The organism is Streptomyces sp. NPDC102441 (genome assembly GCF_044765585.1).
In the GTDB taxonomy this organism is placed as follows: domain Bacteria; phylum Actinomycetota; class Actinomycetes; order Streptomycetales; family Streptomycetaceae; genus Streptomyces.
The window spans coordinates 147,453-199,760 of sequence record NZ_JBIWKH010000017.1; the positions used below are offsets into that span (position 1 = coordinate 147,453).

Consider the following 52,308-nt stretch of genomic DNA (forward strand, 5'->3'; position numbering starts at 1 on the left):
GCCCGCGCCGGCCACCCTCCCCCCGCCCCCCGCGGCGGCGGGGGGGGCCGCGGCCGGGGGCGCCCCCCCCCCCCCCCCCGCGCGGGGCCCGCCGGGGGGGGGGGCGCCCCCCCCCCCCCCCCCCCCCCCCACGGCCGATCGTCCGGAAGGAGGGACGTCGATGAGCACGAAGGACTTCGTCGAGAAGGACTACTACAAGGTTCTCGGCGTCCCCAAGGACGCCACGGACGCCGAGGTCAAGAAGGCGTACCGGAAGCTTGCCCGCGAGTACCACCCGGACGCCAACAAGGGTGACGCCAAGGCCGAGGAGCGCTTCAAGGAGATCTCCGAGGCGAACGACGTCCTCGGCGACCCCAAGAAGCGCAAGGAGTACGACGAAGCGCGCGCCCTCTTCGGCAACGGAGGCTTCCGGGCGGGTCCCGGCGGTGCGGGCGGCAACTTCAACTTCGACCTGGGTGACCTCTTCGGGGGCGCCCCGGGCGGTGGCCAGGGCGCCGGCGCCGGAGGTTTCGGCGGAGGCGGTGGTGGCGGTGGCGGCCTGGGCGATGTCTTCGGCGGACTGTTCAACCGCGGTGGTGCGGGCACACGTGTCCAGCCGCGCCGCGGCCAGGACATCGAGTCCGAGGTGACGCTCAGCTTCACCGAGGCGGTCGACGGGGCCACGGTCCCGTTGCGGATGTCCAGCCAGGCTCCCTGCAAGGCGTGTTCGGGCACCGGCGACAAGAACGGCACCCCGAGGGTCTGTCCGACGTGCGTCGGCACCGGCCAGGTGTCGCGCGGTACCGGCGGCGGATTCTCGCTGACCGATCCCTGCGTGGACTGCAAGGGCCGGGGCCTCATCGCCCAGGACCCCTGCGAGGTCTGCAAGGGCAGCGGCCGGGCGAAGTCGGCCCGCACCATGCAGGTGCGGATCCCGGCGGGTGTCTCCCACGGCCAGCGGATCAGGCTGCGCGGCAAGGGCAGTCCGGGCGAGCGCGGCGGTCCGGCCGGCGACCTCTATGTCGTCGTCCATGTCGACGCCCACCCGGTCTTCGGCCGCAAGGGCGACAATCTCACCGTCACCGTGCCCGTCACCTTCCCGGAGGCGGCGCTCGGCGGCGAGGTGAAGGTCCCCACGCTCGGCGGCCCTCCCGTCACCCTCAAACTCCCGGCCGGTACGCCCAACGGACGTACGATGCGGGCCCGGGGCAAGGGTGCCGTACGCAAGGACGGCACCCGGGGCGACCTCCTGGTCACCGTCGAGGTCTCCGTACCCACGGACCTCGGCGCGGACGCTCAGGACGCGCTGGAGGCCTACCGGAAGGCGACCGCGGGGGAGGACCCGCGGGCGGAGCTGTTCCAGGCTGCGAAGGGAGCTTGAGATGGACGGCCGTCGACGCAATCCGTACCAGCTGACCGAGGAATCACCGGTCTACGTGATCTCGATCGCGGCCCAGCTCTCGGGCCTGCACCCGCAGACACTGCGCCAGTACGACCGCCTCGGCCTGGTCTCGCCCGACCGCACGGCCGGGCGCGGCCGGCGCTACTCGGCACGCGACATCGAACTGCTCCGCACCGTGCAGCAGTTGTCGCAGGACGAGGGCATCAACCTCGCCGGCATCAAGCGCATCATCGAGCTGGAGAACCAGGTCGCCGCGCTCCAGCAGCGCGTCGCCGAGCTCTCGGCGTCCGTGGACGGCGCAGCGGTGGCCATGCAGCAGCGCGAGGCCCAGGTGCACGCCTCCTACCGTCGTGATCTCGTTCCGTACCAGGATGTGCAGCAGACCAGCGCACTGGTGGTCTGGCGGCCCAAACGGCCGAAGGACTGAGCCGGCCGCGAAGGGCCCGCCCCTGAGTCTCACGACTCGGCGGCGGGCCCTTCGCGTGTGGCCGCGGCGGTCTCCACGATGCCGGACCGCACGATCAGGACGCCCAGATGGGTCCGGCTGGTGGCGCCCAGCGCCTGCATGAGCCTGGCGATGTGGGAGCGGCAGGTGCGGACGCTGATGCCCAGTCTGCGGGCGACCACGTCGTCGACGTGGCCCTCGCTGAGGAGCCGGGCGATGCTCTGCTGGACGGCCGTGACCTGGGCGCCCGGGGTGGGCGCGGGCAGGTGCTGCGTGATGGGCGTGGCCTGGGCCCAGAGGACCTCGTAGACCTGGATGAGATAGGAGACCAGGGCGGGGTGCCGTATCCGGAGGGCCGACCGGCGGTCCGGAGCCGCGGGGATGAACGCGACGGCACGGTCGAAGATGATCAGACGTTCCACGGTCTGCTCGGTGGTACGCACCTGGAGGTCCTCGGGGGAGATCTGGTCCAGGTAGTCCCTGACGGTGGTGCTGTAGCGCGCAGGGTGCTGGTAGATGTGCCGTAGCCGTGCTCCGCGTCCGATGGCGGTCCTGGCGTTGGTGATTCCCCGCTGCATGCCCTGCCGGGGGCGGTCGCTGCCCGGCTGCGCGGTGAGGACCTGTTCCGTGACGGAGGCGCTCTCCTCGTAGAGGGCCGCCTCGATCGCCGGCTTCCCTTCCAGCACGGTTATCGCCAGGTCGGGGTCCGCGCTGGCGACGGCGGTCAGGGGCGTCAGTGTCCGGCTGAGCGCGGCGGCGAGCTGTACTCGCTCGTCCAGCTCGCGGGTGATCGGCTGGAGCATGCTGGCCAGGGCGGCGGACGGGGGGACGGGGCGCATCCACGCGGTGTCGCCCGGTTCGGCGTGGACGAGGCCCATGTCGAGCAGACAGGGGGCGGCCACGAGTTCGGTGCGGGCGATGCGCCCCGCGACGACTGCTTCCCCGTACAGGCGGAGGCCGACGGCGCACAGTTCTCTCGGGCCGTGCGAATGCGCCGGGTTTGCCTCATCAGTAGTGATTTGACGACCCCTCACTTCGTGCACTGCAACAAGATGACCGTGGCGCATACGTGGCTGCGGGGAGAGTGTTGAGCTGTCGGTCAGGACTCCTGGTCCAGGATCCCTGACCGTGCGATCAGATAGCCCAGCTGGGCGCGGCTCGAGCTGCCGAGGGTGGCGGACAGTTTCGCGACGTGCGCCCGGCAGGTGCGGACGTTCATGCCGAGACGGCGGGCGATCGAGTCGTCCACGTGGCCTTCGACGAGGAGTTGCGCTATGGAACGCTGAACGCCGCTGATGCCCTTGGTCGGCGGGTCGTACCGGACCTCTCCGAGCAGGGGGGAGGCCCGGCTCCACAGCTGCTCGAAGACCTTCACCAGGTAGTTGACGAGCCCTGGGTGACGGAGTTCGAGGGCGACCTGGTCGTCGTTCTGGGCGGGTATGAAGGCCACGGTCCGGTCGAAGACGAGGAGGCGCTCGATGAGTTCCTCCAGGGTGCGGATCTCCACCTTGTCGTTGGCCAGGCGGGCCGCGTAGGCGAGCGTTCCCTGGCTGTGCCGGACGGTGTGCTGGTAGAGCGTGCGCATGCTGACGCCCCGGTCGACCACCGAAAGGGCCCGTTCGAGGCCTTCGCTGAGACGGTCCTCGCCGCGGTCTCCGCCCGGCTGGACGGTGAGTACCTCCGTGCGGCACTCGGCGGTGGCGAGGTCGAGCGCCGCGTTGATCCTGTGGCCGCCCTCCAGCACCGTGATGGCGTGCGTGGTCGGCGGGTCCTGGGCGCTGATGTCCATGAACGGTTCGAAGGATTCGGCCAGCTCGACGGAGCGTCGCCGGCGTTCCTTGATCTCCCGCTCGATGGGGTGCAGGCGCTGGGCCAGCGCGGCGGACGGAGGGACGGGCCTGAGCCAGGCCGTGTCGTCCGGATCGGGGTGCAGGAGCGCGAAGTCCATCAGGCAGGGGGCGGGGCCGACTTCCGTGCGGGATATCCGCCCGGAACGAAGAGCGCTGGCGTAGAGACGTCTTCCCTCGTCGCACAACTCGGTGACTCCGTGAGGATGTGTCCCTATTGCGTCGCTTGTAGCCATATCTCCACCCCCCAGGTTCCTGAACATGCAGGAACATGATGCATCGTCCTGGTGGCGCTGTGTGGCCCGGGTGAGACATCGTCGTGGATGCGGGGGAGAGGAATCCACAAGTGAGGACGAAGCCGACTATGGATAAGCGAAAGCTTCGCTCAGTGCTTGCCGCCGCTTTCGTCGCGGCCCTGGGCTTCGGCGTGGCGGGTGGCCTGGCCGGCAGCGCATCCGGGCCCGGTGAGATCAGCTGGTCGGAGCAGGCGGCAGCGGGGCCGGGGGAGATCAGCTGGGGCATGCCTGCTGCTGCGCCCGGTGAGATCAGCTGGTCCGTGCAGGCGGCAGCCGCGCCCGGTGAGATCAGCTGGGGCATGCCTGCGGCAGCGCCGGGTGAGATCAGCTGGAGTGCGCCGACGGGCGCAGCGGAAGCATGACCACTCCACCGGACGACCGCACCTTCCGGCGGGAGATGGCCACGGCCTATCGCTCAGGGTGGCATTTCATCGATCTGCTCACGGCACTTACCCGCCAGGGCGATTCGTTGATGGTCACCCTGTTCGGAGAGCCGATTGTCGTCGTGATGGAAACGGATGACGATATCCGCGCCTATCGCTGTCTTCGGCGGCCGCGCGGAGCGCCGCAACCGGTTCGCTGTGCCGTGAGGTACGGCATGATTTTCGTCAATCTAGATCAGCGTGACCACGAACTGTTCGAACAAGAAGCCATTTCCGCCACCCCCCGCAGTGCCTGAACGATTCCCCCGTCGTTCCATATCGTTCCGGCACTTCCCCCACACAACGGCGCCATCGTGACCTGAACACGATGGCGCCGTTGTGCTGCCCGGAAACTGCTCGAATTGCTCAGCCCTTTCCGGAGGCCTTGTTCCCGAGAGCCCTGTCGACGGCGATCTCGATGACGATCCGCTCGGGGTTGGGCCGCGGCGTGCGTCCGTAGCGCTCCGCGTAGCGGCGTTCCGCGTCCTGGACCTCGCCGGGCCCCGTACGGACCACCGCCCGGCCCTCCAGGGTCGCCCAGCGCCGCCCCTCCATCTGGCAGACCGCGACCCGTGCCCCCTCGGGCCCCGCCGCCAGGACATGGGCGGCCTTTCTGGTGTTCCGGCCGGTGATGATGCGGGCGAGCCGTGTCTCCGGGTCGTACGTCACCCCCACGGGCACCACATGCGGTGTGCCGTCGGGGCGGAGCGTGGTCAGGGTGCACACATGGCGCTCCCGCCAGAAGGCGAGGTACTCGGTGCCGGGGTTGCGTACGTCAGGCATGGGGTCAGCCTAGAGAGGGAGGATCCGGGCGGGCCGTGAGGCGTCGCATCGGCCTTGAGTGGAATAGACTCAACTTTGTACCCGTTGTTCGAGTCATGGTTCCGTGAAGTACCCCGTACGAGGAGGAGACAGCGCCCGTGGACGCCGAGCTGACCAACAAGAGCCGGGACGCCCTCAACGCGGCCACCAGCAGGGCCGTCAAGGACGGTCATCCCGATCTGACCCCCGGGCATCTGCTGCTTGCGCTGCTCGCGGGCGAGGACAACGCGAACATCACCGACCTGCTGGCCACCGTCGAGGCCGACCAGGTCGCCGTCCGCGAGGAGACCGAGCGGCTCCTGGGCGCGCTGCCCAGCGTGACCGGATCGACCGTCGCCCCGCCGCAGCCGAGCCGCGATCTGCTCGCCGTCATCGCCGACGCGGACCAGCGGGCCAAGGAGCTCGGCGACGACTATCTCTCCACCGAGCATCTGCTGATCGCCCTCGCGGCGAAGGGCGGCCGTGCCGGTGAGATCCTCGACGGGCAGGGAGCCAGTGCGCAGAAGCTCCTGGACGCATTCGAGAAGAGCAGGGGAGGGCGCCGGGTGACCACTCCCGACCCCGAAGGCCAGTACAAGGCGCTGGAGAAGTTCGGCACCGACTTCACGGCCGCCGCCCGCGAGGGCAAGCTCGACCCGGTCATCGGCCGTGACCAGGAGATCCGCCGCGTCGTGCAGGTGCTGTCGCGCCGCACGAAGAACAACCCCGTGCTCATCGGCGAGCCCGGTGTCGGCAAGACGGCCGTCGTCGAGGGCCTCGCTCAGCGCATCGTCAAGGGCGACGTCCCCGAGTCCCTGCGGAACAAGCGGCTCGTCTCCCTGGACCTCGGAGCGATGGTCGCGGGCGCCAAGTACCGCGGCGAGTTCGAGGAGCGCCTCAAGACCGTCCTCTCCGAGATCAAGGAGAGCGACGGGCAGATCGTCACCTTCATCGACGAGCTGCACACCGTCGTCGGCGCGGGCGCCGGCGGCGACTCCGCGATGGACGCGGGCAACATGCTGAAGCCGATGCTCGCCCGTGGTGAGCTCCGCATGGTCGGCGCCACCACGCTGGACGAGTACCGCGAGCGCATCGAGAAGGACCCCGCCCTGGAGCGCCGCTTCCAGCAGGTCATGGTCGCCGAGCCGTCCGTCGAGGACACCATCGCCATCCTGCGGGGGCTCAAGGGCCGCTACGAGGCACACCACAAGGTCCAGATCGCCGACTCCTCGCTGGTGGCGGCAGCGACGCTCTCCGACCGCTACATCACCTCCCGGTTCCTCCCCGACAAGGCCATCGACCTCGTCGACGAGGCGGCCTCCCGGCTCCGTATGGAGATCGACTCCTCGCCCGTGGAGATCGACGAGCTCCAGCGGTCCGTCGACCGGCTGCACATGGAGGAGCTGGCGCTCAAGAACGAGAGCGACGCCGGCTCCAAGCAGCGGCTGGAGAAGATCCGCCGCGACCTCGCCGACAAGGAGGAGGAGCTGCGCGGTCTCACCGCCCGCTGGGAGAAGGAGAAGCAGGGCCTGAACCGCGTCGGTGAGCTCAAGGAGCGCCTCGACGAGCTGCGCGGCCAGGCCGAGCGCGCCCAGCGCGACGGCGACTTCGACACCGCCTCCAAGCTGCTCTACGGGGAGATCCCCGGTCTGGAGCGGGAGCTGGCCGAGGCGGACGAGGCCGAGCAGGAGGCCGCCCAGGACAAGGACACCATGGTCAAGGAGGAGGTCGGCCCGGACGACATCGCCGACGTCGTCGGCGCCTGGACCGGCATTCCGGCCGGACGCCTCCTGGAGGGTGAGACGCAGAAGCTGCTGCGGATGGAGTCCGAGCTGGGCAGGCGGCTGGTAGGCCAGACCGAGGCCGTGCGCTCCGTGTCGGACGCCGTACGCCGCACGCGCGCGGGGATCGCCGACCCCGACCGGCCCACCGGCTCGTTCCTCTTCCTCGGCCCGACCGGGGTCGGCAAGACGGAGCTGGCCAAGGCGCTCGCGGACTTCCTGTTCGACGACGAGCGGGCCATGATCCGCGTCGACATGAGCGAGTACGGCGAGAAGCACAGCGTCGCCCGGCTCGTCGGGGCCCCGCCCGGCTACGTCGGTTACGAGGAGGGCGGTCAGCTCACCGAGGCGGTCCGCCGGCGCCCGTACAGCGTCGTGCTGCTGGACGAGGTCGAGAAGGCCCACCCCGAGGTCTTCGACATCCTGCTCCAGGTGCTCGACGACGGCCGGCTCACCGACGGGCAGGGCAGGACGGTGGACTTCCGCAACACCATCCTGATCCTCACGTCGAACCTGGGCAGCCAGTTCCTGGTCGATCCCCTCACCGGGCCCGAGGTGAAGAAGGACCGGGTCATGGACGTCGTCCGGGCCTCGTTCAAGCCGGAGTTCCTCAACCGGCTCGACGACCTGGTCGTCTTCTCCGCCCTGTCCGGTGACGAGCTGGCGCACATCGCGGGGCTCCAGGTGGAGCGTCTCGCCGGCCGGCTGGCCGACCGGCGGATCCACCTCGACGTCACCCCGGAGGCGCTGGCCTGGCTGGCGGAGGAGGGCAACGACCCGGCGTACGGCGCCCGGCCGCTGCGCCGGCTCATCCAGACAGCGATCGGTGACCGGCTCGCGAAGGAGATCCTCGCCGGCGAGGTCAAGGACGGCGACACGGTCCGGGTGGACCGGACCGGTGACGGACTGACCGTGGGGACCGCCGGGCCGGCCAAGACCCTGTAGGCGTGACCTGTGTCCCCGGCCGGAGTGCCTCGTGTCCCGGCCGGGGACACACCTGTGTGCGGCTTCGGCCGCATTGATGCGTGCATGCGACATGGATCATCGGCGGGACCGCCTGCGAAATTGAGCCGAAAATTTCCTGTTCGTGGCCGAATGGCGGACGCAATACGGCCCGGACCCCCGGTTTTGTGCCGGGGTGGTACATATCCGCATCCTCGGGCGAAGTACATGCGGCGGCCGTGCGTGTGATCGAGTCCCGCGTAATATGCGGGACGCTCCGGGCCCTTTCTGTTGACACGGAGGTGGTCGGCCGGAATTCGGAAACCGGTAAGGTACGCGCATGACGGAGCGGATACCTGGTGAGAAGAGTGCGGAACCGAGGGACTGCAAAAGTGACAGTCTCATTCGCCTGAGCGAATTCCGTACGCTGTGGGCGGCTTTTGCCCAGTCGGTGCTGGGCGACCAGCTGGCGCGGGTGGCGCTGTCGCTCCTGGTGTTCGAACGCACGGAGTCGGCCGGCTGGACCGCGGCCACCTACGCCCTGACGACGCTGCCCGCCCTGCTGTCGGGCGTACTCCTCTCCGGTCTCGCCGACCGGTTCCCCCGGCGCACGGTCATGATCGCGTGCGACCTGGTACGCGCCGTACTCGTCGGACTGATGGCCCTTCCAGGTACGCCCCTGCCGCTGCTGGCCGCGCTCCTGGTGCTGGCCCAGCTCGCCGAGGCGCCGTTCGGGGCGTCGCAGGGCGCCCTGATGCCCACCGTTCTGGGCGATCGCCTGTACGAGCGCGGGCAGCGGGTCATGCTGATCACCCACCAGGCCGGACAGCTGGTCGGCTTCGCCGCCGGCGGGGTGCTCGTCGTGTGGCTGGGCAGCCATGTCTCCCTGGGGCTGAACGCTGTGACGTTCCTGGTCTCCGCGGCCCTGATCAGGCTGGGTGTGAAGGCGAGGCCGGTGGACAAGGACGCCGACGCTCCGCCGAAGCGGATGCACACCCAGGTGAGGAAAGCGGTGGCCCTGATCTGGTCGGACTCCCGGCTGCGGTCGCTGATCGCGCTCGGCTGGCTGGCGGGGTTCATCATGCTCCCCGAGGGCCTGGCCGCCCCCTTCGCCGAGGAGGCCGGCGCGAGCGCCGCGGCGGTGGGGCTCCTGCTCGCGGCGCATCCCACCGGAATGGTCCTGGGCGCGGCCTTCCTGGGCCGTGCCGGCTTCGACGCGGACCGGCGCCGCCGGCTGCTCGGGCCGCTGGCGGTGGGCGCGAACCTTCCGCTGGTCGTCTACTGGGCGGGCCCGGGCGTGGGGGTGGCCCTGCTGGTGCTGCTGGTCTCGGGCGTCTGTTCCGCGTACCAGATCACCGCGGGGGCGACCTTCGTGCTGCTCACCCCGGCCGACCAGCGTGGCCAGGCACTGGGACTGGCCAGGTCGGGCCTCACCGCGATGCAGGGGATCGGCGTCGCGGCGGGCGGCCTGGCCGCGGAGCTGTCAGGGTCCTCGGCGCGGACGATCGGAGGGGCGGGGCTCGTCGGCACGCTCTGCGCTGTCCTGATCGCGGTTTCCTGGGCGCGAGCCAGGGGAACGAGCGCGGGGACGATTCCCCTGAGCGCATAGGACTACCCGCCGCGATCGCGGCTAGGGTCGAAGCCAGGAAACCACGTGCGATCCACAGGAGTACCCAGCGATGTCTATCGACCCGTCCTCGATCCCTAACTTCGGGGGCCAGCCCGAACCGCAGACGTCAGGCCCCGAGGGCCCCGTGGTCCCCGACCAGGACCTCGTCAAGCAGCTTCTCGAGCAGATGGAGCTGAAGTTCGTCGTCGACGACGAGGGCGACCTCGCCGCGCCGTGGGAAGACTTCCGGACGTACTTCATGTTCCGCGGCGAGGAGGAGCAGCAGGTCTTCTCGGTCCGGACCTTCTACGACCGCCCCCACGCCCTGGACCAGCGGCCCGTTCTGCTCGACGCGATCGACGACTGGAACCGCCGCACCCTGTGGCCCAAGGTCTACACGCACGCCCATGAGGGCGAGGAGGGCACCGCGGGCTCCGTGCGACTGGTCGGTGAGGCACAGATGCTCATCGGCACCGGTGTCAACCTGGAGCACTTCGTCTCCTCGACGGTCAGCTGGGTGCGGGCCTCGATCGAGTTCGACAAGTGGCTCGTGGAGCGTCTGGGCCTGGAGCCCGCCGAGAAGAGCGACGAGGGCGAGGAGCCCACGGAGGCCTGAACCGGCGAGCCGGCGACAGGGAGGCCCGGGACTTGGCGCGGCCGGTGCGGCCGGCGCCCCGTCCCGGGCCTCTGCCGTCGGCTCAGGCCGCCCGGAGGCCCTTCAGCCGGGCGACCGCCTCGGTGAGTACGTCCGTGCGTTTGCAGAACGCGAAGCGCACGAAGGGCGCGCCCTGCTCGCGATGGTCGTAGAAGACCGCGTTCGGCACGGCCACGACCCCGCAGCGCTCGGGGAGCGCCCGGCAGAAGGCGAAGCCGTCGTTCCCGTCGCCGAGCGGACGGATGTCGGTGGTGACGAAGTACGTCCCGGCGGGCTTGTAGACGTCGAAGCCCGCTTCTGCGAGGCCGGCGCCGAGCAGGTCGCGCTTGGCGCGCAGGTCCGCGCGGAACCCCTCGAAATAGCTGTCGGGCAGCCTCAGGGCCTCGGCGACGGCGTACTGGAACGGGCCGCCGGAAACATACGTCAGGAACTGCTTGGCGGAGCGGACCGCGGTGACCAGCTCGGGGCTCGCGGTGATCCAGCCGATCTTCCAGCCCGTCAGCGAGAACGTCTTGCCGGCGCTGCTGATGCTGACCGTGCGCTCCCGCATGCCGGGGAAGGACGCGAGGGGGATGTGCCGGCCCTCGAAGACGAGATGCTCGTAGACCTCGTCGGTGACGACCAGGAGGTCCCGCTCGCACGCGAGCTCGGCGACCGCCGCCAGCTCGTCCCGGTTCAGGACGGTGCCCGTCGGGTTGTGCGGGGTGTTGAGCAGGATCAGCCGGGTGCGGGGCGTGACGGCCGCGCGCAACTCGTCGAGGTCGAGCCGGAAGGCCCCCTCGTGGGGCCGCAGCGTGACGGGGACACGGGTACCGCCGGCCATGGCGATGCAGGCGGCGTACGAGTCGTAGTACGGCTCCAGGGCGATGACCTCGTCGCCGGGCTCCAGGAGGGCCAGCAGGGAGGCGGCGACCGCCTCCGTGGCGCCCGTGGTGACCAGGACCTCGGCATCGGGGTCGTACTCCAGTCCGTAGTGCCTCAGCTGGTGCTCCGCGACCGCGGAGCGCAGCTCGGGGATGCCGGGGCCCGGTGGGTACTGGTTGCCGTGGCCGGCGCGCAGGGCACGGACCGCGGCCTCGCGGATCTCCTCGGGGCCGTCGGTGTCGGGGAATCCCTGGCCGAGGTTGATCGATCCGGTCTGTACGGCCAGCGCCGACATCTCCGCGAAGATCGTCGTGCCGAACTCGGTGAGGCGGCGGTTGAGCAGCGGTCGTCCCTGTGTCATGGGCGCCATCCTGTGCCGAAGCTCTGGAGTTGCTCAAGTCTGCTTTGACCCCGGCGGGGCGCGGGAATCCCATGGTCAGACAAGAAGCGGGGACCTCGCTTCGGGGGAGAAGAAGGATGTGAGGTCGGTGGGATCGTTCGTTTTCATCGTGTTCGTGGTGCTCGTGGTGGTGGGGCTGGCCGCCCTCGCCTCGGGTTCGGGCGGCAGGAGGAAGCCGATGGCGGGGCGCAGCGGACGCCGTGGCTCCGGCAACGGCGGGAGCGGCTCCGAGGCGGGCAGCTGGTGGGCCGGGGACAGCGGCGGTGGTGACTCCGGTGGGCATTCCTGCGGGGGCGGCGGGCACTCCTGCGGGGGTGGCGGCGGCTGCGGGGGTGGCGGCGGCGGCAACTGAGACGGGCCCACCCGTCCCGTACGGGGGGCGGGGCGGGTGGGCCTGAGGTGTCCGGTGGGGGTGAACTCCCTCCGGACACCTTTCGGTTGGGGGGCACCGGGAACAGTTGAACCGTCCTGCCCCCTGAGGGATGGAAACCACGGCAAGTTGGGTAAAAACGCTGTGAGCGCGACGTACTTCGTGATTGCATCGTTGTAGAGAACATTCAGCCCCCGGACACCAGTTGGGCGGATCCCAATCGGGCCGGATCGGGCTCCCCTCCCCCACGTGCGCCGCACGGGGGTGCCTCCTGTCCATGTGTCCCTGTGTGTTTTGCGGAGCCGATCCATGCTCACAACCCTGCAGACCTCCTATTCCGATACCCGAGCCGCCGATCTGGCATGGACGCTGGGGCGGGAGCCGCTGCCCGCCCTCGCCGTACTCGACCTCGAACTAGACGGCGCAAAGGTGCAGTTGAGGCTGCTCGGCGCCTCTCACCAGGTCCTTCTGGAGGAGGAGCGCCGTACGTGCTCCGAGACGGTCGCCTGTCTGCCGGGGAGCAGCACACCGCTGCCGCTGGGCGTCGCCGAGAGCCTGGGCGACTGGGACTACGAGTTCGCGGCGCGCGTCGAGACCCTCTCGGAGGGCTCGTTCGCGGGCCGCGCGCAGGAGCTGCTCGCGCTGGTGTCCGACCATCCGCACGGGCTGGCGGGGACGTTTCCCGGCAGCCCCTACGCCTTCACCGCGATGCTCGCGCAGCGGACGGAGGGCCAGGTGCGCTGGCGGACCTGGCACGCGTATCCGCAGGAGGGCCAGCTGGTGGTGACGCGGTCGCGGGTGGGGGCGCGGGTGCCGGCGGCGGTCTAGGGCCTCGGGGAGTGCGCGGGCCCGTCCGGGGTGGTGCGTGGCGCGTCCGGCGCGCGTCACTTACACCCGTGTGGGTGACAAGTCGCGACCATCCCGTCACGTAGCGTTCGTTTCATGATCGACCAGCAGATGTCGCTGCGAGGGGGCGCGGCGGAGCTTCCCGTACGAGCGAGGACCGGCAGGTTCCTCGTGCTGGCGGTGGTCTTCATCTGTGCCGCGTGCGGTCTGGTGTACGAGCTGGAACTGGTCGCGCTGGCCTCGTATCTGATCGGTGACTCGGTCACGCAGGCCTCGGTCGTGCTGTCCGTGATGGTGTTCGCGATGGGTATCGGCTCGCTGCTCGCGAAACGTTTACGCGGCCGTGCCGCCGTGGGATTCGGGCTGATCGAGGCGGCGCTCGCTCTCGTCGGCGGCACGTCGGCGCTCATCCTGTACGCCTCCTTCGCCTGGCTGGGGGAGTCGCGCTACGCGCTGGTCGGCTTCTCGCTCGCGATCGGGATCCTGATCGGCGCGGAGATCCCGCTGCTGATGACGTTGATCCAGCGGGTCGACCGGCAGGACGCCGGCGGGGCGGTCGCGGACCTCTTCGCCGCCGACTACGTGGGCGCGCTGGTCGGCGGGCTGGCCTTCCCGTTCCTGCTGCTGCCGATGATGGGCCAGCTGACCGGGGCGCTGTTCACCGGTGCGGTCAACGCGGCGGCGGGCGGGGCGCTGGTGCTGTGGGTGTTCCGGCGCGATCTGGGCACCAGGTCACGCTGGCTGCTGATCCTCGTCAACTGCGCGGTGATCGCCCTGCTGGCCACGGCCTCCGTCATGGTCGACGACTTCGAGCGGGCGGCGCGGCGCGCGGTGTACGGAAACGAGGTGCGGGTCGCCGTGCAGACCGACGAGCAGGAGATCGTCCTCACGGGCTCGCGGCGCGGCTCGCTGGACCTCTATCTGGACGGCCGGCTCCGGGTCAGCTCCCGGGACGAGCACCGCTACCACGAGGCGCTCGTGCACCCCGCGATGAAGGGGGCCCACCGGCGGGTGCTGATCCTGGGCGGCGGCGACGGGCTGGCCGCCCGTGAGGTGCTGCGCTATCCGGATGTCACGTCCGTGGTGGTGGTCGAGATCGATCCGGCCGTCACCCGGTTGGCCCGTACGGACCCGGCACTCTCCCGGCTGAACGGGCACGCATACGACGATCCACGGCTGACGGCGGTCGCCGGGGACGCCTTCATGTGGCTGCGTGCCACGCATGACCGCTACGACGTGGTGATCTCGGACCTTCCCGACCCGGGGATCACAGCGAGTACGAAGCTCTACGCGTCCGAGTTCTACGGGCTGGTCGCCGGGGCGCTGGAGCCCGGCGGCCGGCTGGTGGTGCACGCGGGGCCGACGAGCAGCAGACCGACGACGTTCTGGACGGTGGAGGCGTCGGTCCGTGCGGGCGGCCTCGTGACCCGGGCGTACCGCGTCGACGGGCGCCTCACCGGTTTCGCGGCGGGCCCGGACCGGGCCGCGACGGGCGGGGCGGAAGCGCCGCGGGACTGGGGATTCGTGCTGGCCGCCCACCAGGACACGGGGCGGCTGAGCCTGGACCCGGGGGCGCCTGCCCTGCGGACGCTGGGGGAGCGGGAGCTGCTGGCCGGCCGGCGTTCGGTGGAGCGGTTGCGGCAGCGCGGGGTGCTGCCGTCGACACTGGTCCACCCGCGGTACTGGGAGGAACCCTGAGCAGGGCGGGCCGGTGCGGCCCGGTGTACGGGGTGGAAGCGCTGACGGGACGGCCGGGGCTGAGTAGGCTCGGTCGGTATGGAGCATGAGGTGTTCGTTCCGGTTCCCGTCCCGGCCCTGCGGCGGACGCTGGGTGATCCCGCCCGCGTAGCGCGCTGCGTGCCAGGACTCCAGCAGGATGCCGACGCGTCGGCGGGACCGCTGACGGGCCGGCTGAAATTCCGGGCCGGCGGCCACACGATCACATACCGAGGGGCGCTGACGCTGCGGCCTTCGGCCGGGGGCGACTCCGGGGGTGACTCCTTCTCCGTGACCGGGGAGGGGGCGGAGGCCCGGGGCACGGGCTCGGCGAAGCTGGCACTGACCGTCGGCCTCACGGAGACGGACGGTGGAACGACCATCGGATTCACCGGCACGGTGAGCGGTGACGGCCGCCTGGTGGACCTGGACGCGTCGGCGGCGCTCGCCGCGGCGCACAGGTTGCTGGACCGCTTCACACAGCAGCTGGTGACGGAGACCCTGGCGACGCGGGAGGACGGGGCGGAGTCCGACGCGCCGTCGCCCGAGGCGTCCGGGGATCCGGCGTCGTTGAAGCCGTCGGCCGCCGAGCCGGCCGCCGAGCCGTCCGCCGCGGACAAGGAGTCGGTATTCGATGCGCCCGTGCCGCCGCCGGCGCTCGACCCGTCCGTGGAGCTGGAATTCACCGTGCCGGACGAGCCGCCCGCCGAGGCCGCGCACGCCCGCCGCACCATGATCGGCCGTAGTACGGAGGAGGTCGACCACGCCCCGCCGCGCGGCCGGTACGCCCCCGTGCCCTCCCCCGAGGCGGGCGCCGCGGGCATCACGCTGCGCTGGGCGGCCCCGGCGGCCGCCCTGGCGATCGCCTCGGCCGTGGTGGTGGGCAGGGCGCTTCGGCGCCGGAGGCCGTAGAGAGCCGCCCCGCGCCAGTAGTGTCGGGGGGTGAGCAGAGTTGTGAAGAACGCCCGGCTGACCGCCGGCGACGTCGAATTGACCGTTGACCCCGTGAACGGCTGCCGGATCAGCAGCCTGCGGATCGGGGGCACCGAACTGCTGCGCCAGGGCGAGCGGTACGGCTGTTTCCCCATGGTGCCGTGGTGCGGCCGCACCGAGAACGGCCTGTTCCGTAATGGCGGCGAGCCGCATCAGATGCCGCTCAACTCCCCGCCGCACGCCATCCACGGCACCGGCCGGGACACCTCCTGGAAGCCGGCCCGGCAGGGCGATTCGGAAGCGGCCTTCTTCTACGACCTGGCCGACCCATGGCCGTACGAGGGCCGGGTGACGCAGTCCTTCGAGCTGACCGAGGATTCGCTGACGCTGAGCCTCGGCATCGAGACGTACGGGGACTCCTTCCCGGCGCAGGCCGGGTGGCACCCCTGGTTCCTCCGGAACCTCGGCGGCCAGGACGTGGGGATCGGCTTCGACGCGGCCTGGCAGGAGGAGCGGGGCGACAACCACCTGCCGACCGGCCGCCGGATCGACCCCACCCCCGGCCCCTGGGACGACTGCTTCGGCATGCCCGACGGCGTCGACGTGAAGCTCACCTGGCCCGAGCAGCTGGAGCTGACGGTCAAGAGCCGGGACGAATGGGTGGTGGTCTACGACGAGCAGGCGGAAGCGGTCTGTGTGGAGCCGCAGTCCGGGCCGCCGAACGGACTCAACACGGCCCCCCGGCTGGTCACCCCGATCGAGCCCCTGGAGATCACGTCGACCTGGAGCTGGGTACGGCTCTGACCCTCCGCGGCAGCCTTTACTCTCATTGACATGACTGACGTACGTGCTGAGCTGCTCCAGCAGATCAAGGACAAGGCCGTGGTGCACGGCAAGGTGACCCTCTCCTCGGGTCTGGAAGCCGACTGGTACATCGACCTGCGCCGGATCACGCTGGACGGCAAGGCCGCGCCGCTGGTCGGCCAGGTGATGCTCGATGCCACCGCCGAGTTGGATTATGACTGCGTCGGAGGCCTGACGCTGGGCGCCGACCCGGTGGCCACCTCGATGCTGCACGCCTCGGCGGCGCGCGGGAAGAGGCTGGACGCGTTCGTCGTCCGCAAGGCGCAGAAGGCCCATGGGATGCAGCGCCGTATCGAGGGCACGGACGTCAAGGGCCGTCGCTGCCTCGTCGTCGAGGACACCTCGACCACCGGTGGCTCGCCGCTGACCGCGGTCGAAGCGGTGCGCGAGGCCGGCGGCGAGGTCGTGGCCGTCGCCGTGATCGTGGAGCGCGGCGCCGCTCCGGCGATCGCCGAGGCCGGTCTGCCGTACGTCCACAGCTACTCCGTGGCGGACCTCGACCTGGCCTGACCTGGGGCTTTCTTGGGCTGCTCCCCGTTTCACGTGAAACGGGGAGCAGCTGGCCGATGGGCAGCGTGGAGCCGAAGCGAGAGTCTGGGAAGATAAGGGCGACGATGACGTCGCCCCCAGGTCAGGGACCAAGCACTGCACACCCGCACATCCCAAGGAGCGGACAGATGCCCATCGCAACCCCCGAGGTCTACGCCGAGATGCTCGACCGGGCGAAGGCAGGCAAGTTCGCCTACCCGGCCATCAATGTGACGTCGACCCAGACCTTGCACGCTGCGCTGCGCGGCTTCGCGGAGGCGGAGAGCGACGGCATCGTCCAGATCTCCACCGGTGGTGCCGAATTCCTGGGCGGCCAGTACAACAAGGACATGGTGACGGGCGCCGTAGCCCTGGCCGAGTTCGCGCACATCGTCGCCGCCAAGTACGACATCACGGTCGCACTGCACACCGACCACTGCCCCAAGGACAAGCTGGACGGTTACGTCCGTCCGCTGCTCGACGTCTCCGCGGAGCGCGTCGCCAAGGGTCTCAACCCGCTGTTCCAGTCGCACATGTGGGACGGTTCGGCCGAGACCCTCGCCGACAACCTGGCCATCGGCCAGGAGCTGCTGGCCAAGGCCGCCGCCGCCAAGATCATCCTTGAGGTCGAGATCACCCCGACCGGTGGCGAGGAGGACGGCGTCACGCACGAGATCAACGACGAGCTGTACACCACCGTCGACGACGCGCTGCGTACGGCCGAGGCGCTCGGCCTGGGCGAGAAGGGCCGCTACCTGCTGGCAGCGTCCTTCGGTAACGTCCACGGCGTCTACAAGCCGGGCAACGTCGTCCTGCGCCCCGAGCTCCTCAAGGACCTTCAGCAGGGTGTCGCCGCGAAGTACGGCAAGCCGGCCGGCAGCCAGCCGTTCGACTTCGTCTTCCACGGTGGTTCGGGCTCCACGGCCGAGGAGATCGCCACGGCGCTGGAGAACGGCGTCGTGAAGATGAACCTGGACACCGACACCCAGTACGCCTTCACCCGCCCGATCGTGGACCACGTGTTCCGCAACTACGACGGCGTGCTGAAGGTCGATGGCGAGGTCGGCAACAAGAAGGTCTACGACCCGCGCAGCTGGGGCAAGTCGGCCGAGGGGGGCATGGCCAAGCGGGTTACGGAGGCCTGTGCGAACCTGCGGTCCTCGGGTACCAAGCTGAAGTAAGTACGTACGTGCGGGCGGGCCCGGTCTCCCTTCGGGGGGCCGGGCCCGCTCCGTGCTGCGGGGGTGGGGTGGGGTGGGGCGGGGCGGCGGCCGCTGCGCGGGGCTTGTCCCCTACCCGCCCCTTCCCGAAACCGGGGCTCCGCCCCGGACCCCGCTCCTCAAACGCCGGAGGGGCTGGGTGCGTGGGGCAGGTCGGTCGGTGGCGGAACGCTGGTCCGTCTGTCCGTGGCGGAACTGGTGGCCGGAGGGGCTGGAAATGGCTCCTCGGGTGGTGTGTGAATGGCCGGTCGGGGCGGTGGCGGTGATGCTGCTCGTATGACTGACACGGACGACGCGGACGGTGACGGGATTCGCGTTGCCTCGCCCGTGGGGCGGTGGGTCGTGCTGACCACCGTGCTCGGGTCCAGCATGGCCCTGCTCGACTCCACGGTCATCAATGTGGCCCTGCCCCGCATCGGCGAGGACCTCGGGACCGATCTGGCCGCCCTGCAGTGGACCGTCAACGCCTACATGCTCACCCTGGCGGGGCTGATCCTCCTCGGTGGTGCGCTCGGGGACCGGTTCGGGCGGCGGCGGGTGTTCGTTCTCGGGGTGGTGTGGTTCGCCGTGGCCTCGCTGCTGTGCGGGATCGCGCCGAACGCGGGGGTGCTGGTCGCCGCGAGGGCGTTGCAGGGGGTCGGGGGCGCGCTCCTCACCCCTGGTTCGCTGGCGATCATCCAGGCGAGCTTCCATCCCGACGACCGTGCCCGTGCCGTGGGGCTCTGGTCCGGGCTCGGCGGGGTCGGGGCGGCCATCGGCCCGTTCCTCGGCGGATGGCTGGTGGACGGGCCGGGGTGGCGGTGGGTGTTCCTGCTCAATCTGCCGCTCGCCGCCGTCTGCGTGCCCGTCGCCCTGCGCCACGTGCCCGAGTCCCGGGACCCGGACGCCCACGGCCGGTTCGACGTGCTCGGTGCCGCCCTCGCCGCGCTGTCGCTCGCCCTGGTCACCTACGCGCTGATCGAGGTGCCGGAGCAGGGCGCGTCCGTCCTGGTGATCGGCGCGGCACTCGGCGGTGTGCTCCTCGGGGCGGCCTTCGTGCGGGTGGAGCGGCACCGGCGCGATCCCATGGTGCCGCCGTCGATCTTCGCGTCGCGGCAGTTCACGTCCGTCAACATCGTGACGTTCTGTGTGTACGCGGCCCTGGGCGGGTTCTTCTTCCTGTCCGCGATCCAGCTCCAGGTGGTTGCCGGCTACTCGGCACTCGGCGCGGGCACCGCGCTCCTGCCCACGACGGTGCTGATGCTGCTCTTCTCCGCGTCCGCCGGCGACCTCGGGCGGCGCATCGGGCCTCGCGTCCCGCTCACCGTCGGCCCTCTGCTGGCGGCGGCCGGGATGCTCCTGATGCTCCGCGTCGGCCCGGGCGCCTCCTACCCGCTGGACGTCCTGCCCGCCGTGCTGGTGCTGGGCCTCGGCATGGTCACCCTCGTGGCGCCCCTCACCGCGACCGTCCTGGCCGCCGTGGACACCGGCCGGGCAGGGCTTGCCAGCGGCATCAACAACGCGGCGGCGCGGGCCGCCGGGCTGCTCGCCGTGGCCGCGCTCCCCCTGCTGGCAGGGATGGGCCCTGAGGCGTACCGCGACGAGGGGGAGTTCGCCTCGACGTTCCGGCGGGCCATGCCGATGTGCGCCGGGCTGCTGGTCGCGGGTTCGGTGATCGCCTGGTGGTCCGTACGGAAGTCTCCCGAGGCCAGGCCGGAGCCCCGGCCCGCGTGCGCGACGCACTGCGGGGTCTCGGCCCCGCCCTTGGAGCCGGAGCCCCCGCCCAGGCACACTTGAGCCATGTCCATCCACGAGAACCTGCTCGGGGGCCCTGCCCCGACCCACCTGCCCGACGACCCGGAGCCGCGCGAGCTGCTGGCAGCCGGCACGGCGCCCGCAGATGTCGCCGCGAAGTACCCCATGTCCTCGCTGGCCTGGGCGCAGCTCGCCGACGCGGCGTACGAGGGCGGCCGGGTCGTCGAGTCGTACGCGTACGCGCGCACCGGCTACCACCGCGGCCTCGACGCCCTGCGCCGCGCGGGCTGGAAGGGCCACGGCCCCGTCCCGTTCGAGCACGAGCCGAACCGCGGCTTCCTGCGCGCCCTGCACGCCCTCGCGCGCGCCGCGCAGTCGATCGGCGAGCAGGAGGAGTACGAGCGCTGCGCGTCGTTCCTGCGCGACTCCTCGCAGACCGCCGCCGACATCCTGGGCTGAGCAGGCCTCGCCTTCCGGGCCCCGCGGGCAGCAGCCCGCGGGGCCCCGGCGCGTCCTGCGGAAGGCCGTTAGGATGCGGAGCAGGGGACCGGAGCTCCACCACCTCAGAGGAAAGGGGCGGACCGCTACCCGGAAGCTCGTGTCGAGGAGACAGAAATGTCGACGAACCACCCCGACCCCGAAGCCACCGGTGCGGACACCCCGCATCTGGACTTCGCGGGAACGACTCCGTACGAGGACTATGTCCAGGCGGATGTCCTGACCCACCTCCAGCACCTGCGCTCGGACGATCCCGGCGAGATGGTCTTCCTGGTCACCACCCAGGTCATGGAGCTGTGGTTCACGGTCATCGTCCATGAGTGGGAGACGGCGGCGCACGCCCTGCGCGAGGACCGTGTTCCGGTCGCCCGTGACGCCCTCAAGCGCTCGCTGCGGGAGCTGGAGGCACTGAACGCCTCCTGGAAGCCGCTCGCCGGCCTGACCCCCGCCCAGTTCAACTCCTACCGGGGCTCCCTCGGCGAGGGATCCGGATTCCAGTCGGCGATGTACCGCCGGATGGAGTTCCTGCTGGGCGACAAGTCCGCCTCCATGCTCGTGCCGCACCGGGGCGCGCCCCGGGTCCACGCCGAGCTGGAGAAGGCGCTCCACGAGCCCGGCCTGTACGACGAGACGCTCGCCCTGCTCGCCCGGCGTGGATACGCCGTGCCCCGGTCGGTGCTGGAGAGGGACCTGGCGCAGAAGTACGAGCCGTCCCCCGCGGTCGAGGCCGTCTGGGCGGAGATCTACGCCGACGAGGACCAGAACGCCGAGCTCGTACGGCTCGGAGAGGTGCTGACCGACGTCGGCGAGCTGGTGTGGCGCTGGCGCAACGACCACCTGACCGCCACCCGGCGGGCGATGGGGTCGAAGACCGGGACCGGCGGATCGGCCGGGGTCGCCTGGCTGGAGAAGCGGGCCACCAAGAGCGTGTTCCCCGAGCTGTGGACGGCGCGTAGCCATGTCTGACTTCAAGGAGCGCGCCGAGGCGCTCGACACCGCCGACGCGCTGGGCGCCCTGCGCGAGCTGTTCACCCTCGACGAGGCCGTCTATCTCGACGGCAACTCGCTGGGCGCGCTGCCCCGGCACGTCCCGGCACGTATGCAGGACGTCATCACCCGGGAGTGGGGCGCGCTGCGCATCCGCTCCTGGGACGAGAGCGGCTGGTGGACCGCGCCCGAGCGGATCGGTGACCGGATCGCCCCGCTGGTCGGCGCCGCCACAGGTCAGGTCGTGGTGGGCGACTCCACCAGCGTGAACGTCTTCAAGGCGGTCGTCGCGGCGACCCGTCTCGCGGGCGAGGGGCGTGACGAGATCCTCGTCGACGCGACGACCTTCCCCACCGACGGTTACATCGCCGCGTCGGCGGCCCGGATGACGGGCCACCGTGTCGTCCCGGTCGCCCCGTCCGACCTACCGGTCGAGCTCGGGCCCCGTACGGCGGCGGTCCTCCTCAACCACGTCGACTACCGCACGGGCCGGCTCCACGACCTGCCCGGTCTCACCGCCGCCGTCCACGAGGCGGGTGCCCTCGCCGTATGGGACCTGTGCCACAGCGCCGGCGCGCTGCCCGTGGGTCTCGACACGCACGGCGTCGACCTGGCCGTCGGCTGCACGTACAAGTACCTCAACGGCGGGCCCGGTTCGCCGGCCTTTCTGTATGTCGCCGAACGCCATCAGGCGGCCTTCGACTCCCCCCTGCCCGGGTGGACCTCGCACGCGGACCCGTTCGCGATGACCCCCGGTTACGCCCCCGCGGACGGGTCCGTACGGGGCCGGGTCGGCACCCCGGACATCCTGTCGATGCTGGCCCTGGAGGCGTCGCTGGACGTCTGGGACGGTGTGTCGGTGGACGCCGTGCGGACCAAGTCCCTGGCGCTGACGGACTTCTTCCTGGAGTGCGTCGCGGCCTACGTCCCCGAGGGCCGGGTCACCTCGGTCACCCCGGCCGCCCACGCGGAGCGCGGCAGCCAGGTCTCGCTGCGGTGCGAGGACGCGGAGGAGACGGAGCCGGTGATGCGCGCGCTCATCGGGCGAGGCGTGGTCGGCGATCTGCGCCGCCCGGACGTCCTGCGCTTCGGTTTCACCCCGCTGTACGTCGGTTTCGCCGACGCGGAACGGGCCGCGCGGATCCTCGCCGAGGTGCTGGCGGGCTGAGCGCCGGCCGCCGTACGGGCCCACACTCCGGGCCGGTACGGCGGCGGTCCGCCGTACTGGTACCGTCCCCGCAGGTCAGTCCAGTTGGGCATCTGCCCAGGACGGTTGGAGCAGCATGTCGGATTCTGCCGCGCGTGATCGCGACGCCGCCGAGACCGAGTCGGCGTTCGCGCATCCGGTGGTCGCGCCCGACGGGTCCGCGGCCTATGGAAGCCACCCCGACCAGGTGATCGACTTCTTCGCGCCGCGGGACGGCCGTGCCGCGGCGCCCCTCGTGGTCCTGCTGCACGGCGGGGCCTGGCGGGCACCGTACGACCGGCAGCACGTGTCGCCGTTCGCGGACTTCCTCGCGCGGCGCGGCTTCGCCGTGGCCAGCGTCGAGTACCGGCGCGGCGGCGAGATCCCGCAGCAGGGAACGGCGGGCCCGGTCGCGGGCCGCTGGCCCGAGACCTTCGACGACGTGGCAGCCGCGATGGACGCCCTGCCGGTGCTGGCGGGCCGGGAGCTGCCGGGGGCGGATCTGCGCAAGACGGTGGTCACCGGTCACTCGGCCGGCGGGCAGCTCGCCCTCTGGGCGGCCGCGCGGCATGTGCTTCCTGAGGGGTCGCCGTGGCGGCTGCCCGCCGCACCTCCGCTGCGCGGGGTGGTGGCGCTGGCGCCGATCGGGGACTTCGCGAGCGCGGTGCAGCTGGACGTCTGCTCGGGCGCGCTGCACCAGCTCCTGGGCGGCGCGGACGACTTCGAGGCGCGGAGCGCGCATGTCGACCCGGCCCTGCTGCTGCCGACCGGGATAGCGACGGCCGTGGTCCAGGGCGTGGATGACGTCACCGTGCCGCAGGCGGTCACGGAGGCGTTCGTGGACGCCGCGGCCAAGGCCGGGGAGATGGTGGGGCTGACACTGCTGGACGGGGTCGGGCACTTCCCGCTGATCGACCCGGCGGCGGACGCCTGTGCCGTGGTCGCCGAGGAGATCGCCCAGCTGGCCTGGTAGTACTTGCGACGGACGGCGAAGGATCCGTATCACTGCTGACGACCGGGGCAGGGGGCGGCACCTACCGTGTAAGTGTGACCGAGACGAAGACCAGAAGCCCGGAGCACCGGGTGGCCGCCGGGGCGATAGCCGGCCTGCGGCAGGACCTGTTCCACAACGTGCTCGACTACCGCCCGCTGAGCCCTCTGGGCTCGGACGGGCCCGTGATCCGGCGACTGCCGAGGACCGTCAGGAAGGGAGCCGTCTGGTTCCCGCACGCGGTGGTGGGCGTGGTCGCGCTGATCTCGCTGCTGGACGGCGTCTTCTCCGCGAACACCTACTCCACGTTCGGGACGGTGACCGTCGTCACCGGGTTCCTGCCGCCCGCCGTGCTGCTGATGACGCTGGTCCGCCCCGTTCTCGCGTTCTGGGCGTCGATCGCGAGCATCCCCCTGGTGGCCGGCGCGGGCAGCGGGGACTGGCCGTGGGGGGCGAGCGCCTTCGCCTGCCATCTCGGTGTGCTGATCGTCGTGGCGGCGAGGACCCGGCCGCGTACGGCCGCCTGGATGTGGCTGATCACCCTGTTCGCCGGGTCCGTCCTGGGGAACTTCTCCCCGCCCTACTCCTCCAGCGCCGAGCCCATGGCCATCGCCTCCGCGTTCGCCCTGCTCCTCGTCGCCCTGGTGCAGGTACGCCGTGAGGCCCAGCGGGAGGTGACCGTGCAGCGCACCGTCACCGCCGTGGAGCGCGACCGGCGCACGCTCCTGGAGGAGCGCACCACCATCGCCCGTGAGCTGCACGACGTCGTCGCCCATCACATGTCCGTCGTCGCCATCCAGGCCGAGGCCGCTCCGTACCGGGTGGAGAATCCGCCGCCCGAGCTGGAGCAGGCCTTCGTCACCATCCGGGAGAACGCCGTCGCCGCGCTCACCGAGCTGCGCCGTGTGCTCGGGGTCGTACGCGCGGAGGACTACGAGGCGCCGGACGCCCCGCAGCCCACCCTCGCCGAGATCGACCGGCTGCTGGACAACGTCCGGGAGACGGGCCTGGAGACGGAGAAGACCGTCACCGGTGCGGTGCGGGAGCTTCCGCAGGGCGTCGAGCTGTCGGCGTACCGGATCGTCCAGGAGGCGCTGAGCAACACGCTCCGGCACGCGCCGGGCGCCGCCGCCAAGGTCGAGATCGGCTATGTGCTCGGCGGGCTCGGGTTGCGTATCGTCAACGGTCCCGCCCGTGGGCTGGTCAAACCGTCGCCGGGTGCCGGACACGGAATCACGGGGATGCGGGAGCGGGTCGCGATGCTGAACGGGGAGATGACCGCCGGGGCGGCCGGCGACGGCGGGTACGAGGTCGCCGTGTTCCTGCCCGTACCGGCGCAGCGCGACAGTCCGGAGGACGGTGAGGGCGCGTGAGCGACTCGCCCATCCGGGTCCTGATCGTCGACGACCAGATGATGGTCCGTGAGGGCTTCTCCGTGCTGCTCAACGCGATGCCGGGCATCGAGGTCGTCGGTGAGGCCGTCGACGGGCGGCAGGCAGTCTCGCAGGTCGCCGCGCTGCGGCCCGACGTGGTGCTGATGGACATCCGGATGCCTGAGCTCAACGGCATCGAGGCGACCCGGGAGATCGTCGCCGCCGACGCGGACGCCAAGGTGCTCGTCCTGACCACCTTCGATCTGGACGAGTACGTGTACCAGGCCCTGCGGGCCGGCGCGTCCGGCTTCCTGCTGAAGGACGCGTCGGCGCGGCAGCTCGCCGACGGCGTGCGGGTGGTGGCGGCCGGTGAGGCGCTGCTCGCTCCGACGGTGACCCGGCGGCTGATCACGGAGTTCTCGAAGATCGCCGACGCGCCGAGGGCGCCCGCCATGTCCAGGATCGGCGACCTCACCGAAAGGGAGACGGAGGTTCTCGTGCTGATCGCCCAGGGGCTGTCGAACCTGGAGATCGCCTCGCATCTGGTGGTCGCCGAGTCGACCATCAAGACCCATGTCAGCCGCATCCTGGTGAAGCTGGGGCTGCGGGACCGTACCCAGGCGGCCGTGTTCGCGTACGAGGCGAGGCTGGTCACGCCCGGATAGCGTCGGCTCATGCACGTGTCCTTCGACCCATGGTCCCCGGCGTTCGTCGCCGACCCGTACCCCGCCTACGCCGCGCTGCGCGCCACCGGCCGGGCGCACTACTTCGAGCCGACGCGGCAGTGGCTCGTGCCGCACTACTCCGATGTGTCCGGGCTGCTGCGCGACCGGCGGCTGGGGCGGACCTACCTGCACCGCTTCGGCCACGACGAGTTCGGCGTCGCCGCTCCGCCCGCCGCCCACGAACCGTTCCACACGCTCAACGGGCACGGGATCCTCGATCTGGAGGCCCCCGACCACACCCGGATCCGGCGGCTGGTCGCCAAGGCGTTCACGCCCCGGAGGGTCGAGGCGCTCGCCCCGACCGTGGAACGGCTGGCCGCCGGGCTCGTCGGTGACTTCGTCGAGGCGGGCGGCGGCGATCTGCTGAGCGCGGTCGCCGAGCCGCTGCCGGTGGCCGTCATCGCCGAGATGCTCGGTGTCCCGGAGGCCGACCGTGGGCTGCTGAGGCCGTGGTCGGCGGCGATCTGCGGGATGTTCGAGCTGAACCCGCCGGAGGAGACCGCGCGGACCGCCGTGCGGGCGTCGGCCGAGTTCTCCGGCTATCTGCGCGAACTGATCGCCGCACGGCGCGTGGACCCGGGGACGGATCTGATCTCCGGGCTCATCGCCGCCCATGACGACGAGGACCGGCTGACCGAGCAGGAGATCATCTCCACCTGTGTGCTGCTGCTCAACGCCGGTCACGAGGCGACCGTCAACGCCACCGTCAACGGCTGGTGGATGCTCTTCCGGCACCCGGAGCAACTGGCCTCCCTGCGCGGCGACCACAGTCTGCTGCCGACCGCCGTGGAGGAACTGCTGCGCTACGACACCCCGGTGCCCATGTTCGCGCGATGGGTCCTGGACGACATCGAGATCGACGGCACCGTCATCCCGCGTGGTTCGCAGGTCGCACTGCTCTTCGCGTCGGCCAACCGGGACCCGGAGCGCTTCGCCGAGGCGGAGACGCTGGACCTGTCCCGGCAGGACAACCCGCACATCTCGTTCGGTGCGGGCATCCACTACTGCCTGGGCGCCCCGCTGGCCCGTCTCGAACTCGCCGCCTCGTTCGGGGAGCTGCTGCGCAGGGCGCCCGGTATGCGGCTGACGGCGGAGCCGGAGTGGAAGCCGGGCTATGTGATCCGGGGGCTGCGGGAGCTACTGGTCGAGATCTGAGACGAGCGCGCCGGAGAGCCGTACGTTCTCGGGGTCGTACGGGTTCGCCCAGGTGTGGAGGCCCCACGTGGACAGGGCGAGGACTCCCGCGGTGCACGTCCCGGCGACGAGGGCCCGGAGCCCCGGCGACCTGCGCCCGCGCAGCAGACGCAGGGTCAGCAGCCAGGTGAGCGGCGGGATCAGAGCCCCTGCCGACAGGACGAGGGGCAGCTCCGTCCACAGGACGGAGAGGTCCCTGCCGTGCCCCTCCAGGCCGGCCCCCATGTGCAGACCGGTGCGCCGCGACGAGCCCCAGACGTACAGGGCGGTCGCCGCCCCGAGCGCCGCTGTCGCACACCCGCCGTACCCAGCCACGTCACGTTGTTCCATACGCGTCCAGACGTGCGCGCCCCACGGCCGGTTCCCTACTTGGTCTGCAGGTCCCGCCGCCGGAAGCCTGCCAGACCGAGCAGGATCAGGGCGGCGGCGATCAGCGTGAGTACGGCCATGGGCGTCCAGCTCATGGGGGCCGCGGGCAGCTGCGGCACATGCCCGAACGGGGACACGTTGTTCATCCAGTGCGGGAATCGCAGCAGCTGTCCCAGGTAACCGACCACGAACGCGTACACCGGCACGGCCCAGGCCGCCGAGGCCGCCCGGGGCAGCCAGCCGAAGAGGACGGCCGTGACTCCGACCGTGACCCAGAGCGCCGGCGCGTACGCCAGCGAGGCGCCCACCAGTTTCAGGATCAGCCCGGAGTCGCCGGCCGACGCCGCCCCCGCGACACCGATGCCGAGCCCGGCCAGGAGCAGGACGAGCGTGCCGCCCGCCAGTGCGACGGCGAGGTGGCTGCCCGCCCAGCGGGCGCGGGACAGGCCGGTCGCGAGCAGGGCTTCCACCCGGCCCGCGCTCTCCTCGGACCTCGGCCGCAGGGCGGCCATCACCACGTACACGGCGGTGACGACGGCGAGGACCACCATGACCATCGAGGCGAAGGACTCGGCCATGGTCGCGCCGCCGATGTCCTTCAGCGCCTCCTGGAGCGGATCGATGTTCTTCAGCATGTCGTCCGCGTCGCCGAGGATCGACCCGTACATCGCGCCCATCAGGAACAGCCCGGCGCCGAAGCCGGCCAGCACCGAGCGGTGCAGCCGCAGGGCGAAGCCGAGCGGCCGGACCAGGGACGAGGACGCGACCGGGCTGCCGAGCCGTGCGGCACGCAGTCCGGCTCCCACGTCCCGACGGGTGGAGAGGACGAAGCCCGCGCCCGCCGAGAGCACCGCGAGTACGAGGCAGAGCAGCAGCGGCCACCAGCGGTTGTCCACATAGACATAGGTGCGCTGCGCCCAGCCGATCGGGGACAGCCAGGACAGCGCGTCGCCACTGCCCGCGTCACCGGCTGCCCGCAGGACGTAGGCGAGGCCGATGACCGCCAGGGCCATGCCGGAGGCGCCCCGGGTGTGCGCGGTGATCTGTACGGTGACCGCCGCGACACCGGCGAAGACGATCCCGACGGCCGCGTGCGAGGAGCCGTAGAGCAGCGAGCCGCCGGCGCCGAGGCCCATCGCGCCGAGGCCGAGGGCCAGGAGCAGCGCGAGGGCCAGATTGGCGAGCACCGCGACGGACAGGGCGGCGGCCAGGTGCGCGTGCCGGCCGACGACGGTGGATCGGACCAGTTCGGCGCGGTTGGTCTCCTCCTCGTCGCGGGTGTGACGGGTGACGATCAGGACGCTCATGAGGCCGGCCAGAACGGCTGTGAAGCCGAGCATCTGGTGTCCCGTCATCGAGCCGAAGGTGTAGTCGTCGAGATAGCGCTCGGGCCCCGTCATGGCGAGCCCGGCCGGGCTCTTCATGGTGCTGACGACGGAGGCGCGGTCCGCCGGATCGGCGTAGAGCGTCTCGTAGTTGGCCGCCGTGGCGACCGTGCCGAGGAACAGCGCGAGGATCCACACGGGCAGCCTGACCCGGTCCCTGCGCAGGCCGAAGCCGACCAGGGCGCGGGTCCCCGTCAGAGCTCCGGGGCCGGCGGCGGTCCGGGCCGTGGCGGGGGTGCGGGCGGCGGTCGCGGCGCTCATCGTTCGTCCCCCTGGGCGGCGGCCCGGCCGTGGCCGTTGGCGGAGAGCTCGTCGCCGTAGTGGCGGAGCATGAGCTCCTCCAGGGTCGGCGGGTGGCTGATCAGGCTGCGCACACCGAATCCGGCGAGCTCGCTCACGGCGCCCGCGAGATGGCCGCCGTCCACGGCGAACCGCACCCGGGTTCCGGAGCCCTCGGCCGTGACCTCCACGGAGTGCACCCCGGGCAGCCGGCCGAGCTCTTCGGCGGGGCGGTCGGTCTCGGCCTCGATCGTCGTACGGGTCAGATGCCGCATCTCGCTCAGCGACCCGGACTGCACGGTCCTGCCGAGCCGGATGATGCTGATCCGGTCGGCGAGCTTCTCCACCTGGGCCAGGATGTGGCTGGAGAGCAGCACGGTCTTCCCCGCGGCCTTCGCCTGGAGGATCACGTCCTGGAAGACCACCTCCATGAGGGGGTCGAGTCCGGCGGTCGGCTCGTCCAGGAGCAGCAGTTCGGCGTCGGAGGCCAGTGCGGCGACGATGGCCACCTTCTGGCGGTTGCCCTTGGAGTAGGCCCGGCCCTTCTTGGTCGGGTCGAGGTCGAAGCGCTCGATCAGCTCGTCGCGGCGTCGCTTGTCCGCGCCGCCGCGTAGCCGCGAGAGCAGGTCGATGGCCTCGCCGCCGGTGAGGCCAGGCCACAGCTCCACGTCACCCGGCACATAGGCCAGACGCCGGTGCAGCTCCACGGCGTCGTGCCACGGATCTCTGCCGAGCAGCTGGGCCGCGCCCGAGTCGGCCCGCAGCAGCCCCAGCAGGACGCGGATGGTGGTGGACTTCCCGGCGCCGTTGGGCCCGAGGAAGCCGTGGACCTCGCCCGCTTCGACAGCGAGGTCGAGGCCGTCCAGTGCGTGTGTCCGTCCGAACGACTTGTGCAGTCCGGCCACGGTGATCGCCTTCGTCATGTTTCTGAAAGTACGCGCGCTTCACAAAATTGTGAAGTTAAGGAAGCATATAAAGTTGGACCGTGATCGGAGCAGGGGAGGCGTCGGAGGCCATGGCCAGTGGGACCGGGGAACCAGGGAACACGGAGGAGAGCGCCGGGCGCGACGAGGACGCGGTGTCCCGTTTCGTCGAGCGCTTCGCCGCGGAGATGACCGAGGCGGGGATGCAGCGGATGGCCGCGCGCGTCTTCGCGGCGCTCCTCGCGGACGACGACGCCTCCATGACCTCGGCGGACCTCGGCCGGCAGCTGCAGATCAGCCCGGCCGCCGTGTCGGGTGCGATCAATTACCTCACGCAGGTCAGGATGGTCGGCCGCGAGCGGGACCCCGGCTCACGCCGCGACCGCTACCGCCTGCACGACGAGATCTGGTACGCCACCTTCGCCAACCGTGACCAGGTGCTCACCCGCTGGGAGCGCACGCTGAAGGACGGCGCGCGCTCCCTCGGTGAGGACACCCCGGCGGGGGCGCGCCTCGCGGAGACGGCGGAGTTCTTCGAATTCATGCAGACGGAACTGGTCGGCGTCCTGGACCGGTGGCGCGAGAGCCGCAGGACGCCGGGGTGAGGCCGTGGCCTGCGGATCTCAGACGTCCGCCGGGAGCACCAGCCCCCAGGCATCCGCCCGTACGGTCCAGGTGCGGGTCCTGACGGGACCCGCGACCTGTATGTCCGCGCGGTAGCGGAAGTCGGGCCCGGAGACCGTGACCGCCTTGGCCTCCGCCGTGTGCGTCTCCCCGGAGGCCGTGTGGATCACCACGTCGGCCGGCCCGCCGTCGCCCTGGGCCGTCACCGAGACGCCCTCGACCGGCCGGTCCAGGTCGTTCAGCAGGACCCCGTCCGCCTCGACCCGCAGCCGGTGCGTCCGGGAGGGGCCGGTGGGCGAGGGCGGGGCGGGGCGGACCAGCGAGGCCACCAGGGTGCGGCAGGTGTCCCACACCGTGTGGGGCGGGCCCGGAGAGGGCCAGGCCGCAGGGATGCGCAGCTCGCCGAGGACGACCCCGTCGCTCTCGTCGACGAGCAGATCCAGCCGGCGGGCGGACCCGTCGAGCGCCGTGCGCGCCGCCGCCACGGCGCCACGGGGCACTCCCAGCGAGTAGCTCAGTTCCAGCGTGTGCGCCGCGCCGACCGGGATCAGGGAGAGTGAGCTGTCGGCCAGCTCCCGCTCCCGGTGGAGCTGGGACACGGCGCGCAGCAGCGCATGGTCGTCGCCCACGACGACCGGACGCCTGGAGCCCCGCCGGGACAGGGCCCTGGCGAACTCGTCGGGGCCGTCCGCGAAGCAGATCTTGGCGTGTGCGCCCGCGCTCAGCACATCCTTCGCGATGCGCACGGACTCGCCGTCGTAGCGGCGGGCAAGGGGGTCGATGAGCACGAGTAGCTGGTGGTCGCCGTCGCCGGGGGGCTCTGCAGCCGACACCTCGGTCCTTCCTCGGGTAGCATCTTGGTGCAAGAGCCCCTTGCGCTATTGCGCCAGGGGCTTGGTCTATTCCGGGGCACCCGGTTCGACGGCTCAGGCTTTGCCGTACATCGTCGTGCGGCAGGTACGACCTTTACGTACGCCCCCTGACCTTGGACATGCCCCGCCCGGAAGGGGTGTACGCCTGTGCCCGCACTTGTGCTGCTCGGTGCTCAGTGGGGTGACGAGGGCAAGGGGAAGGCCACCGACCTCCTCGGTGGATCCGTTGACTATGTGGTGCGTTACCAGGGCGGCAACAATGCCGGCCACACGGTCGTCGTAGGCGACCAGAAGTACGCACTGCATCTCCTCCCCTCCGGAATCCTGTCGCCGGGGTGTACCCCGGTCATCGGGAACGGTGTCGTCGTCGACCCGGCGGTCCTGCTCTCCGAGGTGAGCGGTCTCAATGAGCGAGGCGTCGACACGTCCAAGCTGCTGATCAGCGGCAACGCTCATTTGATCACTCCTTACAACGTCACCGTCGACAAGGTGACGGAACGCTTCCTCGGTAAGCGCAAGATCGGTACGACCGGGCGCGGCATCGGCCCGACCTACGCCGACAAGATCAACCGGGTGGGCATCCGCGTCCAGGACCTCTACGACGAGTCGATCCTGGAGCAGAAGGTCGAAGCGGCGCTGGAGCAGAAGAACCAGCTCCTGGCCAAGGTCTTCAACCGGCGCGCGATCGAGGCCGGGAAGATCGTCGAGGAGATGCTCCAGTACGCGGAGCAGATCAAGCCGTACGTCGCCGACACGACGCTGATCCTGAACAACGCCATCGACGAGGGCAAGGTCGTCCTCTTCGAGGGCGGTCAGGGCACTCTGCTGGACGTCGACCACGGCACGTACCCCTTCGTCACCTCTTCGAACCCGACCGCGGGCGGCGCCTGCACCGGTGCCGGCGTGGGCCCGACGAAGATCAGCCGGGTCATCGGCATCCTCAAGGCCTACACCACCCGCGTCGGTGCCGGACCCTTCCCGACCGAACTTCTCGACGAGGACGGCGAGGCGCTGCGCCGGATCGGCGGCGAACGCGGTGTCACCACCGGCCGTGACCGTCGCTGTGGCTGGTTCGACGCCCCGATCGCCCGGTACGCGACCCGCGTCAACGGCCTCACCGACTTCTTCCTCACCAAGCTGGACGTGCTGACCGGCTGGGAGCAGATCCCGGTGTGTGTGGCGTATGAGATCGACGGCAAGCGCGTCGAGGAACTCCCGTACAACCAGACCGACTTCCACCACGCGAAGCCGGTCTACGAGATGCTGCCGGGCTGGTCCGAGGACATCACGAAGGCCAAGACCTTCGGTGACCTGCCGAAGAACGCGCAGGCGTACGTGAAGGCGCTGGAGGAGATGTCCGGCGCCCCGATCTCCGCGATCGGTGTCGGCCCCGGCCGCACCGAGACCATCGAGATCAACTCCTTCCTGTAGGAGATCTTCCTGTAGGAGATATCGGCAGAGCGGCCGGACCTTCCCCCGTGGAAGGTCCGGCCGTCGTCGTTTGCCGTCGTCGTTGCCGGGGGCGGCGCCGTCAGGGCAGCTGCCGGAGGAACGCGAACACGAACAGCGCGCCGGCGGCGGAGCAGACGAGCACCGCAGGCAGCACCCAGCCGGGCCTGCGCTCCCCGCGCAGCGGCGCCGTGAGCCGCTCCTGCAGCCGGGCGACTCCGTACAGCGCGGCGACCAGGGCGACGGCGCAGGGGGTGGCGACAGCGAAGTGTGCGAGCCAGGCCCCCGCCAGGCTCGGGCCTCCCCAGGAGTTGTCGTAGGGGCCGTGGTCCACGAACCCGTAGAACAGCCCGCGGGCGACTGCCATCAGGAGCACGCCGGTCAGGACCAGGGAGAGCGCGCCCAGCAGCACGGTCGCCAGGGCGTGCCCGGCCACCCGCACCGCTCCCGGACGCCCCGCGTCCACCCGCAGCAGCGAGCACGCGGCCCCGCCGCGGCCGGTGGCGGCCGCGGCGAGCGCGGCCACCCCGCGGGGGAGCAGGGTGGCCGCGGCCCACGCGCCGGCCGCGATGCGGCGGGCCGCGTGTGACGGGGAGGGGGACGTTCGTCTGGTCGTCTTCATGGGCACGGAGGCTAGGAGCGGGCCGGACGGCACCGACAGATACCAGGGTGCTGTCTCCGGCCCCCTACTCCGGTATGACCCAGCCCTCCCCGCAGAGCCGCATCCCCTTCGGGGTCGAGCAGGCCAGGTGGCCGTTGGTACGCATGATCTCCTCGCCGTAGTTGTCCAGGTAGGCGAGGAAGCCGGCCACCATGGAGTTCGCGGGCGGCGATCCGTAGGTGTACGCGTACTCGATCTCCTGGTACGGGTAGTCGCTGGTCCCGATCGTGTCGACGGACGGGGTGGTGCCGGCGATGCTGATCCGGTGCGCGCCCTCGGGTACCTCGCCGTTCCGCAGTTCGGTGTAGCCGATCGCGCCTCCCAGCGCGGCGACCTTGGCCAGGACCTCCTCCGTGCCGTTGAGTTCGCAGCGCAGGACCGGGGCGTCGGCGTAGTCCTTGGTGGCGCAGTCACGCGAGGACGTGGCGAGTTCGTTGGTGTGCAGGACACGGCGCTGGAACACCTCGCGGGTACCGGAGTTGGCGTCACGGCTGGCGAGCCGGATCTCCAGGTCGGTGCCGCCCTCGATCTCGTTCCAGTTGCGGATGTCGCCGCGGTAGATCCGTCCGATCTGGTCGAGCGAGAGGTCGGTCACCGGCACCGTGTCGTTGACGACGAGGGAGAACAGCGAGATCGCGACCCGCTTCTCGCGCAGCTTGGTGAGGGACGCGGGCCTGGGGCCGTCGGACAGGGCGATCATGGAGGGGGAACCGGACGCTCCGGCCTTGGCGCCCGCGCTGTCGAGCTTCTGGACCCCGACGTTGCTGCCATGGATGTCCAGGTCGATCTCGGCGCCTTCGCACTCTTCCTCGTACTTCTTCTCCAGCTCCTCCAGGACCGGCTCGAACGCGGTGGAGCCGGTGACCGTGAGGGTGCCCTTGGCGCAGTCCATCGGGGGCGGGGAGTCGTCCCGTACGACGATGATGCCCGCGAGCGTGACCACGCAGGCGGTGAGGGCCACGGTGATGCTCCTGGCCGCCGGGCCGAACAACGGGGGCTTCTCGTCGGGGCGGGCGGCCTTGTTGCGCGCCACGGCACCGTCCCGGATGCCCCCGGTGATCTTGATCGGGCCGCCCACGTGCGAACCGGTGAGCAGGACCAGGAGCTTGAAGTGCTCGTTTCGGTTGAGCGGGACGCGCGGCAGCCGGATGACGGAGCCCTCGTGCCGCAGTCCGGCCGCCGGGGTGAAGTGGTCCATCAGGTGGTCGGCGTCCGGTGAGTGGGTCACCGCGATCCCGCGGACGGTACGCCCGGTGAACTCCGCGGTCAGCCCGTTGAGTTCACCGCGGCCGGTGTAGTCCTCGTCGCCGATCGACTGCGAGCCGTCGTTCTCGATGCGCAGCAGGACGAGGGTGGCGTCGGCCATGTCCGGGGTCTCGTTGAAGAGCCCGAGCCGCACATTGGCCCGGCCCTGGCTCACCTCGCTGCCTATGGGGGTGTCCATCTGCACGCGGTAGCCGATGCGCTTGCGGCGCGGGACGCGGCGTTCGTACCAGAGCACGCCTGCCGAGGTCAGGACGCCCAGGCCGGCGGTGAGGACGGCGATGACGTTCTCGGGGGTGAACCACTCCATGGTCCTCGCGCTCCCTCGGGGGTGCGGTGTGCGGGATGGCGTCACCGTACGGCCGGGGACCGTGGGGGTAGGAGAGCCTCCGGTTTCCTTCCGGCGAAGTTCTCCTTGCGTTCAACAAGGCTGTTTGTGGCCGGAGTTGGGAGGCATGGCGCGAGGGGTGAGTTTTGGTCTAGACCTTGACAGGTCCAGACCATCGACGCTTGAGTGGCGGTAACCCCCCATGGCGGCGCCCGCTCGGCGCGGGCGCCGCGCCGAAGGAGTGATCACGTGGCTAAACGTGTCATGAGCCTGATCGCCGCACTGGGCGCGGTCATCGCGATGTTCGTCTTCATCCCCGCCTCCACGGCATCGGCCGCCGCCTGTGCTCCGGCCTGGAGCTCCTCCTCCGTCTACACGGGTGGCGGATCGGCCTCGTACGGGGGGCACAACTGGTCCGCGAAGTGGTGGACCCAGAACGAGCAGCCCGGCACGGCCGACGTCTGGGCCGACCAGGGCAGCTGTGGTTCCGGCGGCGGTACGGACCCGGAGGAGCCGGCACCCTCGGGCTTCGTCGTGAGCGAGTCCCAGTTCAACCAGATGTTCCCGAGCCGGAATTCCTTCTACACCTACAGCGGCCTCACCGCGGCCCTGAGCGCCTATCCCGGCTTCGCCAACACCGGAAGCGACACGGTCAAGAAGCAGGAGGCGGCGGCGTTCCTCGCCAACGTCAGCCACGAGACCGGTGGCCTGGTGCACATCGTCGAGCAGAACACCGCGAACTACCCGCACTACTGCGACACCAGCCAGTCCTACGGCTGCCCGGCCGGCCAGGCCGCCTACTACGGCCGTGGTCCGATCCAGCTCAGCTGGAACTTCAACTACAAGGCCGCCGGTGACGCGCTCGGCATCGACCTGCTCGGCAACCCCTGGCAGGTGGAGCAGAACGCGGCCGTGGCCTGGAAGACCGGCCTCTGGTACTGGAACACCCAGACCGGCCCCGGCACCATGACGCCCCACAACGCCATCGTCAACGGCGCCGGCTTCGGCGAGACGATCCGCTCGATCAACGGCAGCATCGAGTGCAACGGCGGCAACCCCGCCCAGGTGCAGAGCCGCATCGACAAGTACCAGGCGTTCGTCCAGATCCTCGGCACCACACCCGGCTCGAACCTGAGCTGCTGAAACCGGCCCCACCCCGGGGAGAGGGGGCGTGTCGGGCAGCGGCCGGACACGCCCCCGATTCGCGTTCCGGGACCGGCGGTCGGCAGGATCACGGACCATGGACACCGACAGCGCAGGCACCCCTCCCACGACCACCGAGGCCCGCCTCGCCCTGATCGACAGCGCTCTCGCCCTGCCGTACCCGGTGGGGGAGGGGGACGAGGACAACGGCGTGCGCAGCAGCGGGCCCGGACATCACCTGCTGATCCTGCGGGCGAGCCAGGACTTCTGGGACGACCGGTCACCCGAGCTCGTCGAACCCGCCGAGCAGGAGATCGAGGCCGAGTTCAGCGTCCTGGCCACCGCGCTGAGCGAGCGGTGGGGCGAGCCGGAGACCGTCGAACTCTGGCCGTATCTGGAGGGGGACGAGGACGGCGTGCGCGCCGCCGTTCCTGAGCCGATGGGGCAGCTCTGCAATCTGGCGGGCAGCATGCAGGTCTGGCGCGTGCCCGGAGGTACGCGGTGGCTCGGTCTCTCCATCGGGCAGGCGGATCCGGAATTCCCCATCTGGCTGCTGGCCGCGATCGGGGAGACGGCGACGCTCCCGGGACGCTGATCCGTCCCGGGGCCCCGCGACGTTGATCCGTCCCGGGGTCCCGCGGCGCCGATCCGTCCCGGGGTCCCGCGGCGCCCGCCGCGGAGGTCAGAGCAGCGGCGTTTTCACGGACATCAGCAGGTGCTGGTGCGTGGCCGTCCCGGTGTCCTCCCCGCCGGTGATCATGGCGCGCTGCCCCGGCCCCATCAGCTTCATCCGGACCGCCGCGTCCTCGAAGGAGGACAGGGCGTCCAGCAGATACCCGGGGTTGAAGGCCACCGTCATCTCCGCGCCGACGGCCGAGGCCGTCGGCACCCGCTGCGAGGCCACGTCGTCCTCGAACCCCGCCTGCAGCAGCACCGAGCCCTCCGGCCCGGCGGTGAAGGTCATCTGCAGCGGGCTGCCGCCGTCCGCGACCACGGAGACCCGCTTGACGGCCTCCACCAGGCGGGCCCGGTCCATCGCCACGACCGTGGGGTCCGTCATCGCGAACAGCTTGTCGTGACGCGGCAGTCTGCCGTCCAGCAGGCGCACCGTCGTACGCGTGCCGGCGTGCTCGAATCCGACCGAGCCTCCGCCCAGGGCGACGTCGACCTGCCCGGACCTGCCGAGCGACCGGGCGATGTCGGCCAGCCGACGGGCCGACACCACGGCCTCGGCCGTCACACCTGGGGCCGCCGCCTCGAACGCCAGGGTGCGCACCGCGAAGCGGTACCGGTCCGTCGCGGCCAGCGTCATCGTGGAACCGTCGAGCGCGAGGCGTATGCCGGTGAGCGTCGGCAGGGTGTCGTCCCGCCCCGCGGCCACCGCCACCTGCGCGACCGCCGAGGCGAACTCCCCGGCGGCCAACGCCCCGCGGACCTCCGGCAGCGGCGGCAGCGCGGGGTAGTCGTCGAGGGGCAGGAGCGAGAGGCCGAAGCGGGAGCCGTCCCCCGTGACCGTGAGACGGGGGCCCTCCACCGCGCACTCCACGGGCCCCTCGGGCAGCACCTTGCAGATGTCGAGCAGCCGCCGCCCCATGACCAGCGCCTTCCCCGGCCGGGCGGTGTGTGCCTGCGTCTCGACACGCGCGGAGGCCTCGAAGTCCAGCCCGGACACCCGGAGACGGCCGTCTTCCGCGTCGAGGAGAAGACCCCCGAGGACGGGAACGGGGGAACGCGCGGGCAGGACCCGGGCCGCCCGGGCGACGGCGTCCGTCAGCGCGCCACGCTCCATACGGAATTCCACGACAGGGGCCTCTCGTCCGGCGTACGACTCGGTCGAGAACCACGCTAGGCGGCACCACTGACAGTCGCCGTGGACCGACGACAGCGACCACCCCCGTGAGCCGCTGCCGCCGTACCGTACGGACGTCCCCCGACGTCCTCAGGCCCCCGGATCCGGGACGTCCTGACGTCCCCCGACGTCCCCCGAACGTCCCGGAACACGCTGGGGACTTTAAGGGGGCGGGGCAGTGGGCGGGGAGATTCAGATCGCACTGTGTGGCCCCCGACGGGTATCAAACCGCACAGCCGGACCGGTACTCTGCACTCCGGTTTCGGGGAGGAGCGGAGGACACGTGCGTGCGCGGGAACGGGCCGACGACGTACTGCTGATGTACCGGCTGGCGCGGACCGGGGGGTCGCCGGAGCTGTTGCGCAGGCTGGCCCAGCGGGCGGAGGGCTGGGCCGGGATTCTGGACGGGGGCGGCACGGTGCTCCAGGCCGTGGCCGGAAACATCCGGTGGCCGGGGCACGAGGCGGCCGGGCTCGCCTCCCGGGCGGCGAAGGAGCTGACGGCCCGGGGCACCGGCTCGTACGCCCTCGACACCGGCGAGTGCGCCGCGCTGCTGCTCCCCCTCGACCGGACACCGGAGAGCGACGGCGCGGTCCTCGCCCTCGTCGCACCCAAGCCGCTGCCCGGCGGGCTGACCACACTCATGGCCGACGCGGTGATGCCGCTCGCCCTGTCCTGGGCATCGGAGAGCGTCGCACGCAAACGGAGACGGGTGGACCTCGCGGAGTCCCGGGGCCGCGAGGCCGTGCTGCATCTGCTGATGACGGGCCAGCTGTCCATCGCCCACCAGGTGGCGGGAGCCCTGCGGCCCAAACTCCCCGACCCCGTACGCGTCTGCGTCGTCGAGTGCTCCGGCGGGCAGCGGGACGAGGTGGCCCGGATCTGTACGGACGCCTCCGGCGGCCGGACCTGGATCGTGCGCTGTCCGGTCTACGCCCGGCATCTCATCCTGATCGTGCCGGCGGACGAGGAAGCGGAAGCGGCGGGGCCGGAGAGCGGCCGCACCCTCGGCCAGGCCGTCGCGGGGCTCGTGGACGACTGCGTCGTGGGCGTCAGCGAGGAAGTGGCGCTGCCCGACACGGCGACCGCCTACCGGCAGGCCTTCCACGCCCTCGCCGTCGCCCGTGGCCTCCCCGGGCGCCACGCGAGATTCGGCGCCGCCCCGGAGCTCGCGCTGGTCGTCGGCGCCGCCGGGGCGCGATGGGCCGATGCCCTGCTCGCCCCTCTCCTCGCCCATCTGCCACGCCGCTCGCAGGACCCGGGCAGCCAGGAGCTGTCGGCCACCGTCGCGTCCTGGCTGGCCTTCTCCTCCCACGCCACCCAGCACCTGAAGATCCACCGCAACACCCTGGCCGCCAGGCTGAAGTTCGTCGGTGAACTCCTCGGCCTGGACCTGAACCGTGTGCCGGACCAGGCGGCCCTCGACCTGGCCCTGCGGATCAGGGCCACCCCGGCCCTGCACCGATCCGTCGCCGAGGGCTCCACGGCACCGGAGGACCTCGGCACGGTCCTGCGTGCCCCGGGAGTCCAGGACTGGGCCGTCCAGCAGCTGCGGACCCTCGCGCAGGCCGGGCCGATGGCGGAGGAGACCCTGCGGACATGGCTGCGCTGCGAGGCCCAACTGAGCCCGGCCGCCGCCGGACTGGGCATCTCCGTACCCGGTGCGCGCAAGCGCCTCACCCGGCTGGAGGCGTTGCTGGGCCGGTCGCTGCTCCAGACGCCGAGCGCGCGGTACGACCTGTGGCTCGCGTTCCGGGCGGTGGACCTCACGGCGTGAGCCGGAGCGGCTCCGTACCGCTCAGCTCGTCTTCGTGTACGTCAGACTCTGCCCGGTCGAGGTGATCTCGCGGCGCAGGGTGCCGTCGGGCAGGAGTGTCAGGACAGTCGGGTCCCCCGGGGTGCACGACGTCAGAGGCCGGCCGTCGGTGACCCGGGAGGGGCCGATGCGGACGGGCCCGCCGGAGGAGGGCTCGCTCTGCAGGTCGGCCTGGAACACGCAGTGGTAGGAGCCGCCGGTGTCGAGCGGGCCCTCGGCGGTGAGCGACAGCACCGTGTCGCCCACTTCGCCCTGCTGGAGCACGAGTTGGCGGGTGGGCACGCCCGCGCCTCCTTCGATGCTCCCGGACCAGGTGCCCAGGAATCCGGCAGGGACGGCGCCTTCGGCCGTGTCGTCGGGGTTCGCGCCGTCGGGGCTGGTGCCGTCCGAGGCGGAGCCGCCGCCGGAAGGGGAGACGTCGCCGGTCGGGGACGCCGTGGAGTCGCCGCCCCCGCTCCCCATGAACGCGTATACCCCCCAGCCCGCCCCCACCGCGACGAGCAGCGCGAGGGCCACCAGCAGCAGTGTGGAGCCCGCACCTCGTTGGCGCTCGGGCGCGGGCGGGGTGAAGCCGGCCTGCGGTCCGTACGGGGGAGTGGGCCCGTACCCGTAGGCGGGGGCGGGCTGTCGCGGGTAGCCGTACGCGGGCGGAGCCGGCTGCGGCACCTGAACGGGCGGCCCGGCCGCGGTGGGGAGCCCCTGCCCGGCGCCGGGAGGCCCCGCAGGCGCGGGATGAGCGGGCCGGGCGGGCTCGGGGGGCCCGGGCGTGTGCGGCACCGAGGGAGGGCCCACCGGGGGGCCGCCCCGCGCGGGGCCGTCCTCCTCCGGGTCCTCGGAGTCCAGCAGCTCCACGGCGTGCCGCCCCAGCTGGGCGATCAGCGCACCCGGAAGCCACGGCTCCGTCATGTCCGTGTCGCCCAGCCGCTCCAGCACGCCGTCCGCGGAGGGCCGTGCGGCCGGATCCTTCGCCAGGCAGTCCTGGATCAGTTCGACCAGATCGACGGGTACGCCGGTGAGGTCGGGATCCTCCTGCGCGATCCGGAACATCAGCGCGTGGATCCCGCTGTCCGCCGCACCGAACGGCAGCCGGCCGGTGGCCGCGTACGCCAGCACGGAGCCGAGGCAGAACACATCGCAGGCGGGTGTCACCCGCTCGCCCCGCACCTGCTCGGGCGACATGAATCCGGGTGAGCCGATCATCGCGCCGGTTCGGGTGAGGCCGCCGTCGGCGACGGTCTCCAGGGCCCGGGCGATCCCGAAGTCGATGACCCGGGGCCCGTCGATCGTCATGAGGACGTTGGACGGTTTCAGGTCACGGTGGATCAGCCCGGCCCGGTGGATGTCCTGGAGAGCGCCCGCGAGCCCGGCGCCCAGGATGCGGACCGAGCGTTCGGGGAGCGGGCCGTACGCCCCGGAGTCGGCCACCGGAGCGCCCGGACGGCCCGCGACGATGCGGTGGAGCGAGGGGCCGGCGACGTAACCGGTGGCGACCCACGGGACCGCGTCGTCCACTCCGGCGTCGAGCACCGGCGCGGTCCAGGAACCGCCGACCCGCCGGGCGGCCTGCACCTCCGCCCGGAAGCGGTCGCGGAAATGCTGCAGTTCGGCGAGGTCCGGGCGGACCAGTTTGATGGCGACGGTGCGGCCCCGGTCCGAACGGGCCAGGAACACCTGGCCCATCCCGCCGGCGCCGAGGCGCCCCAGCAGCCGGTAGCTGCCGATGCGCTGCGGATCGCCGGAGCCCAGCTTCTCCATGGTGCGCTTCCTCCCCCGTACGGCCATGGCCGACCGTGGGTCGAGAATAGCGGCGCCGGTCCCCGGGACCGCCCTCGGTCCTCCGGGATTCCTGCCGCGGTGCGGCTGGACCCGGTGGGGACCCGACACCCTGCCGAGCCGGGCGGCCCAGGCCGTACACAGTGGCCATGGAGGACGCCGGATCCGGCGCATACGCTCGTTCGCATGAGCTCCGATGCCCCTCGCGCCCCGTACGCCGACCCCGCAGCGGGCGCGGCCGTGAAGGCCGCCGACCGCGCGCACGTGTTCCACTCCTGGTCCGCCCAGGGCCTGATCGACCCGCTCGCCGTCGCCGGCGCCGAGGGGGCGTACTTCTGGGACTACGACGGCAACCGCTATCTGGACTTCACCAGCGGTCTCGTCTTCACCAACATCGGCTACCAGCACCCCACCGTCGTCGCGGCGATCCAGGAGCAGGCGGGGAAGCTCGCCACGTTCGCCCCCGCGTTCGCCGTCGAGGCGCGTTCGGAGGCGGCACGTCTCATCGCGGAGCGCACCCCCGGGGACCTGGACAAGATCTTCTTCACCAACGGCGGCGCCGAAGCCGTCGAGAACGCCGTCCGCATGGCCCGGCTGCACACCGGACGCCACAAGGTGCTCTCCGCCTACCGCTCGTACCACGGCGCCACCGCCACGGCGATCAACCTCACCGGAGACCCGCGCCGCTGGGCGTCCGACACCGGATCGGCGGGCGTCGTCCGGTTCTGGGCGCCGTTCCTCTACCGGTCCCCGTTCTACGCGCAGACGGAGGCCGAGGAGTGCGCCCGCGCACTCCAGCACCTCGAGGACACGCTCGCCTACGAGGGCCCCGCGACCGTCGCCGCCGTCGTCCTGGAAACGATCCCCGGCACGGCGGGCATCATGACGCCGCCGCCCGGCTATCTCGCGGGCGTCCGCGAGATCTGCGACAGGTACGGGATCGTCTTCGTGCTGGACGAGGTGATGGCCGGCTTCGGACGCACCGGGAAGTGGTTCGCCGCCGACCACCACGGGGTGGCGCCGGACCTCATGACGTTCGCGAAGGGTGTCAACTCCGGTTACGTGCCGCTCGGCGGCGTCGCGATCAGCGCCGAGATCGCCGCCACGTTCGAGACCCGCCCGTACCCCGGCGGGCTCACCTACTCCGGCCACCCGCTGGCCTGCGCCGCCGCCGTCGCCACGATCAAGGTCATGGAGGAGGAGAAGACCGTCGGGAGCGCCGCGCACCTCGGCGAGCACGTGCTCGGCCCAGGCCTCCGCGAGCTCGCCGAGCGCCACCCGTCCGTCGGCGAGGTGCGGGGTCTCGGCGCGTTCTGGGCGCTGGAGCTGGTCCGTGACAGGGAGACCCGCGAGCCCCTGGTCCCGTACAACGCGACCGGCGAGGCCAACGCCCCGATGGCCGCGTTCGGCGCGGCCTGCAGGAAGAACGGCCTCTGGCCCTTCATCAACATGAACCGCACGCACGTCGTCCCCGCCTGCAACATCACCGAGGCCGAGGCGAAGGAGGGCCTGGCGGCCCTGGACGCCGCCCTCTCGGTCGCCGACGAACACACGGTGTAGACGGCACGGGACACGATGCCCTCCCCCCCGTGCCCGGAACCGGGCACGGGGCCGGTCTAAGGTGACCCAAGCCGAGAAAGAGGGGGCGTCATGGGTGCGAGCGGAGGTGTGACCCGCAGTACTCTGCGGCAGCAGATCGCCGACGCACTGCGTGACGAGGTGCTCGCGGGGCGTCTGCGGCCACGGGTGGAGTTCACCGTCAAGCAGATCGCTGAGCAGTACGGGGTGTCCGCGACGCCCGTCCGGGAAGCGCTCTTCGATCTCTCCGCGCAGGGGCTGCTCGAATCCGACCAGCACCGCGGCTTCCGCGTCCGTGAGTTCACCGTCGCCGACTACCGGTCGATGGTGGAGGCGCGCGCCCTGGTCATAGACGGGGTGTTCCGGCGGATCTTCGACGGTACCGGTTCGGCGCCCGCCTTGATCGGCGCTCACAGGGCCGCCCTCGTCTCCGTACGCCGCCGGGGCGAGGAGGCCGCACGGGCGGCGCGCAGCGGCGACCTCGACATCCTCATCGGCTACGACCTGCGGTTCTGGCGGGAACTCGGCGCCGTCATCAGCAACGCCTACATCAGCGACTTCCTGCAGCGGCTGCGGATGCAGGCCTGGGCCTTCGCCGTCCCGTATCTGCGCGGGGACGGTGACGTATGCGACTGGCTGTGGAACGGCCACCAGGAGCTGGTGGAGGCGATCGCAGCCGTCGACGGACCCGCCGTACGCGCGGTCCTGGACGCCTATTACACGCACGGGATGGACTGGGCGGACCGGCTGGCCTCCGACGACCCCCCGCACCCGGGCCACACCTGAGCGTGTGCGGTCCGAGGCGCGCGGCAGGCCCGCACCCTGTGCGCGGGGTCGCGGCCGCATTACGCTGTTCCGACCATCGCACGAACCCGTTGGAGAGCGAGACTTCGTGGCCTGTGACCTGTGGCTGGTCCCCCTCGTCGATGTGCTGTGCCACAGCCCCGACAACCCGTTCGCCGAAGAGATCGCCGTCTACGACAAGGCGCTGACCGAGGCGGGGCTGCCGCCCGTGCCCGTCTACGCCTATATGCCAGGGCTCACCGGGGACGTCGCCCCGGTCGCGGGCTTCGACTACGACGCCCTGCACTTCCTGCGCCGCGCCTACCTGCTCCAGCTGAGCGGCCTCGCCGTCTCGCCCGTCGACGAACTCGGCGGGGACTACGAGCAGTTGCTGGAGATGTTCGAGCAGAGCGCGCAGGAGTCGCACCTGGTCTGGCACTACGACCACGCCGGAGCGTATGTCCCGGTGGACTTCCCTCATCCGCTCTCCGACGACCAGCTCCTGGAGGGTGGCGGCCCGCTGGGCTCCGCCCACGGCCTGCTGCGTGAGCTGGAGTTCGTCGCCCCGTCCATCGGCATCGACCCGGCCAACCCGCCGGCCGCCCCCCTTCCACCCGCCGGCCCGACCACGCTGGAGGAGCCGGCGGCTCCGGTCCCGTACGACGACAACCCGTTCGCCCGGGAGCGGCACGTCTGGCTGGGCCTGCACGCGGCGGTCACCCGCAGCCTCGCGCAGGGCTCGATGATCATCTTCAGCTGACCGGCCGCGTCCCCCGGGGCGGCTCCGGTCTCAGCGGGGCGGCTCCGGCGGACGCTGGCGCGGCATGTTCGGCCGGACCGCCGCGGGCATGGTGAGCCGGCCGGGCGCGGACCCCGGCTCGGGGCGGCCGCCGGGTCCGCCGGTCACCAGCGACTGCATGCCCATGGGCGCGGGCCCGGCCCGGAACTCGACCATCCAGTCCGCGGTCTCCATGCGGACGAGCTCGGTGATGTCCTCGGAGAACCGGCGCAGCACCCCCAGGCACCGCTCCGCGGCCTCGCTGGCGGTGCCCTCCGTCGGCCCGAGCACCTCGCGGACGCACTCGGATGACCAGTCGAACTGGAGCACCTGCAGGCGCCGCTGCACGGCCTGTGCCGTCGCGAGATTCCTTATCCAGCCGGAGGTCAGCCCGAAGTACCGGTCGCACGCCATGCACGCGGCGCCCAGCAGCAGCGACAGATAGCCCCAGCCGGCCGATCCGTGCAGCTCCCCGGTCAGATCGAGCAGCGGGAGGGCCGCGCCCGAGACCACCCCTGCCGCTGTGCCGAGCCGGAGCAGCCTGGCCGTGCGCCGCTTGCGGACGCGGTCACGCAGATACCAGTCGGCTGTCTCCATGGCGCCGGCCTCGACCCACCGGTAGAGCTCGTCGAGCCGCTCGGCGGGTTCGCCCCAGTCGCCGAGGGGGAAGGCGCGGCCGGTCAGGTCCCGTGGGCTCGAACCGTAGCGTGAACCGGACCGTTCGGTTCCGGTGCCTGCACCGGATCCCGCGCCGGACTCCTTGCGGGGCGGCCCTTCGGGCTGCATCTCCGGCTGACTCACCGGGGCACTCCTCTGCACTCTGCGTTCGGCGCGTATCGACGCGGATCGGCACGGTTCTCGGTCACATAGGGGGCGGGCACCGGCATATGACCGGGGCTCCCTACGCGTAACTCTGCGTTACCTTCACTATGCGTATGGGTACGGATACGCATGCTCTTCCTACCGCCGAATGGTGGGCCGCGGGGTCGAAATCGCGGGATTCCCGGGCAGGCACGGCCTCTGGTCAGGTATAGGAGCACGGCAGGCACTTTTCAGAACTCACCCGAAAGAGTTGGTCCCCGGCGGGTGGGGCGCGGCGTCCGGCGAACACGTAGGCTCGGCATACCGAAACAATCCGTCGTCGAAGTGCCAGGAGTGACCGTGATTCCCGGTGGTGGCCAGCCCAACATGCAGCAGCTGCTCCAGCAGGCCCAGAAGATGCAGCAGGATCTTGCCGTGGCCCAGGAGGAGCTGGCCAGGACCGAGGTCGAGGGACAGGCGGGCGGTGGTCTCGTGAAGGCCACCGTGACCGGGTCCGGCGAGCTCCGCGCCCTGGTGATCGACCCGGGCGCGGTGGACCCGGAGGACACCGAGACGCTCGCCGATCTCGTGGTCGCCGCGGTCCAGGCGGCGAACGACAACGCCCAGCAGCTCCAGCAGCAGAAGCTGGGCCCGCTGGCCCAGGGCCTGGGCGGCATGCCCGGTCTCCCGTTCTGACCCTGTAGCCACCCAGGCTGCCCAGGCGTTCCGGACCGGTACGAGCAGGAAGAAGGAGAGGCGTTCCGTTGTACGAAGGCGTGGTTCAGGAGCTGATCGACGAGCTGGGCAGGCTGCCGGGCGTCGGTCCCAAGAGCGCGCAGCGGATCGCCTTCCACATCCTGCAGGCCGAGCCCACGGACGTACGCCGTCTCGCCCACTCCCTCCTCGAGGTCAAGGACAAGGTCCGCTTCTGCGAGATCTGCGGCAACGTCGCCCAGCAGGAGCAGTGCGGTATCTGCCGGGACGCGCGCCGTGACCGCTCGGTCATCTGCGTGGTCGAGGAGCCCAAGGACGTCGTCGCGATCGAACGGACCCGTGAGTTCCGGGGCCGCTACCACGTGCTCGGCGGCGCGATCAGCCCCATCGAGGGCGTCGGCCCCGACGACCTGCGCATCAGGGAGCTGCTGGCCCGGCTCGCGGACGGCTCCATCACCGAGCTGATCCTGGCGACCGACCCCAACCTGGAGGGTGAGGCCACCGCGACGTACCTCGCCCGGATGGTCAAGCCGATGGGCCTGCGGGTCACGCGGCTGGCCAGCGGACTGCCCGTGGGCGGCGACCTGGAGTACGCGGACGAGGTCACCCTCGGCCGCGCCTTCGAGGGGAGGCGGCTGCTCGATGTGTGACCCGGCATCCGACTGCGTCTTTACGTACGGCGGCGCTATGTTCTACCTACCGTTCGCGACCGTGCCCACGGGAGGTTCCTTCGATGTCTGAAGCCACGCTGAACTCCGTCACGCAGGATCCGGACGACTTCGCCGTCCAGATCGCGGACCAGATCAAGACGTTCGTCGTCGCGGTCACGGAGGTGTCCAAGGCCGAGGAGCCCGAGGAGGCCGTCCCGGTCCTGCTCCTCCAGGTCTCCCAGCTCCTGCTGGCCGGCGGGAGGCTCGGCGCGTACGAGGACATCCTCCCGGACGAGCGCTACGAGCCGGACCTGGGCGCCGAGCCGGACGCCGACGGGCTGCGTGAGCGCTTCGCGGAGCTCCTGGAGCCCATCGACGTCTACTCCGAGGTCTTCGACCCGTACGAGCCCCGCAAGGCGCCCGTACCCCACCGTATCTCCGACGACCTGGCCGATCTGGTCACGGACCTGAGTCACGGCCTCGCGCACTACGAGGCCGACCGCACGGCGGAGGCCATGTGGTGGTGGCAGTTCTCGTACTTCTCCAACTGGGGTTCCACCGCGTCTGCGGCCCTGCGCGCGCTCCAGTCGCTGATCGCCCACATCCGGCTGAACCAGCCGCTCGAGGAGCTCGACGGCCTGGACACGGACCAGGACCCGGGCGACGGGGATCTGGCCGAGGAGGCCGGGCGTGTGATGGTCGAGGAGATCGCGGCGCCGCTGGGTCTGCGACCGGTCCTCTAGCGGTCTTCTGCGCCTTCTGCGTCTGCGGCGCCTGTTGTGCCTGTTGTGTCCTGGGACACAAAGAGGCGTGCGGGGCGGGGAAGCGGGCAACAGCCCGGTACGAGCAGTTCGGAGCGACATGGCGTTCCGGGTGGTGAGCGGGACATCTCACCATTCGGTACCGATGGGTTGATTCCGGACTGCTCGTTAAACTGAGCCGACCGCACCATTATTGAGCGAGGAGCGCACGTGGGCCTTGTCGTGCAGAAGTACGGAGGCTCCTCCGTAGCCGATGCCGAAGGCATCAAGCGTGTTGCCAAGCGAATCGTCGACGCCAAGAAGAACGGCAACCAGGTGGTTGTCGTGGTGTCCGCGATGGGCGACACGACGGACGAGTTGATCGATCTCGCCGAGCAGGTATCTCCGATGCCGGCCGGGCGTGAGTTCGACATGCTGCTGACCGCCGGAGAGCGGATCTCCATGGCCCTGCTGGCGATGGCGATCAAGAACCTGGGCCACGAGGCCCAGTCGTTCACGGGCAGCCAGGCCGGTGTCATCACCGACTCGGTCCACAACAAAGCGCGCATCATCGATGTCACGCCCGGTCGCATCCGGACCTCGATCGACGAGGGCAACATCGCCATCGTCGCCGGGTTCCAGGGCGTGAGCCAGGAGGGCAAGAACATCACGACCCTCGGTCGCGGTGGCTCCGACACGACCGCTGTCGCGCTGGCCGCCGCGCTGGACGCCGAGGTCTGTGAGATCTATACCGATGTGGACGGTGTCTTCACCGCCGACCCCCGGGTCGTGAAGAAGGCCCAGAAGATCGACTGGATCTCCTTCGAGGACATGCTGGAGCTGGCGGCGTCCGGCTCCAAGGTGCTGCTGCACCGCTGCGTCGAGTACGCACGCCGTTACAACATTCCGATCCATGTCCGCTCGTCCTTCTCCGGACTGCGCGGCACCTGGGTCAGCAACGAGCCGCAAGGGGACCAGCAGGTGGAGCACGCCATCATCTCCGGAGTCGCCCACGACGTCTCCGAGGCCAAGGTCACGGTCGTCGGTGTTCCCGACAAGCCGGGCGAGGCCGCCGCGATCTTCCGCGCCATCGCGGACGCCGAGATCAACATGGACATGGTGGTGCAGAACGTCTCCGCCGCCTCGACGGGGCTGACGGACATCACGTTCACCCTGCCCAAGGCGGAGGGCCGCAAGGCCATCGACGCCCTGGAGCGCAGCCGCGTCGGCATTGGCTTCGAATCGCTGCGCTACGACGACCAGATCGCGAAGATCTCCCTCGTCGGCGCGGGTATGAAGACCAACCCGGGGGTCACCGCGGGCTTCTTCGAGGCGCTGTCGGACGTCGGCGTGAACATCGAGCTGATCTCGACCTCCGAGATCCGCATCTCGGTGGTCACCCGTGCCGACGACGTCAACGAGGCCGTGCGCGCCGTGCACACCGCCTTCGGACTGGACAGCGACTCCGACGAGGCAGTCGTCTACGGGGGCACCGGCCGATGACAGGACGCCGCCCTTCGCTCGCGGTCGTCGGCGCGACCGGGGCGATCGGCGGCGTCATGCTCCAGATCCTCTCTCAGCACGAGGACGTCTGGGGCGAGGTCAGACTGATCGCCTCTCCACGCGCGGCCGGCACCAAGCTGGTCGTTCGCGGTGAGGAGACCGAGGTCCTCGCACTCGCCGAGGACGTGTTCGACGGGGTGGACGTCGCCCTGTTCCTGGTTCCGGACGAGGTGTCCGCGCAGTGGGGGCCGGTTGCCGCGGCCCGGGGCGCCGTGGTCGTGGACGACTCGGCGGCCTTCCGGCTGGACGACGACGTGCCACTTGTCGTCCCCGAGATCAACCCCCATGCGGCGCGGCTGAGACCGCGCGGCATCGTCGCGTCCCCGAACTGCACGACGCTGTCGCTGATCGTCGCGATCGGTGCGCTGCACGCCGAGTTCGGGCTGCGGGAGCTGATCGTCTCGTCCTACCAGGCGGTGAGCGGCGCGGGCCGGGACGGTGTCGCAGCGCTCCGCGAGCAGCTCGCCCTGGTGGCGGGTACGGAGCTGGGCACACGCCCCGGAGACGTACGGCGGGCGCTGGGGGACGGGGACAAGAGCCCCTTCGCCGCCCCGGTGGCGCTGAACGTGGTGCCCTGGGCCGGGACCGACGCCGGGGACGGCTGGTCGTCCGAGGAGCTCGCGATCCGCGATGAGTGCCGGAAGGTCCTGGGCCTTCCGGACCTGAAGGTGACCGCCACCTGCGTGTACGTACCCGTCGTCGCGACGCACTCCATGTCCGTGCACGCCCGCTTCGAGAACGAGGTGTCCGTGGCGCGGGCGCACGAGGTCCTGGCGACCGCGCCCGGGGTGGTCCTCTTCGACAGCCCGGCGGCCGGTGACTTCCCGACGCCGTCCGATGTGGTGGGCACCGACCCGACCTGGGTGGGCCGGGTGCGGCAGTCGATGGACGATCCGCACGCCGTCGAGATGTTCATCTGCGGCGATAATCTCCGAAAAGGTGCGGCTCTCAATGTGGCCCAGATCGCCGAGTCGCTGGCCGGGGAATTTTCTCGTACCTGATCGAACCTGTTTTGTAGGATCTGTGTGCGTCCTGTGAGTAACTTGCTGGTCTGAACCTCTTGAGCTGGGGCGTTGTCATATCCGACGATGATCTCCCGGCCCTCCGCAACCGCTAGGCGGGCGGGACGCGTCTATGTCGTCACTTCTGCATGGCTGGATGCGTTTTCAGGGCATTTGGGGAAGAGCAGGTACGAATGAGGGCATGTCGCACAGCATCGAACGCGGTGCCGTACGCGTACAACCCTGACGGGGGGAAGCGTGTCCAACTGGCGTGGCAGAGGTTCTCGATATCACAGTGGTGGGCCCGTTGCGGGGCGCTTCGGCGCGTCCGCTCCGGCGGCCCCGCCCCGCGGCCGGCGGTATGCCGGTGATCGCGCCCATGCCCGCCGCGCGCTCCACCCGGCTGCCTTCGCAGCGCGAGGGCGCTGAGGAGACGGTGGCGGCAGGAACGACGGTCGACCATCTCACCGAGACCTATCGCGCCCACTACCGCTCGCTGCTGGGTCTCGCGGCGCTCCTGCTGGACGACACCGCGTCCTGCGAGGACGTGGTGCAGGAGGCGTTCATCCGGGTGCACTCGGCGCGGAACCGGGTGCGCGACCCGGAGAAGACACTGGCGTACCTGCGCCAGACCGTGGTCAACCTGTCCCGCTCCGCGCTGCGTCGGCGCATCCTCGGCCTGAAGCTCCTCTCCAAGCCGATGCCCGACATGGCGAGCGCGGAGGAGGGCGCGTACGACCAGCTGGAGCGGGACGCGCTGATCAAGGCGATGAAGGGCCTGCAGCGCCGCCAGCGCGAGGTGCTGGTGCTGCGCTACTTCTCGGACATGACGGAGGCCCAGGTCGCGGAGACGCTGGGGATATCGCTCGGTTCGGTGAAGGCGTACGGTTCCCGGGGCATCGCGGCTCTGCGCGTGGTGATGGAGGCGCAGGCATGAGCGGGCCCGAGCACAGGCACGACGATGACCGGACTGGAAACGGAATTGTGAACCACGGGCCGGAGGACATCCCGAACACCGATCCGGAGCGGGACGGTGAACGGAAGCAGGACACCGGCGCGGTCGACGGCGCGGAAGCCGCCTCAGGGCCCGCCGCCCCGGGAGCGGACCCGGAGGGCGGCGACTCCAGTGGCGGTGCCGCCGGTACCGGGGACGACGGCACGCTGACCGAACTCTTCGGCGGCGGCGGCGCTCGGGGCGGCGGTATCTCCGGGGGCGGCTCCGGCGGCTCCGACGGCTCTGCGGGTGCCGGCGGCTCCGACGGCGAGGGCATGGACGAGGTCGCGCTGCGCCGCATGCTGCGGGGCGCGGTCCAGGGGCTGGAGCCCTCCGACGGCACCCTCGACCATCTGCACCGCGCTGTACCCGCCCGGCGCGCCAGACGGCGGCAGGGCATCGTGGGCGCGGCGGCAGCGGCGCTGCTGATCGGTACGGCGGTTCCCGCCTTCGTCCACGTGGCGAATTCGGACGGCTCCGCCACGGCCAGCCCCGCCATCGCAGGCCATGGCGAGCAGGCGCAGGGGGGCAGCGGTGAGGACGGGGGCGCCGAGACCGACGGCGGAAGGACGGCGGGCCCCGAGGACCGCCGGAGCGAGGGCGCAGAGGGCGAGACGGGTAACTCCGCCGCTCCGTCGCGGGGCTCGGACCAGGGTGCCGAGAGCAACGGGACCGAAGGCCTGGACGACTCCCCGGGCGCCGGTGTGGCGGCCACCGCGGCATGCGATCCAGACCAGCTCGGCGTCGCCTCCGCCGACGCGGGGGCCGCTCGTGCGGATGGCACGGTGTACGGGTCCTTCAAGATCGCCAACGTCTCCGGTGACGCCTGCTCGGTGACCACCAACGGCACGGTCGCCTTCCAGGCGGCGGGCGCAGCCGATCCGCTGAAGATCACTGTGGTGCAGCACACCGCGGGCGACCCCGCGGCCGGGCTGCCCGACCCCTCGCTCGAGCGGGGGGCCGTGTTCCTGAAGCCGGCGATGGCCTACGAGGTGCGCTTCGCGTGGGTGCCGTCGGACACCTGCCCGACCACAGGCGGTTCGCCGAGCCCGACGCCCACGGACGGCGGCGGAAGCGGCGGCGAGGGTGCAGCGGGGAGCGGCGCGGGGACGACGGACGTGGCGGCGCAGTTCGGCAGTGCGGACGAGGGCCCGGCGGACGGCAGCATCGCTGTCACCCACACCCCGGAGGCGGGTGCGCCGACCGCGGAGACCACGATCGCCAACGCGTGCGCCGGCACGATCTACCGCACAGGCGTACTGGACGCCTCCTAGTGATCTGGTTGTGAGTTGCTCTGGCACCACGTGAGTCGTTTTCCGCACCAGTTCACGGGTTTGGGTGCCGCGAGCCGGCTGGCTGCGGTG

At 71.2% G+C, this 52,308-nt stretch carries 50 protein-coding genes; 37 read left to right on the plus strand and 13 right to left on the minus strand.

Translation table 11 applies throughout. The annotated features are described in order from the left end of the window. Nucleotides 1-160: 160 nt before the first annotated feature. Nucleotides 161-1,360, plus strand: coding sequence for a molecular chaperone DnaJ (dnaJ, locus tag ACIREO_RS32355; protein WP_404116645.1), 1,200 nt, complete (start codon nucleotides 161-163; stop codon nucleotides 1,358-1,360). 1 nt (nucleotide 1,361) lies between these two features. Next, entirely contained in the window at nucleotides 1,362-1,808 is a 447-nt protein-coding gene (locus ACIREO_RS32360; protein WP_404116647.1) for a heat shock protein transcriptional repressor HspR, read from the plus strand. A gap of 29 nt (nucleotides 1,809-1,837) precedes the next feature. Here ACIREO_RS32360 and ACIREO_RS32365 read toward each other — a convergent pair whose 3' ends face one another. Together ACIREO_RS32365 and ACIREO_RS32370 are read right to left on the minus strand one after the other, a co-directional pair. After that, nucleotides 1,838-2,845 carry a LuxR C-terminal-related transcriptional regulator gene (locus tag ACIREO_RS32365; RefSeq protein ID WP_404116744.1) on the minus strand — a complete coding sequence of 336 codons (1,008 nt, stop codon included), beginning with the start codon at nucleotides 2,843-2,845 and terminating at the stop codon, nucleotides 1,838-1,840. Nucleotides 2,846-2,925: 80 nt separating this feature from the next. Then, entirely contained in the window at nucleotides 2,926-3,936 is a 1,011-nt protein-coding gene (locus ACIREO_RS32370; protein WP_404116649.1) for a helix-turn-helix transcriptional regulator, read from the minus strand. 125 nt (nucleotides 3,937-4,061) lie between these two features. Here ACIREO_RS32370 and ACIREO_RS32375 point away from each other — a divergent pair, with 125 nt between their 5' ends. Together ACIREO_RS32375 and ACIREO_RS32380 are read left to right on the plus strand one after the other, a co-directional pair. Further along, nucleotides 4,062-4,331, plus strand: a complete 270-nt coding sequence (locus tag ACIREO_RS32375) for a hypothetical protein (RefSeq protein WP_404116651.1) — start codon at nucleotides 4,062-4,064, stop codon at nucleotides 4,329-4,331. Continuing rightward, nucleotides 4,328-4,648: a (2Fe-2S)-binding protein gene (locus ACIREO_RS32380; protein WP_033296620.1), complete on the plus strand. Its 321-nt coding sequence runs from the start codon at nucleotides 4,328-4,330 to the stop codon at nucleotides 4,646-4,648. The genes ACIREO_RS32375 and ACIREO_RS32380 overlap by 4 nt, the downstream gene beginning before the upstream one ends. A gap of 109 nt (nucleotides 4,649-4,757) precedes the next feature. On the opposite strand, the gene ACIREO_RS32385 is transcribed toward ACIREO_RS32380, so the two are convergent. After that, complete coding sequence (locus tag ACIREO_RS32385; protein WP_404116653.1) at nucleotides 4,758-5,174, minus strand: pyridoxamine 5'-phosphate oxidase family protein; 417 nt, start codon at nucleotides 5,172-5,174, stop codon at nucleotides 4,758-4,760. 137 nt (nucleotides 5,175-5,311) lie between these two features. Between ACIREO_RS32385 and clpB the strand changes: the two genes are divergently transcribed. The 3 genes from clpB (at nucleotide 5,312) to ACIREO_RS32400 (ending at nucleotide 10,140) form a co-directional block, all read left to right on the plus strand. After that, nucleotides 5,312-7,918, plus strand: a complete 2,607-nt coding sequence (gene clpB, locus ACIREO_RS32390; RefSeq protein WP_404116655.1) for an ATP-dependent chaperone ClpB — start codon at nucleotides 5,312-5,314, stop codon at nucleotides 7,916-7,918. Between the two features lie 337 nt (nucleotides 7,919-8,255). After that, the gene (locus ACIREO_RS32395) at nucleotides 8,256-9,524 is read left to right on the plus strand and encodes an MFS transporter (protein ID WP_404116657.1); all 1,269 of its coding nucleotides are present in this window, start codon (nucleotides 8,256-8,258) and stop codon (nucleotides 9,522-9,524) included. A 70-nt stretch (nucleotides 9,525-9,594) separates the two neighbouring features. Next, on the plus strand, nucleotides 9,595-10,140 hold the full coding sequence (locus ACIREO_RS32400; protein ID WP_404116659.1) for a YbjN domain-containing protein: 546 nt from the start codon (nucleotides 9,595-9,597) through the stop codon (nucleotides 10,138-10,140). Between the two features lie 82 nt (nucleotides 10,141-10,222). Here the strand turns inward: ACIREO_RS32400 and ACIREO_RS32405 are convergent, their stop codons facing one another. Continuing rightward, a complete protein-coding gene (locus tag ACIREO_RS32405; protein WP_404116661.1) occupies nucleotides 10,223-11,404 on the minus strand; it encodes a pyridoxal phosphate-dependent aminotransferase in 1,182 nt (393 codons plus the stop codon). Nucleotides 11,405-11,531: 127 nt separating this feature from the next. Here ACIREO_RS32405 and ACIREO_RS32410 point away from each other — a divergent pair, with 127 nt between their 5' ends. The 15 genes from ACIREO_RS32410 to ACIREO_RS32480 all read left to right on the plus strand — a co-directional run bounded on the left by ACIREO_RS32410 (nucleotide 11,532) and on the right by ACIREO_RS32480 (nucleotide 26,569). Then, nucleotides 11,532-11,795, plus strand: coding sequence for a hypothetical protein (locus ACIREO_RS32410; RefSeq protein ID WP_404116663.1), 264 nt, complete (start codon nucleotides 11,532-11,534; stop codon nucleotides 11,793-11,795). 327 nt (nucleotides 11,796-12,122) lie between these two features. After that, nucleotides 12,123-12,641 (plus strand): DUF2617 family protein, encoded by a 519-nt coding sequence (locus ACIREO_RS32415; protein ID WP_404116665.1) that lies wholly within the window; start codon nucleotides 12,123-12,125, stop codon nucleotides 12,639-12,641. A 114-nt stretch (nucleotides 12,642-12,755) separates the two neighbouring features. Then, complete coding sequence (locus ACIREO_RS32420; RefSeq protein WP_404116667.1) at nucleotides 12,756-14,357, plus strand: polyamine aminopropyltransferase; 1,602 nt, start codon at nucleotides 12,756-12,758, stop codon at nucleotides 14,355-14,357. Between the two features lie 78 nt (nucleotides 14,358-14,435). Next, the gene (locus tag ACIREO_RS32425; protein ID WP_404116669.1) at nucleotides 14,436-15,287 is read left to right on the plus strand and encodes an SRPBCC domain-containing protein; all 852 of its coding nucleotides are present in this window, start codon (nucleotides 14,436-14,438) and stop codon (nucleotides 15,285-15,287) included. 30 nt (nucleotides 15,288-15,317) lie between these two features. Continuing rightward, nucleotides 15,318-16,112 (plus strand): aldose 1-epimerase, encoded by a 795-nt coding sequence (locus ACIREO_RS32430; protein ID WP_404116671.1) that lies wholly within the window; start codon nucleotides 15,318-15,320, stop codon nucleotides 16,110-16,112. Nucleotides 16,113-16,142: 30 nt separating this feature from the next. Beyond that, complete coding sequence (gene pyrE, locus ACIREO_RS32435) at nucleotides 16,143-16,682, plus strand: orotate phosphoribosyltransferase (RefSeq protein WP_404116673.1); 540 nt, start codon at nucleotides 16,143-16,145, stop codon at nucleotides 16,680-16,682. A gap of 167 nt (nucleotides 16,683-16,849) precedes the next feature. Then, entirely contained in the window at nucleotides 16,850-17,881 is a 1,032-nt protein-coding gene (gene fbaA, locus ACIREO_RS32440; RefSeq protein WP_387391552.1) for a class II fructose-bisphosphate aldolase, read from the plus strand. Between the two features lie 315 nt (nucleotides 17,882-18,196). Beyond that, nucleotides 18,197-19,696, plus strand: a complete 1,500-nt coding sequence (locus ACIREO_RS32445) for an MFS transporter (RefSeq protein ID WP_404116675.1) — start codon at nucleotides 18,197-18,199, stop codon at nucleotides 19,694-19,696. 3 nt (nucleotides 19,697-19,699) lie between these two features. Then, nucleotides 19,700-20,113 carry a DUF3151 domain-containing protein gene (locus ACIREO_RS32450; RefSeq protein WP_404116677.1) on the plus strand — a complete coding sequence of 138 codons (414 nt, stop codon included), beginning with the start codon at nucleotides 19,700-19,702 and terminating at the stop codon, nucleotides 20,111-20,113. Nucleotides 20,114-20,269: 156 nt separating this feature from the next. Further along, nucleotides 20,270-21,118, plus strand: coding sequence for a tryptophan 2,3-dioxygenase family protein (locus ACIREO_RS32455; protein WP_404116679.1), 849 nt, complete (start codon nucleotides 20,270-20,272; stop codon nucleotides 21,116-21,118). Next, a complete protein-coding gene (kynU, locus tag ACIREO_RS32460) occupies nucleotides 21,111-22,307 on the plus strand; it encodes a kynureninase (protein WP_404116681.1) in 1,197 nt (398 codons plus the stop codon). The genes ACIREO_RS32455 and kynU overlap by 8 nt, the downstream gene beginning before the upstream one ends. Nucleotides 22,308-22,422: 115 nt before the next feature. Beyond that, nucleotides 22,423-23,298: an alpha/beta hydrolase gene (locus tag ACIREO_RS32465; RefSeq protein ID WP_404116683.1), complete on the plus strand. Its 876-nt coding sequence runs from the start codon at nucleotides 22,423-22,425 to the stop codon at nucleotides 23,296-23,298. Nucleotides 23,299-23,372: 74 nt separating this feature from the next. Continuing rightward, nucleotides 23,373-24,689, plus strand: coding sequence for a sensor histidine kinase (locus tag ACIREO_RS32470; protein WP_404116685.1), 1,317 nt, complete (start codon nucleotides 23,373-23,375; stop codon nucleotides 24,687-24,689). Beyond that, nucleotides 24,686-25,354, plus strand: coding sequence for a response regulator (locus ACIREO_RS32475; protein WP_404116687.1), 669 nt, complete (start codon nucleotides 24,686-24,688; stop codon nucleotides 25,352-25,354). Before ACIREO_RS32470 ends, ACIREO_RS32475 begins: the two co-directional genes overlap by 4 nt. Nucleotides 25,355-25,363: 9 nt before the next feature. Beyond that, nucleotides 25,364-26,569: a cytochrome P450 gene (locus ACIREO_RS32480; RefSeq protein ID WP_404116689.1), complete on the plus strand. Its 1,206-nt coding sequence runs from the start codon at nucleotides 25,364-25,366 to the stop codon at nucleotides 26,567-26,569. Here the strand turns inward: ACIREO_RS32480 and ACIREO_RS32485 are convergent. Genes ACIREO_RS32485 through ACIREO_RS32495 form a run of 3 tightly spaced genes read right to left on the minus strand, consistent with a single transcriptional unit; the run spans nucleotide 26,552 to nucleotide 29,564 of the window. Continuing rightward, nucleotides 26,552-26,923, minus strand: coding sequence for a hypothetical protein (locus ACIREO_RS32485; RefSeq protein ID WP_404116691.1), 372 nt, complete (start codon nucleotides 26,921-26,923; stop codon nucleotides 26,552-26,554). The genes ACIREO_RS32480 and ACIREO_RS32485 overlap by 18 nt on opposite strands. A 50-nt stretch (nucleotides 26,924-26,973) precedes the next feature. Next, nucleotides 26,974-28,623: an ABC transporter permease gene (locus tag ACIREO_RS32490; protein WP_404116693.1), complete on the minus strand. Its 1,650-nt coding sequence runs from the start codon at nucleotides 28,621-28,623 to the stop codon at nucleotides 26,974-26,976. Continuing rightward, a complete protein-coding gene (locus ACIREO_RS32495) occupies nucleotides 28,620-29,564 on the minus strand; it encodes an ABC transporter ATP-binding protein (protein ID WP_404116695.1) in 945 nt (314 codons plus the stop codon). Before ACIREO_RS32495 ends, ACIREO_RS32490 begins: the two co-directional genes overlap by 4 nt. Nucleotides 29,565-29,656: 92 nt before the next feature. On the opposite strand from ACIREO_RS32495, the gene ACIREO_RS32500 reads away from it, so the two are divergent. Beyond that, a complete protein-coding gene (locus tag ACIREO_RS32500; protein ID WP_404116746.1) occupies nucleotides 29,657-30,169 on the plus strand; it encodes a GbsR/MarR family transcriptional regulator in 513 nt (170 codons plus the stop codon). Between the two features lie 18 nt (nucleotides 30,170-30,187). On the opposite strand, the gene ACIREO_RS32505 is transcribed toward ACIREO_RS32500, so the two are convergent. After that, nucleotides 30,188-31,021 (minus strand): diacylglycerol kinase, encoded by an 834-nt coding sequence (locus ACIREO_RS32505; protein WP_404116697.1) that lies wholly within the window; start codon nucleotides 31,019-31,021, stop codon nucleotides 30,188-30,190. Between the two features lie 186 nt (nucleotides 31,022-31,207). On the opposite strand from ACIREO_RS32505, the gene ACIREO_RS32510 reads away from it, so the two are divergent. Next, a complete protein-coding gene (locus ACIREO_RS32510; RefSeq protein WP_404116699.1) occupies nucleotides 31,208-32,491 on the plus strand; it encodes an adenylosuccinate synthase in 1,284 nt (427 codons plus the stop codon). Nucleotides 32,492-32,591: 100 nt separating this feature from the next. Here ACIREO_RS32510 and ACIREO_RS32515 read toward each other — a convergent pair whose 3' ends face one another. After that, a complete protein-coding gene (locus ACIREO_RS32515) occupies nucleotides 32,592-33,131 on the minus strand; it encodes a hypothetical protein (protein WP_404116701.1) in 540 nt (179 codons plus the stop codon). A gap of 64 nt (nucleotides 33,132-33,195) precedes the next feature. Beyond that, the gene (locus tag ACIREO_RS32520) at nucleotides 33,196-34,743 is read right to left on the minus strand and encodes a substrate-binding domain-containing protein (RefSeq protein WP_404116703.1); all 1,548 of its coding nucleotides are present in this window, start codon (nucleotides 34,741-34,743) and stop codon (nucleotides 33,196-33,198) included. A gap of 267 nt (nucleotides 34,744-35,010) precedes the next feature. Between ACIREO_RS32520 and ACIREO_RS32525 the strand changes: the two genes are divergently transcribed. Together ACIREO_RS32525 and ACIREO_RS32530 are read left to right on the plus strand one after the other, a co-directional pair. Next, nucleotides 35,011-35,904 (plus strand): glycoside hydrolase family 19 protein, encoded by an 894-nt coding sequence (locus ACIREO_RS32525; RefSeq protein ID WP_404116705.1) that lies wholly within the window; start codon nucleotides 35,011-35,013, stop codon nucleotides 35,902-35,904. A gap of 97 nt (nucleotides 35,905-36,001) precedes the next feature. Then, nucleotides 36,002-36,499 carry a hypothetical protein gene (locus tag ACIREO_RS32530; RefSeq protein ID WP_404116707.1) on the plus strand — a complete coding sequence of 166 codons (498 nt, stop codon included), beginning with the start codon at nucleotides 36,002-36,004 and terminating at the stop codon, nucleotides 36,497-36,499. An 87-nt stretch (nucleotides 36,500-36,586) separates the two neighbouring features. Here the strand turns inward: ACIREO_RS32530 and dnaN are convergent, their stop codons facing one another. Continuing rightward, nucleotides 36,587-37,705: a DNA polymerase III subunit beta gene (gene dnaN / locus ACIREO_RS32535; RefSeq protein ID WP_404116709.1), complete on the minus strand. Its 1,119-nt coding sequence runs from the start codon at nucleotides 37,703-37,705 to the stop codon at nucleotides 36,587-36,589. A 367-nt stretch (nucleotides 37,706-38,072) separates the two neighbouring features. Between dnaN and ACIREO_RS32540 the strand changes: the two genes are divergently transcribed. Further along, complete coding sequence (locus ACIREO_RS32540) at nucleotides 38,073-39,530, plus strand: helix-turn-helix domain-containing protein (RefSeq protein ID WP_404116748.1); 1,458 nt, start codon at nucleotides 38,073-38,075, stop codon at nucleotides 39,528-39,530. 21 nt (nucleotides 39,531-39,551) lie between these two features. Here the strand turns inward: ACIREO_RS32540 and ACIREO_RS32545 are convergent, their stop codons facing one another. Continuing rightward, a complete protein-coding gene (locus ACIREO_RS32545) occupies nucleotides 39,552-41,324 on the minus strand; it encodes a serine/threonine-protein kinase (RefSeq protein WP_404116711.1) in 1,773 nt (590 codons plus the stop codon). 204 nt (nucleotides 41,325-41,528) lie between these two features. On the opposite strand from ACIREO_RS32545, the gene ACIREO_RS32550 reads away from it, so the two are divergent. The 3 genes from ACIREO_RS32550 (at nucleotide 41,529) to ACIREO_RS32560 (ending at nucleotide 44,463) form a co-directional block, all read left to right on the plus strand. Next, entirely contained in the window at nucleotides 41,529-42,902 is a 1,374-nt protein-coding gene (locus tag ACIREO_RS32550) for an aspartate aminotransferase family protein (RefSeq protein WP_404116713.1), read from the plus strand. Between the two features lie 90 nt (nucleotides 42,903-42,992). Further along, a complete protein-coding gene (locus tag ACIREO_RS32555; RefSeq protein WP_404116715.1) occupies nucleotides 42,993-43,706 on the plus strand; it encodes a GntR family transcriptional regulator in 714 nt (237 codons plus the stop codon). A gap of 106 nt (nucleotides 43,707-43,812) precedes the next feature. Next, entirely contained in the window at nucleotides 43,813-44,463 is a 651-nt protein-coding gene (locus ACIREO_RS32560; RefSeq protein ID WP_404116717.1) for a hypothetical protein, read from the plus strand. Nucleotides 44,464-44,493: 30 nt separating this feature from the next. On the opposite strand, the gene ACIREO_RS32565 is transcribed toward ACIREO_RS32560, so the two are convergent. Then, the gene (locus ACIREO_RS32565; protein ID WP_404116719.1) at nucleotides 44,494-45,282 is read right to left on the minus strand and encodes an SLATT domain-containing protein; all 789 of its coding nucleotides are present in this window, start codon (nucleotides 45,280-45,282) and stop codon (nucleotides 44,494-44,496) included. 360 nt (nucleotides 45,283-45,642) lie between these two features. Between ACIREO_RS32565 and ACIREO_RS32570 the strand changes: the two genes are divergently transcribed. The 7 genes from ACIREO_RS32570 to ACIREO_RS32600 all read left to right on the plus strand — a co-directional run bounded on the left by ACIREO_RS32570 (nucleotide 45,643) and on the right by ACIREO_RS32600 (nucleotide 52,218). Further along, entirely contained in the window at nucleotides 45,643-45,978 is a 336-nt protein-coding gene (locus tag ACIREO_RS32570) for a YbaB/EbfC family nucleoid-associated protein (protein ID WP_404116750.1), read from the plus strand. A 68-nt stretch (nucleotides 45,979-46,046) separates the two neighbouring features. Next, complete coding sequence (gene recR, locus ACIREO_RS32575) at nucleotides 46,047-46,646, plus strand: recombination mediator RecR (RefSeq protein WP_404116721.1); 600 nt, start codon at nucleotides 46,047-46,049, stop codon at nucleotides 46,644-46,646. Nucleotides 46,647-46,729: 83 nt separating this feature from the next. Next, on the plus strand, nucleotides 46,730-47,389 hold the full coding sequence (locus ACIREO_RS32580; protein WP_404116723.1) for a DUF5063 domain-containing protein: 660 nt from the start codon (nucleotides 46,730-46,732) through the stop codon (nucleotides 47,387-47,389). 228 nt (nucleotides 47,390-47,617) lie between these two features. After that, nucleotides 47,618-48,889, plus strand: coding sequence for an aspartate kinase (locus tag ACIREO_RS32585; protein ID WP_404116725.1), 1,272 nt, complete (start codon nucleotides 47,618-47,620; stop codon nucleotides 48,887-48,889). Then, a complete protein-coding gene (locus ACIREO_RS32590; protein ID WP_404116727.1) occupies nucleotides 48,886-49,950 on the plus strand; it encodes an aspartate-semialdehyde dehydrogenase in 1,065 nt (354 codons plus the stop codon). The genes ACIREO_RS32585 and ACIREO_RS32590 overlap by 4 nt, the downstream gene beginning before the upstream one ends. Nucleotides 49,951-50,311: 361 nt before the next feature. Next, complete coding sequence (locus tag ACIREO_RS32595; RefSeq protein WP_099173480.1) at nucleotides 50,312-50,887, plus strand: SigE family RNA polymerase sigma factor; 576 nt, start codon at nucleotides 50,312-50,314, stop codon at nucleotides 50,885-50,887. Continuing rightward, complete coding sequence (locus tag ACIREO_RS32600; protein ID WP_404116729.1) at nucleotides 50,884-52,218, plus strand: hypothetical protein; 1,335 nt, start codon at nucleotides 50,884-50,886, stop codon at nucleotides 52,216-52,218. Before ACIREO_RS32595 ends, ACIREO_RS32600 begins: the two co-directional genes overlap by 4 nt. Nucleotides 52,219-52,308 lie beyond the last annotated feature (90 nt).

Excerpts from the sequence above, each read along its gene's own strand:
- ACIREO_RS32455 (WP_404116679.1), top strand. The coding sequence starts at position 20,270 with ATGTCGACGAACCACCCCGACCCCGAAGCCACCGGTGCGGACACCCCG.
- ACIREO_RS32445 (WP_404116675.1), top strand. The coding sequence starts at position 18,197 with ATGACTGACACGGACGACGCGGACGGTGACGGGATTCGCGTTGCCTCG.
- ACIREO_RS32540 (WP_404116748.1), top strand. The coding sequence starts at position 38,073 with ATGTACCGGCTGGCGCGGACCGGGGGGTCGCCGGAGCTGTTGCGCAGG.
- ACIREO_RS32550 (WP_404116713.1), top strand. The coding sequence starts at position 41,529 with ATGAGCTCCGATGCCCCTCGCGCCCCGTACGCCGACCCCGCAGCGGGC.
- pyrE (WP_404116673.1), top strand. The coding sequence starts at position 16,143 with ATGACTGACGTACGTGCTGAGCTGCTCCAGCAGATCAAGGACAAGGCC.
- fbaA (WP_387391552.1), top strand. The coding sequence starts at position 16,850 with ATGCCCATCGCAACCCCCGAGGTCTACGCCGAGATGCTCGACCGGGCG.
- ACIREO_RS32590 (WP_404116727.1), top strand. The coding sequence starts at position 48,886 with ATGACAGGACGCCGCCCTTCGCTCGCGGTCGTCGGCGCGACCGGGGCG.
- ACIREO_RS32420 (WP_404116667.1), top strand. The coding sequence starts at position 12,756 with ATGATCGACCAGCAGATGTCGCTGCGAGGGGGCGCGGCGGAGCTTCCC.
- ACIREO_RS32380 (WP_033296620.1), top strand. The coding sequence starts at position 4,328 with ATGACCACTCCACCGGACGACCGCACCTTCCGGCGGGAGATGGCCACG.
- ACIREO_RS32600 (WP_404116729.1), top strand. The coding sequence starts at position 50,884 with ATGAGCGGGCCCGAGCACAGGCACGACGATGACCGGACTGGAAACGGA.
- ACIREO_RS32395 (WP_404116657.1), top strand. The coding sequence starts at position 8,256 with ATGACGGAGCGGATACCTGGTGAGAAGAGTGCGGAACCGAGGGACTGC.
- ACIREO_RS32520 (WP_404116703.1), bottom strand. The coding sequence starts at position 34,743 with ATGGAGTGGTTCACCCCCGAGAACGTCATCGCCGTCCTCACCGCCGGC.
- ACIREO_RS32370 (WP_404116649.1), bottom strand. The coding sequence starts at position 3,936 with ATGTTCAGGAACCTGGGGGGTGGAGATATGGCTACAAGCGACGCAATA.
- ACIREO_RS32580 (WP_404116723.1), top strand. The coding sequence starts at position 46,730 with ATGTCTGAAGCCACGCTGAACTCCGTCACGCAGGATCCGGACGACTTC.
- kynU (WP_404116681.1), top strand. The coding sequence starts at position 21,111 with ATGTCTGACTTCAAGGAGCGCGCCGAGGCGCTCGACACCGCCGACGCG.
- ACIREO_RS32545 (WP_404116711.1), bottom strand. The coding sequence starts at position 41,324 with ATGGAGAAGCTGGGCTCCGGCGATCCGCAGCGCATCGGCAGCTACCGG.
- ACIREO_RS32405 (WP_404116661.1), bottom strand. The coding sequence starts at position 11,404 with ATGACACAGGGACGACCGCTGCTCAACCGCCGCCTCACCGAGTTCGGC.
- ACIREO_RS32415 (WP_404116665.1), top strand. The coding sequence starts at position 12,123 with ATGCTCACAACCCTGCAGACCTCCTATTCCGATACCCGAGCCGCCGAT.
- ACIREO_RS32555 (WP_404116715.1), top strand. The coding sequence starts at position 42,993 with ATGGGTGCGAGCGGAGGTGTGACCCGCAGTACTCTGCGGCAGCAGATC.
- ACIREO_RS32500 (WP_404116746.1), top strand. The coding sequence starts at position 29,657 with ATGGCCAGTGGGACCGGGGAACCAGGGAACACGGAGGAGAGCGCCGGG.
- ACIREO_RS32425 (WP_404116669.1), top strand. The coding sequence starts at position 14,436 with ATGGAGCATGAGGTGTTCGTTCCGGTTCCCGTCCCGGCCCTGCGGCGG.
- ACIREO_RS32400 (WP_404116659.1), top strand. The coding sequence starts at position 9,595 with ATGTCTATCGACCCGTCCTCGATCCCTAACTTCGGGGGCCAGCCCGAA.
- dnaJ (WP_404116645.1), top strand. The coding sequence starts at position 161 with ATGAGCACGAAGGACTTCGTCGAGAAGGACTACTACAAGGTTCTCGGC.
- ACIREO_RS32465 (WP_404116683.1), top strand. The coding sequence starts at position 22,423 with ATGTCGGATTCTGCCGCGCGTGATCGCGACGCCGCCGAGACCGAGTCG.
- ACIREO_RS32480 (WP_404116689.1), top strand. The coding sequence starts at position 25,364 with ATGCACGTGTCCTTCGACCCATGGTCCCCGGCGTTCGTCGCCGACCCG.
- ACIREO_RS32595 (WP_099173480.1), top strand. The coding sequence starts at position 50,312 with ATGCCGGTGATCGCGCCCATGCCCGCCGCGCGCTCCACCCGGCTGCCT.
- ACIREO_RS32530 (WP_404116707.1), top strand. The coding sequence starts at position 36,002 with ATGGACACCGACAGCGCAGGCACCCCTCCCACGACCACCGAGGCCCGC.
- ACIREO_RS32385 (WP_404116653.1), bottom strand. The coding sequence starts at position 5,174 with ATGCCTGACGTACGCAACCCCGGCACCGAGTACCTCGCCTTCTGGCGG.
- ACIREO_RS32450 (WP_404116677.1), top strand. The coding sequence starts at position 19,700 with ATGTCCATCCACGAGAACCTGCTCGGGGGCCCTGCCCCGACCCACCTG.
- ACIREO_RS32515 (WP_404116701.1), bottom strand. The coding sequence starts at position 33,131 with ATGAAGACGACCAGACGAACGTCCCCCTCCCCGTCACACGCGGCCCGC.
- ACIREO_RS32495 (WP_404116695.1), bottom strand. The coding sequence starts at position 29,564 with ATGACGAAGGCGATCACCGTGGCCGGACTGCACAAGTCGTTCGGACGG.
- ACIREO_RS32490 (WP_404116693.1), bottom strand. The coding sequence starts at position 28,623 with ATGAGCGCCGCGACCGCCGCCCGCACCCCCGCCACGGCCCGGACCGCC.
- ACIREO_RS32360 (WP_404116647.1), top strand. The coding sequence starts at position 1,362 with ATGGACGGCCGTCGACGCAATCCGTACCAGCTGACCGAGGAATCACCG.